53 protein-coding genes (2 of these 53 cut by a window edge) are annotated in these 57,671 nt (G+C 54.9%); 28 read left to right on the plus strand and 25 right to left on the minus strand.

Annotated elements, in window-relative coordinates:
- Positions 1–611 carry the 5' end (the start) of an autotransporter outer membrane beta-barrel domain-containing protein gene (locus ACMV5H_RS11090; protein WP_414821846.1) on the minus strand. It extends 1,378 nt beyond the left edge of the window, so only the first 611 of its 1,989 coding nucleotides appear in the window; the start codon lies at positions 609–611; the stop codon falls past the left edge of the window.
- A 193-nt stretch (positions 612–804) separates the two neighbouring features.
- Here ACMV5H_RS11090 and ACMV5H_RS11095 point away from each other — a divergent pair, with 193 nt between their 5' ends.
- From ACMV5H_RS11095 to ACMV5H_RS11170, 16 genes are all read left to right on the plus strand, one after another.
- Positions 805–1,377, plus strand: coding sequence for a DNA-3-methyladenine glycosylase I (locus ACMV5H_RS11095; RefSeq protein WP_021181354.1), 573 nt, complete (start codon positions 805–807; stop codon positions 1,375–1,377).
- Positions 1,374–1,820, plus strand: a complete 447-nt coding sequence (locus ACMV5H_RS11100) for an N-acetyltransferase (RefSeq protein WP_414821847.1) — start codon at positions 1,374–1,376, stop codon at positions 1,818–1,820. The genes ACMV5H_RS11095 and ACMV5H_RS11100 overlap by 4 nt, the downstream gene beginning before the upstream one ends.
- 76 nt (positions 1,821–1,896) lie before the next feature.
- Positions 1,897–2,628 (plus strand): MurR/RpiR family transcriptional regulator, encoded by a 732-nt coding sequence (locus ACMV5H_RS11105; protein ID WP_059199249.1) that lies wholly within the window; start codon positions 1,897–1,899, stop codon positions 2,626–2,628.
- Positions 2,629–2,804: 176 nt separating this feature from the next.
- Positions 2,805–4,313 carry a PTS transporter subunit EIIC gene (locus ACMV5H_RS11110; protein ID WP_059199250.1) on the plus strand — a complete coding sequence of 503 codons (1,509 nt, stop codon included), beginning with the start codon at positions 2,805–2,807 and terminating at the stop codon, positions 4,311–4,313.
- Between the two features lie 26 nt (positions 4,314–4,339).
- A complete protein-coding gene (locus ACMV5H_RS11115; protein WP_179248617.1) occupies positions 4,340–5,776 on the plus strand; it encodes a 6-phospho-beta-glucosidase in 1,437 nt (478 codons plus the stop codon).
- A gap of 277 nt (positions 5,777–6,053) precedes the next feature.
- Complete coding sequence (locus ACMV5H_RS11120) at positions 6,054–6,713, plus strand: OmpA family lipoprotein (protein WP_414821848.1); 660 nt, start codon at positions 6,054–6,056, stop codon at positions 6,711–6,713.
- 118 nt (positions 6,714–6,831) lie between these two features.
- Positions 6,832–7,839 carry a LacI family DNA-binding transcriptional regulator gene (locus tag ACMV5H_RS11125; protein ID WP_414821849.1) on the plus strand — a complete coding sequence of 336 codons (1,008 nt, stop codon included), beginning with the start codon at positions 6,832–6,834 and terminating at the stop codon, positions 7,837–7,839.
- Positions 7,840–7,968: 129 nt separating this feature from the next.
- Complete coding sequence (locus ACMV5H_RS11130) at positions 7,969–10,095, plus strand: alpha-galactosidase (protein ID WP_414821850.1); 2,127 nt, start codon at positions 7,969–7,971, stop codon at positions 10,093–10,095.
- An 82-nt stretch (positions 10,096–10,177) separates the two neighbouring features.
- A complete protein-coding gene (locus ACMV5H_RS11135; protein ID WP_414821851.1) occupies positions 10,178–11,449 on the plus strand; it encodes an MFS transporter in 1,272 nt (423 codons plus the stop codon).
- A gap of 70 nt (positions 11,450–11,519) precedes the next feature.
- On the plus strand, positions 11,520–12,554 hold the full coding sequence (locus tag ACMV5H_RS11140) for a LacI family DNA-binding transcriptional regulator (protein ID WP_179248620.1): 1,035 nt from the start codon (positions 11,520–11,522) through the stop codon (positions 12,552–12,554).
- 156 nt (positions 12,555–12,710) lie between these two features.
- Positions 12,711–13,472 carry a sugar phosphate isomerase/epimerase family protein gene (locus tag ACMV5H_RS11145; protein WP_414821852.1) on the plus strand — a complete coding sequence of 254 codons (762 nt, stop codon included), beginning with the start codon at positions 12,711–12,713 and terminating at the stop codon, positions 13,470–13,472.
- Positions 13,469–14,413 (plus strand): sugar kinase, encoded by a 945-nt coding sequence (locus tag ACMV5H_RS11150; protein WP_414821853.1) that lies wholly within the window; start codon positions 13,469–13,471, stop codon positions 14,411–14,413. The genes ACMV5H_RS11145 and ACMV5H_RS11150 overlap by 4 nt, the downstream gene beginning before the upstream one ends.
- Before the next feature lie 122 nt (positions 14,414–14,535).
- A complete protein-coding gene (locus ACMV5H_RS11155; protein WP_414821854.1) occupies positions 14,536–15,804 on the plus strand; it encodes an MFS transporter in 1,269 nt (422 codons plus the stop codon).
- 81 nt (positions 15,805–15,885) lie between these two features.
- Entirely contained in the window at positions 15,886–16,860 is a 975-nt protein-coding gene (gene ghrB, locus ACMV5H_RS11160) for a glyoxylate/hydroxypyruvate reductase GhrB (RefSeq protein WP_065683424.1), read from the plus strand.
- Positions 16,861–17,046: 186 nt separating this feature from the next.
- Positions 17,047–19,113, plus strand: a complete 2,067-nt coding sequence (locus tag ACMV5H_RS11165) for an alpha-amylase (protein WP_115160331.1) — start codon at positions 17,047–17,049, stop codon at positions 19,111–19,113.
- Positions 19,114–19,247: 134 nt separating this feature from the next.
- Entirely contained in the window at positions 19,248–20,498 is a 1,251-nt protein-coding gene (locus tag ACMV5H_RS11170) for a valine--pyruvate transaminase (protein ID WP_059199262.1), read from the plus strand.
- Positions 20,499–20,558: 60 nt separating this feature from the next.
- Here the strand turns inward: ACMV5H_RS11170 and ACMV5H_RS11175 are convergent, their stop codons facing one another.
- The 3 genes from ACMV5H_RS11175 to ibpA all read right to left on the minus strand — a co-directional run bounded on the left by ACMV5H_RS11175 (position 20,559) and on the right by ibpA (position 23,297).
- Entirely contained in the window at positions 20,559–22,217 is a 1,659-nt protein-coding gene (locus ACMV5H_RS11175) for a putative transporter (RefSeq protein ID WP_071682676.1), read from the minus strand.
- A 167-nt stretch (positions 22,218–22,384) separates the two neighbouring features.
- Positions 22,385–22,813 carry a small heat shock chaperone IbpB gene (ibpB, locus tag ACMV5H_RS11180; RefSeq protein WP_021181373.1) on the minus strand — a complete coding sequence of 143 codons (429 nt, stop codon included), beginning with the start codon at positions 22,811–22,813 and terminating at the stop codon, positions 22,385–22,387.
- 70 nt (positions 22,814–22,883) lie between these two features.
- On the minus strand, positions 22,884–23,297 hold the full coding sequence (gene ibpA, locus ACMV5H_RS11185; RefSeq protein WP_021181374.1) for a small heat shock chaperone IbpA: 414 nt from the start codon (positions 23,295–23,297) through the stop codon (positions 22,884–22,886).
- 304 nt (positions 23,298–23,601) lie between these two features.
- Between ibpA and ACMV5H_RS11190 the strand changes: the two genes are divergently transcribed.
- A complete protein-coding gene (locus ACMV5H_RS11190; protein ID WP_179252551.1) occupies positions 23,602–23,961 on the plus strand; it encodes a YceK/YidQ family lipoprotein in 360 nt (119 codons plus the stop codon).
- On the opposite strand, the gene ACMV5H_RS11195 is transcribed toward ACMV5H_RS11190, so the two are convergent.
- The 7 genes from ACMV5H_RS11195 to dnaA all read right to left on the minus strand — a co-directional run bounded on the left by ACMV5H_RS11195 (position 23,962) and on the right by dnaA (position 33,370).
- The gene (locus ACMV5H_RS11195; protein WP_179252550.1) at positions 23,962–25,242 is read right to left on the minus strand and encodes a DUF3748 domain-containing protein; all 1,281 of its coding nucleotides are present in this window, start codon (positions 25,240–25,242) and stop codon (positions 23,962–23,964) included.
- A 75-nt stretch (positions 25,243–25,317) separates the two neighbouring features.
- Positions 25,318–26,058 (minus strand): acid phosphatase, encoded by a 741-nt coding sequence (locus tag ACMV5H_RS11200; RefSeq protein WP_094982469.1) that lies wholly within the window; start codon positions 26,056–26,058, stop codon positions 25,318–25,320.
- Positions 26,059–26,377: 319 nt separating this feature from the next.
- Positions 26,378–27,193, minus strand: a complete 816-nt coding sequence (gene yidA / locus ACMV5H_RS11205) for a sugar-phosphatase (RefSeq protein ID WP_179248626.1) — start codon at positions 27,191–27,193, stop codon at positions 26,378–26,380.
- Between the two features lie 125 nt (positions 27,194–27,318).
- On the minus strand, positions 27,319–29,733 hold the full coding sequence (gyrB, locus tag ACMV5H_RS11210; protein WP_059199267.1) for a DNA topoisomerase (ATP-hydrolyzing) subunit B: 2,415 nt from the start codon (positions 29,731–29,733) through the stop codon (positions 27,319–27,321).
- 18 nt (positions 29,734–29,751) lie between these two features.
- The gene (gene recF, locus ACMV5H_RS11215; RefSeq protein WP_021181392.1) at positions 29,752–30,837 is read right to left on the minus strand and encodes a DNA replication/repair protein RecF; all 1,086 of its coding nucleotides are present in this window, start codon (positions 30,835–30,837) and stop codon (positions 29,752–29,754) included.
- A 32-nt stretch (positions 30,838–30,869) separates the two neighbouring features.
- Positions 30,870–31,970, minus strand: a complete 1,101-nt coding sequence (dnaN, locus tag ACMV5H_RS11220) for a DNA polymerase III subunit beta (protein WP_021181393.1) — start codon at positions 31,968–31,970, stop codon at positions 30,870–30,872.
- A 5-nt stretch (positions 31,971–31,975) separates the two neighbouring features.
- Positions 31,976–33,370, minus strand: a complete 1,395-nt coding sequence (gene dnaA / locus ACMV5H_RS11225) for a chromosomal replication initiator protein DnaA (protein ID WP_021181394.1) — start codon at positions 33,368–33,370, stop codon at positions 31,976–31,978.
- A 684-nt stretch (positions 33,371–34,054) separates the two neighbouring features.
- Between dnaA and rpmH the strand changes: the two genes are divergently transcribed.
- The 8 genes from rpmH to ACMV5H_RS11265 all read left to right on the plus strand — a co-directional run bounded on the left by rpmH (position 34,055) and on the right by ACMV5H_RS11265 (position 40,790).
- Positions 34,055–34,195, plus strand: a complete 141-nt coding sequence (gene rpmH, locus ACMV5H_RS11230; RefSeq protein ID WP_004093983.1) for a 50S ribosomal protein L34 — start codon at positions 34,055–34,057, stop codon at positions 34,193–34,195.
- Positions 34,196–34,213: 18 nt separating this feature from the next.
- The gene (rnpA, locus tag ACMV5H_RS11235) at positions 34,214–34,573 is read left to right on the plus strand and encodes a ribonuclease P protein component (RefSeq protein WP_004950547.1); all 360 of its coding nucleotides are present in this window, start codon (positions 34,214–34,216) and stop codon (positions 34,571–34,573) included.
- Positions 34,537–34,794, plus strand: coding sequence for a membrane protein insertion efficiency factor YidD (yidD, locus tag ACMV5H_RS11240; protein WP_025120915.1), 258 nt, complete (start codon positions 34,537–34,539; stop codon positions 34,792–34,794). Before rnpA ends, yidD begins: the two co-directional genes overlap by 37 nt.
- Positions 34,795–34,796: 2 nt before the next feature.
- The gene (yidC, locus tag ACMV5H_RS11245) at positions 34,797–36,437 is read left to right on the plus strand and encodes a membrane protein insertase YidC (protein ID WP_021181397.1); all 1,641 of its coding nucleotides are present in this window, start codon (positions 34,797–34,799) and stop codon (positions 36,435–36,437) included.
- Positions 36,438–36,550: 113 nt separating this feature from the next.
- Entirely contained in the window at positions 36,551–37,915 is a 1,365-nt protein-coding gene (gene mnmE / locus ACMV5H_RS11250) for a tRNA uridine-5-carboxymethylaminomethyl(34) synthesis GTPase MnmE (RefSeq protein ID WP_414821855.1), read from the plus strand.
- 254 nt (positions 37,916–38,169) lie between these two features.
- Positions 38,170–38,889, plus strand: a complete 720-nt coding sequence (locus tag ACMV5H_RS11255; protein WP_414821856.1) for a 4'-phosphopantetheinyl transferase family protein — start codon at positions 38,170–38,172, stop codon at positions 38,887–38,889.
- Positions 38,890–39,077: 188 nt separating this feature from the next.
- Complete coding sequence (locus tag ACMV5H_RS11260; RefSeq protein ID WP_414821857.1) at positions 39,078–39,644, plus strand: NADPH-dependent FMN reductase; 567 nt, start codon at positions 39,078–39,080, stop codon at positions 39,642–39,644.
- A 93-nt stretch (positions 39,645–39,737) separates the two neighbouring features.
- A complete protein-coding gene (locus ACMV5H_RS11265; RefSeq protein WP_414821858.1) occupies positions 39,738–40,790 on the plus strand; it encodes a hypothetical protein in 1,053 nt (350 codons plus the stop codon).
- A 54-nt stretch (positions 40,791–40,844) separates the two neighbouring features.
- Here the strand turns inward: ACMV5H_RS11265 and ACMV5H_RS11270 are convergent, their stop codons facing one another.
- Positions 40,845–42,182, minus strand: a complete 1,338-nt coding sequence (locus ACMV5H_RS11270; RefSeq protein WP_059199273.1) for an NCS2 family permease — start codon at positions 42,180–42,182, stop codon at positions 40,845–40,847.
- A 212-nt stretch (positions 42,183–42,394) separates the two neighbouring features.
- On the opposite strand from ACMV5H_RS11270, the gene yieH reads away from it, so the two are divergent.
- Positions 42,395–43,060 (plus strand): 6-phosphogluconate phosphatase, encoded by a 666-nt coding sequence (gene yieH / locus ACMV5H_RS11275; protein ID WP_414821859.1) that lies wholly within the window; start codon positions 42,395–42,397, stop codon positions 43,058–43,060.
- A 46-nt stretch (positions 43,061–43,106) separates the two neighbouring features.
- Here the strand turns inward: yieH and ACMV5H_RS11280 are convergent, their stop codons facing one another.
- The 9 genes from ACMV5H_RS11280 to pstS all read right to left on the minus strand — a co-directional run bounded on the left by ACMV5H_RS11280 (position 43,107) and on the right by pstS (position 50,968).
- Entirely contained in the window at positions 43,107–43,667 is a 561-nt protein-coding gene (locus tag ACMV5H_RS11280) for a YagU family protein (protein ID WP_414821860.1), read from the minus strand.
- Between the two features lie 205 nt (positions 43,668–43,872).
- The gene (locus tag ACMV5H_RS11285) at positions 43,873–44,613 is read right to left on the minus strand and encodes an amino acid ABC transporter permease (RefSeq protein ID WP_414821861.1); all 741 of its coding nucleotides are present in this window, start codon (positions 44,611–44,613) and stop codon (positions 43,873–43,875) included.
- Position 44,614: 1 nt separating this feature from the next.
- Positions 44,615–45,340, minus strand: a complete 726-nt coding sequence (locus tag ACMV5H_RS11290; protein ID WP_414821862.1) for an amino acid ABC transporter permease — start codon at positions 45,338–45,340, stop codon at positions 44,615–44,617.
- Between the two features lie 70 nt (positions 45,341–45,410).
- Entirely contained in the window at positions 45,411–46,250 is an 840-nt protein-coding gene (locus tag ACMV5H_RS11295) for an ABC transporter substrate-binding protein (RefSeq protein ID WP_414821863.1), read from the minus strand.
- Between the two features lie 167 nt (positions 46,251–46,417).
- Positions 46,418–47,149 (minus strand): phosphate signaling complex protein PhoU, encoded by a 732-nt coding sequence (gene phoU, locus ACMV5H_RS11300; protein ID WP_024484696.1) that lies wholly within the window; start codon positions 47,147–47,149, stop codon positions 46,418–46,420.
- Positions 47,150–47,161: 12 nt separating this feature from the next.
- Entirely contained in the window at positions 47,162–47,932 is a 771-nt protein-coding gene (pstB, locus tag ACMV5H_RS11305) for a phosphate ABC transporter ATP-binding protein PstB (protein WP_370454353.1), read from the minus strand.
- A gap of 53 nt (positions 47,933–47,985) precedes the next feature.
- Positions 47,986–48,876, minus strand: coding sequence for a phosphate ABC transporter permease PstA (gene pstA / locus ACMV5H_RS11310; RefSeq protein ID WP_414821864.1), 891 nt, complete (start codon positions 48,874–48,876; stop codon positions 47,986–47,988).
- Position 48,877: 1 nt separating this feature from the next.
- The gene (gene pstC / locus ACMV5H_RS11315) at positions 48,878–49,834 is read right to left on the minus strand and encodes a phosphate ABC transporter permease PstC (RefSeq protein ID WP_021181416.1); all 957 of its coding nucleotides are present in this window, start codon (positions 49,832–49,834) and stop codon (positions 48,878–48,880) included.
- 93 nt (positions 49,835–49,927) lie between these two features.
- Positions 49,928–50,968: a phosphate ABC transporter substrate-binding protein PstS gene (gene pstS, locus ACMV5H_RS11320; RefSeq protein WP_024527374.1), complete on the minus strand. Its 1,041-nt coding sequence runs from the start codon at positions 50,966–50,968 to the stop codon at positions 49,928–49,930.
- Positions 50,969–51,335: 367 nt separating this feature from the next.
- Here pstS and ACMV5H_RS11325 point away from each other — a divergent pair, with 367 nt between their 5' ends.
- The gene (locus tag ACMV5H_RS11325) at positions 51,336–51,677 is read left to right on the plus strand and encodes a hypothetical protein (protein ID WP_021181419.1); all 342 of its coding nucleotides are present in this window, start codon (positions 51,336–51,338) and stop codon (positions 51,675–51,677) included.
- A complete protein-coding gene (locus ACMV5H_RS11330; protein ID WP_021181420.1) occupies positions 51,674–51,988 on the plus strand; it encodes a helix-turn-helix domain-containing protein in 315 nt (104 codons plus the stop codon). Before ACMV5H_RS11325 ends, ACMV5H_RS11330 begins: the two co-directional genes overlap by 4 nt.
- A gap of 97 nt (positions 51,989–52,085) precedes the next feature.
- Here the strand turns inward: ACMV5H_RS11330 and ACMV5H_RS11335 are convergent, their stop codons facing one another.
- The 4 genes from ACMV5H_RS11335 to glmU all read right to left on the minus strand — a co-directional run.
- Complete coding sequence (locus ACMV5H_RS11335) at positions 52,086–53,165, minus strand: GNAT family N-acetyltransferase (protein ID WP_414821865.1); 1,080 nt, start codon at positions 53,163–53,165, stop codon at positions 52,086–52,088.
- Between the two features lies 1 nt (position 53,166).
- Positions 53,167–54,282, minus strand: coding sequence for a hypothetical protein (locus ACMV5H_RS11340; protein WP_414821866.1), 1,116 nt, complete (start codon positions 54,280–54,282; stop codon positions 53,167–53,169).
- Positions 54,283–54,404: 122 nt separating this feature from the next.
- Positions 54,405–56,234 (minus strand): glutamine--fructose-6-phosphate transaminase (isomerizing), encoded by a 1,830-nt coding sequence (gene glmS, locus ACMV5H_RS11345; protein ID WP_115160432.1) that lies wholly within the window; start codon positions 56,232–56,234, stop codon positions 54,405–54,407.
- A gap of 189 nt (positions 56,235–56,423) precedes the next feature.
- Positions 56,424–57,671: the 3' portion of a bifunctional UDP-N-acetylglucosamine diphosphorylase/glucosamine-1-phosphate N-acetyltransferase GlmU gene (gene glmU / locus ACMV5H_RS11350; protein ID WP_414821867.1), read on the minus strand. It continues 123 nt past the right edge of the window; only the last 1,248 of its 1,371 coding nucleotides appear in the window; its start codon lies off the right edge, out of view; it ends in the stop codon at positions 56,424–56,426.

Below are 57,671 nucleotides of genomic sequence, written 5' to 3' on the forward strand. Positions count from 1 at the left end.
AGAGTATTAAGCTTGCCGTACGCCGCCAGTATGGCCGCGCCCTGCACTGGCCCCAGCGCCTGCTGGATAATCAGTTCCATCAACTGAGGGGTTGAGCCGATATTGGGTACCGTTGGCACTATCACCGTCCCGGCACCGGCGTTCAATAAAGCGTGCACCTGCGTCGCCGCCGCCGCGGCGCTGGTATAGGCCACCTCCGGTGCGGTTGCCACATTCATCGCCGCGGCGGCCAGATCGTTACCGCCAATCCAGTGAATATACAGACCGTCGCCGTCGGCCCTGCCGTTAACCCGCGCAAGGTAGCTTTGTAGCTGATCCTCGGTATTGTCCGCCGGGTTTAGCGCCGGTACGGCCACGCCACCACCGGCAGCATAGTTGTAGCCACCGTTATCGGACGCCACCAGCGCGGCACCGATGCGCTGGCCCAGTATTTCGTCATACAGCCGATGTTGGTTACTGTCATAAGTGAAGCGGCCGTTATTGCCGGTATCACTCAGGCTGTCACCAAACACGTAAAGTTGATCGTAAGCCTGTGCCGTAGCACTGAGGCAAAAAGCTAACGCCACGGCAAGCACCGTTGGGATGTGCTTACCCTGTCTTTTCAGAGGCATAAATAGACTCCTAGTCATAAATAGAGGAAATCCTGTTCTTATCGTTGGCAGTTATCGCTATAGCCGTGTAGTAAATATTGCGGGGATTCACATAACGTCAAGTTAACTGACGATAAATCGTGCAAAGGGTTGCCAAGCAGGCTACTTACGGCGATGATTACCTGTAAATAAATACAGCAAAAGGAATCCTCGTATGGCCAACGAACGTTGCGGTTGGGTTACCGCCGATCCGCTATATCTTGAGTATCATGACCAGGAATGGGGCGTACCCACCACCGACGCACGCGAGCTGTTCGAAATGCTGTGCCTGGAAGGTCAGCAGGCCGGTCTTTCCTGGATCACCGTGCTGAAAAAACGTGAAAACTACCGCCGTGCCTTCCACAATTTTGATCCGCAGCGCATCGCAGCCATGACCGAACAAGACGTGGCAACGCTGATGCAAGACAGCGGCATCATCCGCCATCGCGGCAAGATTGAGGCGATTATCAACAATGCCAAGGCCTATCTGGCGATGGAAGCCGCGGGAGAGGATTTTGTCACCTTTATCTGGCAATTCGTCACCGGCAAGCCGCTGATCAATCACTGGCAGGCGCTTGGCGAAGTCCCAGCCAAAACCGAACAGTCCGATGCCCTGTCCAAGGCGTTGAAAAAGCGCGGCTTTAAATTTATCGGCTCAACCACCTGCTATGCCTTTATGCAGGCTAGCGGCCTGGTGAACGATCATGTTACCGGTTGCTTCTGTCACCCAAAGCAGCGCCAGGCATGATCCGTACCGCCGTTCCGGCCGATATCGAGCCACTAATGACGTTGTGGCAGGCAAGTACCGCCCAAGCCCATCCGTTTATCGCGGCCGATTATTGGCAGCAAACCGCCCAGTTGGTGCGTGAAAGCTATCTGCCGCGCGCCAAAACCTGGGTTTATCTGCACCACCAGCAGATCGCCGGTTTTATCAGCGTGCTGGATGAACGCTTTGTGGGTGCGCTGTTTGTCGATGAACGCTTCCACGGCCAAGGCGTCGGAGCAGCGCTGATGGAGCACGTGCAGCAACAGCACGGCTGGCTGAGCCTGGAGGTATACGAGCAGAATCTGCGGGCCTGCGCCTTTTACCGCAAGCTTGGATTCAATGAAGTACAGCGCCAATACAACCAGGAGACCCAGGCCCATACGCTGATCATGAACTGGGCCGCAACCGAACTACGCTACCCCTGAAGAAGCAGCGGGCGGGCTTTGTCATCCCTGCCCGCTTCTGGTACTTTGGCAGCCAACCTTGTCAACGAGATCCCGCATGTTTACCCATATCGCCTTATCCAAGCTCAACGGTCTTGAATTGATGGTGTACAACTACGTCATCAAAAATAAGGACAAGGTCATGTATATGACCATTCGCGAGCTGGCGGACGGTGCCAAGGTCTCCACCACCACGGTATTACGCTTTTGTAAGAAAATGAATTTCAGCGGCTATTCGGAATTCCGCATTCGTTTTAAACTCTATCTGGAACAGGAAGACAAGCTGCTGCTAACCTCCGGCGTCAGTGAAATTGTCAGCTTCTTCAAGAGTATTAACAATGAAGAGTTTGAACAGTTAATTACGGATGCGGCAGCGCACATTGCCAACGCGGAACGGATCATCTTTGTTGGAGCAGGAACATCCGGCACCTTAGGTAAGTACGGCGCCCGTTTTTTCTCTAACGTTGGTAAATTCAGTAATTATATCGATGATCCTTATTATCCCATCAGTAGCGATATGTATAAAAACGCGGTAGCCATTATTTTATCGGTTTCTGGAGAAACGCCAGAAATTCTTAAATTGGCCAGCCAGTTTAGCCTGCATAACTGTAAGATCGTCAGCATTACCAATAGCGAAACCTCTTCACTGGCGCGCATGGCGGACTTTAATCTCTCTTATCACATGCCGCAAATCCGCATTGCCAGCGAATACGATATCACTACCCAGGTACCGGTGATGTATATGTTGGAGGCGATAGGGAAAAAGCTGGCTAAAAGCCTCGGCCATTAATTTCATTAGCTAAAGCACGTTAAATAACACCCTGTTTTTTACATGTAACAAATCACTATTTCGCCATTTTGTTATATCGTGACATTCTCTTGCCGTTTGCTACTATCCATTTAGAAATCACCTTCGACCTACAATAAAGCCCGATATTTCTGTACCCCACAGATGGAGTTACGTTGATGGCAATTAATTATGCTGACTCGGCAAAAGAGATCGTGCGCCTGATTGGCGGCGATAATAATGTGATTAATGTCACACATTGCGCCACCCGTTTACGATTTATTCTAAAAGACAGTAGCCAGGCCGATAAAGATACGCTGAAACGCGTCAAAGGCGTTATTACCGTTATCGAATCCAGCGGCCAATTGCAGGTGGTGATCGGCAACCACGTCGGCGATGCCTATCGGGAAGTGCTGAAGCTGGTCAATATGGATGAAAACGTGGCGGTCAGCGCGCCGAACGTCGGCATCGTCAGCCGCCTGATGGACATTATCTCCAGCATCTTCGCCCCCTTCCTGTATCCGCTGGCAGCCTGCGGGGTGTTGCAGGGGCTCATCTCGCTGTTTGCTGCCTTGGGCTGGATGGATCCGGCCAGCGGCACCTATCGTATCCTGAACTTCGTTTCCTGGACCGGCTTCACCTTCCTGCCGGTGATGGTGGCCTTCACCGCTGCGAAAAAATTCAACGTCAACCCGTTCACCGCAGTGATCGCGGCCTGTGCGCTGGTCTCTCCAGATTATATGAACATGCTCACCGCCAATAAAATCCTGTTGGTGAACTCTGCCGATCCGGCCATGCAGGCTTTGATGCAGGAAGCCGTCAATAACCCACAGATTGCCAGGGTGCTGGCCGAGGTGGCCGGTATCCCGATTAACGCCGATCCCCTCACCTTCCTGGGCATGCCGGTGCAGTATCTCAGCTACACCGCCTCGGTGATCCCGATCATATTGATGGTCTGGATCATGTCTTATGTGCAGCGTTTCTTTGAACGCATCCTGCCGCTGGTGATCCGCAACCTGTTCACGCCGATGTTCTGTATCGCGATCATGGTGCCGCTGACGCTGCTGGCCTTTGGCCCGATCGGCAACATGATTGGCGGTGCCATCGGTGGCGTCTATAACACGCTGTATCACCTCAGCCCTTCCATTGCCGGAGCGGTGGTAGGCGCACTGTGGATGCCGTTGGTCACGCTGGGCGTACACTGGGGGATCACGCCGGTCACCGTGGGGAACTATGCCACACTGGGTTATGACACCTTTACCGGCCTGCAAGCCTCGCCGGTGTTTGCCATGGCAGGTGCCGTGCTGGGCGTCTATTTGAAATCCAAAGACCCGGAGATGAAGCGCGTTTCGCTGTCTGCGGGCATGACCGCCCTGTTTGGCATCACGGAGCCCGCCATCTACGGCGTGGCGTTACGTCTGAAACGCCCAATGATTTGCGGCTGTGTCGCCGGTGCGGTCGGCGGTTCCATTGCCGGAGCCTTCAACGCGGTGTCATGGAGCTATTGCCTGCCGGGGATTGCCGTGCTGCCGGTGTTCTTTAAAGAAGGCCATATGCCGCAGTTCCTTGGCTTCCTGTTGTCCATCTGCGTGGCATTTGTGCTTGGTGCGGTACTAACCTATATCGTCGGCTTCAAAGAAGAACAGCCTGCGCCAGCGGCACCGCTCAACAAGCCTGAAATGGCCTAAATTCATCTACCAAGAGAAACAACGTTATGAAAAAACAGTTACCGGATAATTTCCTGTGGGGTGGCGCGGTAGCGGCACATCAGGTTGAAGGCGGCTGGGATCAGGGCGGTAAGGGCCCAAGCATCGTCGATGTGCTGTCCAGCGGTGCCCACGGCGTCGATCGCGTGATCACCGACGGCATTGAACCAGGCTACCTCTACGCCAACCACGAGGCGGTGGACTTCTATCACCGTTATCAAGGCGATATCGCGCTATTTGCCGAAATGGGCTTCAAGTGCTTCCGCACCTCTATTGCCTGGTCGCGCATCTTCCCGCTGGGGGATGAGCTGGAACCGAACGAAGAAGGATTACAGTTCTACGACAACCTGTTTGACGAGTTGCTGAAATACGGCATTGAGCCAGTGATCACCCTTTCCCACTTTGAGATGCCATGGCATCTGGTGAAAGCATATGGCGGCTGGAAAAACCGCAAGGTAGTCGATTTCTTTGTGCGCTTTAGCGAAGTGGTCATCTCCCGTTACCAGCACAAAGTGAAGTACTGGATGACCTTCAACGAGATCAACAACCAGCGCAACTGGAAGACTCCGCTGTTCGGCTACTGCTGTTCAGGGGTGATTTTCACCCAGGAACCGAACCCGGAAGAGTGCATGTATCAGGTACTGCACCATCAGTTTGTCGCCAGCGCACAGGTGGTCAAACTGGGACATGCCATCAACCCGGAACTGCAGATTGGCTGCATGATCGCCATGGTGCCGCTGTATCCGTTCTCCTGCAATCCGGACGACGTGATGTACGCCCAAGAGGCGATGCGTGAACGCTTCCTGTTTGGCGATGTGCATATGCGCGGCTATTACCCGTCCTACATCCTGCATGAATGGGAGCGCAAGGGTTACCACATCCAGATGCAACCGGAGGATGAGCAGATCCTGCGTGAAGGCTGTGCAGACTATATCGGCCTGAGCTACTACATGAGTAACGCGGTGCAGGCAGACTCCATCGGCACGGGCACGGCCCTGGCCGGTTTTGAAGGCAGCGTGCCGAACCCTTATGTGAAAGCGTCCGACTGGGGCTGGCAAATCGATCCGGTTGGGCTGCGCTATACGCTCAACATCCTCTATGAACGTTATCAGAAGCCACTGTTTATCGTCGAGAACGGCTTCGGTGCACTGGATAAGCCCGAGGCCGATGGCCAGATCCACGACGATTACCGCATCGCCTATCTGCGTTCGCACATCGAGCAGATGAAAAAAGCGGTGATCGACGACGGCGTTGAGCTAATGGGCTTTACCCCCTGGGGCTGTATCGACTGCGTATCCTTCACCACCGGGCAATACAGTAAGCGCTACGGTTTTATCTACGTGGATAAGCACGACGACGGTAGCGGCAGCTTTGCCCGCTCGAAAAAACAGAGCTTCGACTGGTATCGCCGCGTGATCGCCAGCAATGGCGAAACGTTAGCGTAATCCATTTCATCGGGGCGAAATTCTTCGCCCCTTTGTCCGAAAGATTAACCACTCCCACATCAATTCAGTTTGTTCTGGTTCCCAAGCGGCGATTTGGCGGCTACCTTCCTGCCTGGCTTACAGGTTTATAATTTGTCACGATTTTTATCGGAACTGCGGGCCAAAAGGTTCGTCATAGTTGCGCAGCCCGTTTGGGGCTGGCGGCTGAATACCGACGATTTAGCGCCTCCAGTTTGGAGTCGCGCAGCAGATATCCCTGCTTTTAAAGGAACTAACAATGAAAAAACGTATTGCGATAATTGCGGGTATGGTAGCCGTTACCATGACGCTATCGGCTTGTACCACCAACCCTTACACCGGGGAGTCAGAAGCCGGCAAAGCTGGTATTGGCGCTGGCGTTGGCGCTGCCCTAGGTGCCGGTATCGGCATGATCTCTTCATCGAAAAAAGACCGTGGCAAAGGCGCGCTGATCGGCGCCGCAGCCGGTGCCGCATTAGGCGGTGGCGCCGGATACTACATGGACGTGCAGGAAGCCAAACTGCGCGACAAAATGAAAGGCACCGGCGTTAGCGTTACCCGTCAGGGCGATAATATCGTGCTGAATATGCCGAACAACGTGACCTTCGATACCGACAGCAGCACGCTGAAACCGGCGGGCGCCAACACCCTGACCGGCGTGGCGATGGTGCTGAAAGAGTATGAAAAAACCGCCGTCAACGTGGTGGGTTACACCGACAGCACCGGGGCCCGTGCGCATAATATGACGCTGTCCCAGCAACGTGCAGACGGTGTGGCCAGCGCGCTAATCACCCAAGGGGTAGCCGCCAACCGCATCCGCTCAACCGGTGCTGGCCCGGATAACCCGATCGCCTCCAATAGCACCACCGCAGGCAAGGCGCAGAATCGCCGCGTCGAGATCACTCTCAGCCCGCTGTAAGCCCACAGTGCGGGGCCTTTGCCCCGCCAGTTCGCATTTCCTGCCCTCACCTCTCCCGCCGGTTCCTCTGCCTGTGTTACTCTCGCTCGGCATCCCAATACCTTCTGTAGAGTGAAATATGTCCCTGAAAGCGATTGCCAAAGCATTGGATCTCTCCGTTACCACCGTGAGTCGCGCCCTGAATGGCTACGGCGACGTGGCCCAAGATACGCGCCAACGGGTAGAGGCTGAGGCAGAGCGTTTGGGGTATCGCCCCAATACCCTGGCACGCCGCTTAAAAATGGGCAAAATCGACGCCGTTGGTCTGGTTTTTCCCTTCAATAACTACACGTTAAGTAACTCTACCTTGATGGAGATGATCGGTTGTATCAGCAATGAGTTGGTACGCCACGAGATCGATCTGCTGCTGGTTGCAGATGATGCGCCCCATCAGGCCTTTACTCGTCTGATTGCCAGCAAACGTGTTGATGCGTTGATTGTTGCCCATACGCTAGACAACGATCCACGTCTGCATGAATTACAGCGGCTTAACTTCCCGTTTCTGGCGCTCGGCCGCAGCCAACTGGTGAAAGATTACGCCTGGTTTGATTTTGATAATCGCGCTGGCAGCCTGATGGCTGTGGACTATCTGGTGGCGCTCGGCCACCGGAAAATTGCCTATCTGGGCGAAAATAACCAGCAGTCATTTATCAGCCAGCGCCGCCAAGGTTATCTGGATGGACTGGTCAACCATCAACTGCCACAACGTGACGATTATCTGTGCAGTATCACGCCAAGCCGTCGCGCGGGTTATCTGACCACCCAAGCGTTATTGGCGTTAGCCGATCCACCGACGGCAATCATTACCGACTGCAACGGTCACGGCGAGGGGGCAGCAATGGCGCTTCGTGATGCCGATAAACTCGGCCCCGGTGGAGTTTCTCTGGTGGTGTATGACGGATTACCAGCAGAAAGCCTGCTCGATCTTCCTGTAGCCTCCATCGTCCAAGCCACCCGCGCGGAAGTCGGCCAACAAATCGCACAAATGACTCTTGGCCTGATCCGTGGTGAACCCCTGCAACAATTACAGGTACTGTGGCAACCGGTGCTAAAACCCAACCCTGACGAGCTCCCCCTTACCTCCTGATCGTTTAAAACAACGACGTTTTTTGCCCGACCAGATCACAGATCCGAAACGTTTAGGTTTTAATCCGAAACGTTTCGGATCAATGATGAGGCCACTGAGTTGAGCCAAAGATCGTAAAGGAGTCAAAACATGGAACCCACCATTGTGCGGTTAACCAGCCCCATGACCGACGTCATTGTTCGTTGCCAGCCGTTTGCCGAAATTCTCTATTGGGGCCCTCATTTAAGCGGGTTTATGCCGGAAGATGTCCTGACGCTGAGCCGGGCGGTGCCCAACGGCAGGCTGGATGTCGATGCGCCACTGACGCTGGCGGCAGAATCTGGACGCGGTCTGTTTGGCTCACCGGGAGTGGAAGGCCATCGTGACGGCTACGATTGGTCACCCGTATTCACCACCAGCGAAATCACGCATCAAGACAATCAGTTACTGATCCTGGCAGAAGACCCACAGGCTGGGCTGCAACTACGCAGCGAACTGCAATTGGACAGCGCCAGCGGCGTGCTAAAGATGCGCCATACGTTGATCAATCATCATGCTGCTCGTTACTGGGTTAACCGATTGGCGTTAACACTGCCCTTGCCTGAGCGTGCTGGTGAAGTGATGGCGTTTCATGGCCGCTGGATCCGCGAGTTCCAACCGCACCGCGTCACCCTGGAGCATGGTGGATACCTGCAGGAAAACCGCCGAGGGCGCAGCTCTCATGAATACTTCCCCGGCATGATGGTAGGTAGCCGTGGCTTCAGCGAGCAACAAGGGGAAGTCTGGGGCATTCATCTCGGTTGGAGCGGCAACCATCGCCTGCGCGCCGATGTGAAAACCGATGGCCGCCGCCTGTTGCAGGCAGAGGCCCTGTATCTGCCAGGCGAGCAGGAGCTGGAAGGCGGAGCCAGCCTAAGCACGCCCTGGCTGTATGCCGCCAGCTCTCGCACGGGTCTGAATGCGCTCAGCCAGCAGTTTCACCGTTATGTCCGCCAGAATATCCTGCACTTCCCTGAACACAAGCCACGTCCCGTGCATCTCAATACCTGGGAGGGCATCTATTTCGACCACCAGCCCGAGTACATCATGCAAATGGCCACCAAATCGGCCGAACTTGGCGTAGAACGCTTTATCATTGATGACGGCTGGTTCCGTGGGCGCAACCACGATCGCGCCGCACTTGGCGACTGGTATCTGGACGAGAAAAAATACCCGAACGGGCTGGCACCAGTGATCGAGCATGTTAAACGGCTAGGCATGGAATTCGGTATCTGGGTGGAGCCAGAGATGATCAATCCAGATTCCGATCTGTTCCGGGCTCACCCCGACTGGGTGCTAGGTTTACCGGGTTATCAGCAACCTACCGGGCGTTTTCAGTACGTGCTCGATCTGTGCAACCCACAGGTTTTCGAATACCTGCTGGAGCGCATGAACTGGCTACTGAGCAATCATGATATCGACTACATCAAGTGGGACATGAACCGCGAGATCGTGCAACCCGCTCACCTTGGCCGCGCCTCGCTGACAGCCCAGACCGAGCAATTCTATCGCCTGTTGGATAGTTTGAGGGAACGCTTCCCGCAGGTGGAATTCGAATCCTGCGCCTCCGGTGGGGGCCGTATCGATTATGAGGTCCTGCAACGCTGCCACCGCTTCTGGGCCTCCGACAACAACGACGCGCTGGAACGCCAAACTATTCAGCGCGGCATGAGCTATTTCTTCCCACCGGAAGTGATGGGCTCACACATCGGCAACCGACGTTGTCACGCCACCGAACGTCAGCACAGCATCGGTTTTCGCGGCCTGACGGCGTTGTTCGGTCACATGGGTATCGAACTCGACCCGGTCAAAGAAGGTGACGCCGAACAGCTTGGCTTCGTCCGCTATGTGGCGTTGCACAAATCTCTCCGGCCGCTGCTACATAGCGGCGATGTTATCCGTATCGATCATCACGACCCAAGCACCCAGATTAATGGCGTGGTTGCCCCAGGACAGGAGCGAGCAGTCATTCTGGTCAGCCAGTTGGCGATGCCGGATCACCAGTTGCCGGGTAATTTTCGCATTCCAGGGTTGAGGCCGGATGCACGTTATCGGATCACCCTGCTGGATACCCCGCCGCTGATTCACCAACAGCAGGGTGGCCATACCATGCGCCAGTTACCCGCCTGGATGAAACAGCCCTGCGACGTTAGCGGGGAATGGCTGGCACAGGTTGGCCTGGCGTTACCGGTACTGGATCCGGAAAGCGCCATGCTGATCGGCCTGGAACAGCTCTGAGCTATCCCATAGATTTGCAGGTGCAGCGCTCACCACGGCGGGCCGCTGCACACCCAAAGCTCGTCGTGGAAGGACAATCACCATGAACGCCACCGTCTGTACCTATAATAATAACCGTAACTTCTGGATATTTGGCGCTTTCTTTTTCCTCTACTTTTTCATTATGGCCACCTGTTTTCCGTTTCTGCCGATCTGGCTGTCTGAAGTCATCGGGTTGAATAAAACCGAAACTGGCCTGGTATTTTCCTGTCTGTCTCTGTTTGCCATTCTCTTCCAACCCATTTTCGGCATTATTTCCGATAAGCTCGGGCTGAAAAAACATCTGCTTTGGGTGATTACCCTGTTGCTGTTTTTCTTTGCCCCCTTCTTCCTCTACATCTTTGCACCGTTGTTGAAAATCAACGTTTTGCTCGGAGCCATGGTGGGCGGGGCCTATATCGGATTTGCGTTTTCAGGGGGCGCAGGAGCCGTTGAGGCTTATATCGAACGAGTCAGCCGCAAAAGTGCCTTCGAATACGGCAAGGCACGGATGTTTGGCTGTTTCGGCTGGGGGATCTGTGCGTCTACCGCCGGGGTGTTATTCAACATCAATCCGGATATCGTCTTTTGGATGGGTTCTGGAGCCGCAGTGCTACTGATGCTACTCCTGATCCTGGCCAACCCGCGCGAAAATCCTAACGCCATGGTCATGGGCAAACTGGGTGCCAACCAGAGCCAGTTCAACCTGAGGATGGTGGTAGCGCTGTTCAGGATGCCGAAGATGTGGATGTTCATCCTGTATGTGGTCGGCGTAGCCTGCGTCTATGACGTGTTCGATCAACAGTTTGCCAACTTCTTCAAAACCTTCTTCAGCTCGCCCCAGCGCGGTACCGAGGTCTTCGGTTATGCGACCACCGCCGGAGAATTGGCCAATGCGCTGATCATGTTCTGCTCGCCGTGGATTATTAACCGCATCGGGGCGAAAAATACGCTGCTGCTGGCCGGCACCATCATGTCCATACGCATTATTGGCTCCGCCTTTGCCACAACGGCATTGGAAGTCATCATGCTGAAAATGCTGCACGCGCTGGAAGTGCCTTTCCTGCTGGTCGGCTCCTTCAAGTACATCACCGCCAACTTTGACACCCGCCTTTCCGCCACGATCTATCTGATTGGTTTCCAGTTTGCCAAACAGGGGGCCGCCATCTTCCTCTCTGCCTTTGCAGGTAGCCTGTATGACCGTATGGGGTTCGCCGACACTTACCTGATCCTTGGCTGCCTTGCCTTGGGTGTCACGCTGATTTCTGTCTTCACCCTCAGCAGCCCCGACAAGAAAATCCAGACGCAGGCTAAAGCGCAGGAGGCCACCTCCTGACAAGGGTCATTCCCGGCTTTGGGCTTGGTGTGTTAGTCTCCTTGGCATTGAACCGCAGGGGAGATTGGCTGTGAGCAGTGATAAAGCAACGCGTGCCTCAGGGCGCGCCACCATCAGTGATGTGGCAAAACACGCCCAAACCGGCAAAACCAGCGTGTCGCGCTATCTCAATGGTGAACAACACCTGCTCTCCGACGCCCTCAAGCAACGTATCGACATCGCGATCCAGCAGCTCGACTATCGCCCAAGCCAGATGGCACGCAGCCTGAAGGGCGGACAAACCCGGCTGATCGGCCTGATCATCGCCGATATCACCAATCCCTATTCCGTCGACGTGATGCGCGGTATCGAAGCCGCCTGCCGTCAACATGGCTTTACGCTGCTGGTCTGTAACACCAATAACGAGATCAATCAGGAACAGCACTATCTACAGTTGCTGAGCAGCTACCGGGTGGAAGGGATTGTGGTGAACGCCGTAGGGATGCGAGAAGACGCGCTCTCCATGCTGCAACAGTCGATGCTGCCGATGGTGCTGATCGACCGTAAAATTCCCGATTTCGCCTGCGATGTGGTGGGCCTGAATAACCACGAGGCCACCGCCATCGCAACGGAGCATTTGTTACAGCAGGGATTTGAGGCGATCCTGTTCCTCAGTGAGCCGATTGGCACCGTGAATACCCGGCTTGAACGTCTGCACGCCTTTCGCCAGACCATGGCCAAACATCCCGATTTATCCGCCGAGCAGGCTGAAACCCCGCTCAACGACGCCGAAAAGCTGGCAACGGTATTACAGACCTTCAACACCCGCCATCGCGGCATGCGCAAAGCGGTGATCTCAGCCAACGGTGCCCTAACGCTGCAAGTTGCGCGCGCTATGCGCCACCTGGGCATGCAGTGGGGCAACGACATTGGCCTGCTGGGGTTTGACGAACTGGATTGGGCCGAACTGGCCGGGGTGGGGATCACCACCCTGAAGCAGCCCACCTACCAGATAGGACATGCCGCGTTGGAGCTGCTGGTGCAGCGTATCCAGGGCCTCGATGATCCCGTTAGCGAGCAGCTATTCTCCGGTGAGCTGATCGTTCGTGGCTCCACCCAGCGTTAAGCCACACTCGAATCACCAGTCCTCAAACGACTATTTTTCAGCCAACTCCGTGATTGCGATCATAATTCTGCATGCTGCTGCTTTTCAATGGAACCGGTTCCATTTACCGTGACAATAACAGTCGCGGTGGTGATAGGTCACCTCAGGAGCCAAAAGATGAAGCAACAGATTATTGTAGTAACCAGCGCCTACGGCAACGACAAGGTACAGCAGCTAGGGGGGCAGGCGGCGTTATTACCCCTGATCGCTCAGGCAGGCGCAGACGGCGTGGAAATCCGCCGTGAACTGCTTTCCCCGCAGGAACTGGACGCTTTACCCACTCTGGCAAAAGCCCTGCAGCAACACCAACTGGCCGCCGTGTATTCCGCTCCTGAGTCACTGTTTACCCCACAGCACACCCTGAACCCGAATCTGCCCGCCTTTTTGGCAGAGGCGAAGATCCTGCAAGCCAGTAGGCTCAAACTCGCTTTAGGCCACTACCGGCCAGGCTTTGACTTTACCGAGTTAAAAATCGCGCTGGGGCAATCCGCAGTCCAACTGGTGGTCGAGAACGATCAAACGCCAGACTGCGGCATCCTGTCGTTGATGAACGCCTTTTTCCTTGCGGTGGAAGAGAGCCAGTTGCCGGTCGGGATGACGTTCGACATGGCCAACTGGCATTGGGTGGGGCAAGACGCCCTGGCCGCCGCCAATCTGCTGGCCGCACACGTCGGCTATATCCATGTTAAAGCCGCCACCCTTGGCCCACGCGGCTGGCGCGCCATCGCCCTGGATGATACCGACGGTAGCTGGCGTGAAGTGCTGGCCCGCTTGCCGCAGGACGTACCACGCGGCATCGAGTTCCCGCTACAGGGCAGCGATCTGGAGGCGGTAACCCGCCATTACGTGGATATGTTACGTGGGGAGCAGGCATTATGAGCACGCAAAATTCTTTAGATGTCGTCACGCTGGGTGAAGCCATGGCGATGTTTGTCGCGGCGCAAACTGGCGATCTGGCCGAGGTTGAAAGCTTTACCAAACGCATCGCCGGTGCCGAGCTGAACGTGGCGATCGGGCTGGCCCGCCTGGGTCTGAACGTCGGCTGGGTCAGCCGGGTAGGTAATGACTCGTTTGGCCGCTTTACCCTGCAACAGCTGGCGAAAGAAGGAGTTAATGCCCAGCGGGTCACCGTTGATGGCCGCTACCCAACCGGTTTTCAGCTGAAATCTAAAAATACCGATGGAACCGATCCCAGTGTGGAATATTTCCGCAAAGGCTCCGCCGCCAGCCATCTTTCCACCGCCGACTTCGATCGTGACTACTTCACCGGGGCGCGCCATCTGCACCTGAGCGGAGTAGCCGCCGCGCTGTCTGCCGAGTCGCTGGAGCTGTGCCATTTCGCCGCCGCCGAGATGCGCGCCCTGGGCAAAACCATCTCCTTCGACCCCAACCTGCGCCCAGTGCTGTGGTCTAGCCGGGAGCTGATGATCGAACAGCTCAACAAGCTGGCCTGCGCGGCCGACTGGGTGCTGCCAGGGTTAAAAGAGGGCCAGATCCTGACCGGACAATCCACCGCGGAAGGCATCGCGGATTTCTATCTGGAGCGCGGCGTACAGGCCGTGATCATCAAAACCGGGCCAGAGGGTGCCTGGTTTAAAACCGCCGCCGGCGACCAGGCTGCGGTACCCGCGGTCAAAGTCACCAACGTGGTTGATACCGTCGGTGCCGGAGACGGCTTCGCGGTAGGGACGCTGAGCGCTCTGCTGGAAGGCAAAACGCTGATCCAGGCGGTACAACGCGGCAACAAGATTGGTTCGCTGGCCATCCAGGCCATCGGCGACAGCGAAGGGCTGCCAACCCGTGCCGCACTGGCGGAATAATCATTTGCTCCAATGAGCGCCAACCTCTGTCCCTACAACCGAGGCACGCCGGGAAAGCACAAGCCCCAGCGGATGGCTGCAAGCCACCGCTGGTGAGAAGACTCCACTGAAGGGTTCTGCACATGACTAAAGCAACTATTGCGGCCAAACGCTGGTGGTACATCATGCCCATCGTGTTTATCACCTACAGCCTGGCCTATCTGGACCGCGCCAACTTTAGCTTTGCCTCTGCCGCCCGGATTAATGACGATCTTGGCATCACCAAAGGGATGTCATCCCTGCTGGGTGCCCTGTTTTTCCTCGGCTATTTCTTCTTCCAAATCCCCGGCGCCATCTACGCCGAACGCCGTAGCGTCAAGAAGCTGATTTTCTGGTGTTTGATCCTGTGGGGCGGCTGCGCCTCGCTGACCGGCATGGTCAGCAATATCCCGATGCTGGCAGCGATCCGCTTTATCCTCGGCGTGGTGGAGGCGGCGGTGATGCCCGCAATGCTGATTTACATCAGCAACTGGTTTACCAAGTCTGAACGCTCTCGCGCCAACACCTTCCTGATCCTCGGCAATCCGGTCACGGTGTTGTGGATGTCGGTGGTTTCTGGCTACCTGATCCACGCCTTTGGCTGGCGTGAAATGTTTATCATCGAAGGGGTTCCTGCGGTGATCTGGGCATTCTGTTGGTGGGTGCTGGTCAAAGACAAACCGTCACAGGTCGGCTGGCTGAGCGATCAGGAAAAGCTGGCGTTGCAACAGCAACTGGCCGAGGAGCAGAAAGGCATCAAGGCGGTACGCAACTACGGCGAAGCCTTCCGCTCGCGCAACGTGATCCTGCTGTGCATGCAATATTTTGCCTGGAGCATCGGCGTGTATGGCTTTGTGCTGTGGCTGCCTTCGATCCTGCGCAGCGGTATGCAGATGGGGATGGTTGAAGCGGGATGGTTGTCATCGGTACCTTATCTGGCCGCCACCATTGCGATGATCGTGGTTTCCTGGGCATCGGACAAGATGCAGAACCGTAAGCTGTTTGTCTGGCCGCTGTTGTTGATTGGCGCGCTGGCCTTCTTCGCTTCCTACGCCATTGGCCCGAACCATTTCTGGATCTCCTATGGCCTGCTGGTGGTCGCCGGTGCGGCCATGTATGCGCCTTACGGTCCGTTTTTCGCCATCATTCCGGAGATGCTGCCAAGAAACGTCGCCGGGGGTGCCATGGCGCTGATTAACAGCATGGGCGCGCTGGGTTCCTTCTTCGGCTCCTGGTTTGTCGGTTACCTCAACGGGGCAACCGGCAGCCCGGCGGCCTCCTATATGTTCATGGCTATCGCGCTGCTGGCCTCAGTGGGGCTAACGCTGATCGTCAAGCCAGCACGTAATGAAGCTCAGCCCCAGGTGGCCTGATCTTGCGAGTGAGGGGCTCAACCCTTCACTCTCCTGCAATATGTTATGTTGAACATCTCGTTCGCCAGATGGAGTTATTTGATGAAGCCTGCAATCGTGTTGTACAAAAGTATTCCTGCCGACCTGCGTGCCAAGCTGGACCAGCACTTTACCGTTCATGCCTTTGACGGTCTGCAACTGGACAACGCCGCCTTCGATCAGGCGCTACAACAGGCCGAAGGCATCCTCGGTTCCGGCGGCAAGATTGACGAAGCCTTTTTGCAACGCGCCCCCAAACTGCGTGCGGCGTCCACCGTCTCCGTCGGTTATGACAACTTTGACGTTGCAGCGCTCAACGCCCACCGGGTGCTGTTGATGCATACCCCAACCGTCCTGACCGAAACCGTGGCCGATACCATCATGAGCCTGGTGTTGGCCACCGCACGCCGGGTGGTCGAGGTGGCCGAGCGGGTCAAAGCAGGGGAATGGCAGGGCAGCATCGGACCTGACTGGTACGGCGTTGACGTGCATCATAAAACCATCGGCATCCTCGGTATGGGCCGCATCGGCCTGGCGCTGGCACAGCGTGCACACTTTGGCTTTGGCATGCCGGTGCTGTATAACGCGCGCCGTACACATGAAGAAGCAGAGCAACGCTTCAATGCCCGCCGTTGCGATCTTGATACGCTGCTGGCCGAGTCGGACTTCCTGTGCATTACGCTGCCGCTCACTGAGCAAACCTTCCATCTGATTGGCCGCGAACAGCTGGCGAAGATGAAGCAGAGCGGAATTTTGATTAACGCGGGGCGTGGCCCGGTGGTAGATGAGCAAGCGCTGATTGAAGCCTTACAAGACGGTACCATTCATGCCGCTGGATTGGATGTGTTCGAGCAAGAGCCGGTCGCGGTCGATTCGCCGCTGCTGAAAATGGCCAACGTGGTCGCTTTGCCGCATATCGGTTCCGCCACCCATGAGACTCGCTACGGCATGGCCGAGTGCGCCGTGGATAACCTGATTGCCGCCTTGACCGGCACGGTCACAGAAAACTGCGTTAACCCGCAGTTGCTGAAGAAATAAGTTTGACTGAATGAGACTGCTCCGGCTCGCTATGTAGCTACATTTTGAACCTGTGGAGTGAGCAGCAGTCTCCCCCTTCCCCCTCCGCCCCCAAATTCTTACCCTGGGATGAGGCGATTTTCTCTGCATAAAGCACACTAGGCTACCCTACGATAAAAACGCTTCCTGCCACGAGTAAGGAGAGCCATGAAACGCCTGACCCTTCCCCTGCTGATGCTGCTTTCACCCGCAGCATTGGCCAACTGGACGCTGCAAGGCTTCCCCGCCTTCAGCGAATCCACCAGTGGTTTATTTACCAGCCAGGCAACCCTGGCCAAAGGCCAACTGCCGTTGCGGCTGTATCAGAACCAACAGTGCTGGCAGCCCAGCGACGTGGTTAAGCTGAACCAGACGTTGTCGCTGCAACCCTGTAGCGATAGCGAGCCGGTCAGTTGGCGATTATTTCGCGATGGTGATTATCAGGTGCGGATCGATACCCGCAGCGGTACGCCTACCTTGCAGCTCAGCCTGAAGGCCGAACCGGAAAAAACCGTCGCCGCCGTGGCCCGTACCTGCCAACGCTGGGATGGCCAGCCGATCACGATCGCGGTGAAGGACACCTTTGCCGAAGGCGAAACGGTGCGCGATTTTTATTCCGGCCAGACCGCCACGGTAGTTCAAGGCCTGGTCACCCTGCAACCGGCGGCCAACAGTGGGGGGCTGCTATTGCTGGAGTCAGCCAATACGCCGCCACAGGCGGCTTTCAACTGGCACAACGCCACGGTCTATTTCGTGCTGACCGATCGCTTTGAAAACGGCAACCCGGCCAACGATCACAGCTATGGCCGCCACGGCGACGGCATGCAGGAGATCGGCACCTTCCACGGCGGCGACCTCGCCGGGTTGACGAAGAAACTGGATTATCTGCAACAGCTGGGGGTCAGCGCCCTGTGGATCAGTTCCCCACTCGAGCAGATCCACGGCTGGGTCGGCGGTGGAACCAAAGGGGATTTCCCGCACTATGCCTATCACGGTTACTACCATCAGGACTGGACCAAGCTTGATGCCAATATGGGCAATGAGCAGGATCTGCGTAATCTGGTGGAACAAGCACATCAGCGCGGGATCCGTATCCTGTTTGACGTGGTGGTCAATCACGTCGGCTATGCCACGCTGGCCGATATGCAGCAGTTCCAGTTCGGCTCGCTGTACCTGAAGAGTGACGAAGCCGCAAAAACCCTCGGCAAAAACTGGGGCGATTGGCAACCGGGGCCAGGCCAGAGCTGGCACAGCTTTAACGACTACATCAACTTCAGCGATAAGGCAGGCTGGAGCCAATGGTGGGGGAAAAACTGGATCCGCACCGATATCGGCGATTACGACTCACCGGGCTTTGACGACCTGACCATGTCACTGGCTTTCCTTCCGGACATCAAAACTGAGGCGCCTGGAGCCAGCGGCCTACCGCTGTTCTTCCGCCATAAACCTGATACCGCCGCGCGCGAAATCCCAGGGGCCACCACCCGCGATTATCTGACGGCCTGGCTCAGCCAATGGGTGCGTGATTACGGCATTGACGGTTTCCGCGTTGATACCGCCAAGCACGTCGATAAACCCACGCTGGACCTGCTAAAGCAGCGTGCCACCGAGGCGCTGGCAGAGTGGAAAGCGGCTAATCCCAAGCAAGCGCTGGATAACACGCCGTTCTGGATGACCGGTGAAGCCTGGGGCCACGGGGTGATGAAAAGCGACTATTACCAGCACGGCTTCGATGCGATGATCAACTTCGATTTTCAGGATCAGGCCTCGCAGGCACTGGGCTGCTTCTCCAATATCGATGCCACCTATCAGCAAATGGCGGACAGGCTGCAGGGCTTCAACGTGCTGAGCTATATTTCCTCGCACGACACTCGCCTGTTCTTCGCCAGCGATGCCAAAGGTTCGTTGCCTTTGCAGCAACGAGCAGCAGACCTGCTGTTATTGGCTCCGGGCGCGGTACAGATTTATTACGGTGATGAGAGTGGCCGGCCGTTTGGCCCTACCGGTTCCGATCCTTTACAAGGCACGCGCTCGGATATGAACTGGGGTGAACTGCAAGGAGCCAAAGCGCCATTGCTGGCACATTGGCAGCGGCTAGGCCAGTTCCGCGAGCGCCACCCGGCAATCGGTGCCGGTACGCAGCAATCCCAGCAAACGCCTCATTACTATGCCTTTAGTCGCCAGCAAGGGGGCGATAAGGTGATGGTGGTGTGGGCTGGCGATCGGTCACAATAATTCAGCGCGTTATGCTGTAAAAATCCCGCCGAGCGACATCTATGCCCGGCGGGTATGATGTCAGCCGCATTGCACCCGCTTTTATCTGGCGGTATGGTGGGCGTCTACCCGCTTACAACCATATTGCAGCAGCTATGAATTTTTCACTTTTCGGCGACAAATTTACCCGTTACGCGGGCATCACCCGCTTGATGGACGATCTGAATGAAGGCCTGCGCACGCCAGGTGCCATCATGCTTGGCGGCGGTAACCCGGCACAAATCCCAGAGATGGCCAGCTACTTCAAACAGCTGTGCCAGGAGATGCTCGATCAGGGCAAGCTGACCGAGGCACTGTGCAACTACGACGGCCCGCAAGGCAAAGACGCCCTGCTGAAAGCGCTGGCTACCATGCTGCAGGAAGAGCTTGGCTGGCAGATCGAACCACAGAATATTGCACTGACAAATGGCAGCCAGAGCGCGTTTTTCTACTTGTTTAACCTGTTCGCTGGCCGTTACGCCGACGGCACTCGCCGCCGCGTGCTGTTCCCGCTGGCGCCAGAATATATTGGCTATGCCGATTCCGGACTGGATGAAGGGCTGTTTGTCTCTGCCAAACCCAATATCGAGCTGCTGCCAGACGGCCAGTTCAAGTATCACGTCGATTTTGAGCATCTGAACATCGGTGACGACATCGGCATGATCTGCGTATCGCGCCCCACCAACCCGACCGGTAACGTGATCACCGACGAAGAGCTGATGAAGCTCGATCTCTTGGCGCAACAGCGTGATATCCCACTGGTGATCGATAACGCTTACGGCGTGCCGTTCCCCGGCATTATCTTCAGCGAAGCCACGCCGCTGTGGAACCCGAACATCATCCTGTGCATGAGCTTGTCCAAGTTGGGTCTGCCTGGCTCACGCTGTGGCATCGTGATTGCCGACGAGAAGGTCATTACCGCGCTGACCAATATGAACGGCATTATCAGCCTGTCCCCAGGCAGCATTGGCCCGGCGCTGGCCACGGAGATGATTGAGCGTGGCGATCTGCTGCGTTTATCCAACGAGGTGATCCGCCCGTTCTACAAGCAGCGGGTCGAGCAGACCATCGGCATTATTCGCCGTTACCTGTCGCCGGAGCGCTGCCTGATCCATAAACCGGAAGGGGCTATCTTCCTCTGGCTGTGGTTCAAGGATCTGCCCATCACCACCGAGCTGCTGTATCAACGGCTGAAAAAGCGTGGCGTATTGATGGTGCCTGGCCACTACTTCTTCCCGGGATTGGAGCATGAATGGCCGCATACGCATCAATGTATGCGCATGAACTATGTGCCTAATCCGGAAGATATTGAGCGTGGCGTGATGATCCTGGCCGAAGAGGTTGAGCGCGCCCACCAGGAAGCGTAGCCGGTTGAGATTTTGTCAGCAGTATCTTGGGGCTCCGCAAGCGGAGCCCCTTTTTGCAGGCTACATTGCCCAGAACAGCACCGCCAGCAGCTGCGGTGACATGATGCGCAGGAACATTGCCAACGGGTAGACCGTGGCATAAGAGAGCGCTGCAGCGCCGCTGGTAGGGTGCAGGCCGTTGGCAAAGGCCAGCGCCGGTGGATCGGTCATTGAGCCAGCCAGCATGCCGGAGAGCGTAAGGTAGTTCATCTTACCCACTACCCGAGCCAGAATACCTACGCTGATCAGTGGTATGAAGGTGATGAGTGCCCCGTAACCGACCCACGCCAGCCCATCGCCATGCAGCAGGGTATCGACAAAGTTGCCACCCGACTTCAGGCCAACCACAGCCAGGAACAGCACGATACCCAGTTCACGCAGCGCCAGGTTGGCACTTGGCGGCATAAACCAGTACAGCTTACCGATGCTACCAATACGCCCCAGGATCAGCGCCACCACCAGCGGACCACCGGCTAACCCCAACCGCAATGCTGCCGGGAAGCCGGGAATAAACAGCGGGATAGAACCCAACAGCACCCCAAGGCCAATGCCGATAAATACCGGCAGCATCTGCACCTGTTGCAGCTTCTGCTGGGCGTTGCCGACAATCGCGGCCACCGCCTCAATGGATTCTGGCCGCCCCACCAGGTTGAGGATATCCCCGAACTGCAGCGTAACATTGCTGCCCGCCACCAGCTCGACCCCGGCACGGTTGAGGCGAGAGACCACCACCTCATATTTTTGCTTCAGCTCCAGATCGCGGATTTTTTTACCCAACACCTTTTCGTTGGTCACTACCGCACGAACCACTTGCAGTGAAGTCCCCCGGGTGGAGAGCGATACGTCGACTTCCTCGCCAATCACCAGCCGGGCATTTTCCAGCTTTTCGCGCTTGCCGACCAGGTGCAGGAAATCCCCCAGTTCCAGCGTCTCATGCGGGGCGGGCACCATCAGTAAATCACCGCGCTTGAGGCGCGAACAAATGATCTCATCACTGTTGAGCAACGGTACGTTCTTGATGGCCATGCCTTGTAGATTGGGGTTACGCACCGCCACGTTCATGGTCTGCAACAGTTCGCGATTGCTCCCCAGACTGTCTTCAAATTCTTGCGCTTCCTTATCGATATTGATGCGGAAAAACAGCCGGATCAGCCACATCACCAGCAGAATGCCGCAGATACCGAACGGATAGGCCATCGCATAGCCCATCCCCATACGGTTAACCAGCGCCGGATCGGAACCCAGATCGGTGAGTATCTGCTGCCCGGCACCGAGCGCCGGAGTGTTGGTAACCGCGCCGGAGAACACGCCGAGAATGATCGGTAACGGCACGGCAAACAGCTTATGGACAATCGCCGCCACCACGCCGCCCACCAGCACCAACAGAATGGCAAAGCCATTGAGCTTGAGGCCGGAAACGCGCAGGGACGAGAAGAAACCAGGGCCAACCTGAATACCGATGGTGTAAACAAACAGGATCAGACCGAACTCCTGAATAAAGTGCAGCATGTCGCCGTTGAGAGTGATCTGGTAAGTCTGTGCAAAGTGTCCGACGATGATGCCGCCGAACAAGACGCCGCCTATCCCTAAACCCACGCCATACACTTTCCAGTTGCCAATCCATAACCCGAGAATAGCCACCAACGCCAACATGCTGACGGTCAGGGCGATATCACTCATACGTCACATCCTTACCATAAGTTTAACAATCGGTATGCGATTAAATGCCTGCAATTAATAGGGATTCTGACATAAGGCGTAGGGGGGTAATGTGGGGTATGCCACAGAATGCGACGGGGGAGGCCCGAATGGACCTCCCCCGCAAGTTTTTGTGTTTTTTCAGCCGGTTATTTGGCTTCCAGCTCCGGAGTGCTACCGATGCTGATGCGTTGTGGCTGCAAGGCTTCCGGCACGTGGCGTACCAGATCGATGTGCAGCAGGCCGTTTTCAAATTTGGCTTCGGACACCTGCAGGTGCTCTGCCAGGGTAAAGGTCAGGCTGAACTCTTTGCACACCAGCCCCTGATGCAGATACTCCACCTGTTTTTCCGGCGGTGTGGGGTTGCCACGCACGGTCAGGCGCGGGCCTTCCACTTCAATATCCAGTTCGCTTTGTTTGAACCCGGCTAACGCCAGGGAAATGCGATAGTGGTTATCGTCGCTTTTCTCAATGTTATAGGGCGGGAACCCTTGTGGCTCCTGGCCTCCCATTGAACTGGCCAGCTTGTCAAAACCGATCCATTGACGCAGAAGTGGGGATAAATCGTAGTTACGCATAATACTCTCCTTCCAAGAAGCGAGGTTTAAAGTTTGCCCCCTAACGGCAGGCACGGTGATACAACAACAATTACTTAATTTCGATCCGACGCGGCTTTAACGTTTCCGGCACGATACGTTCCAGATCGATATACAGCAGGCCGTTTTCCAGTTTGGCGCCTCTAATTTGAATATGCTCGGCCAGCTGGAATTTGCGTTCAAAGTTACGCTCGGCAATGCCTTGATATAAATAGGTTCTCTCAGCAGGTTCGTTGGTGTGAGCCCCGCGCACAATCAACAGATTGTCTTGCGTGGTGATCTCCAGTTCCTGCTCGGCAAACCCGGCCACCGCGATGGCAATGCGGTAATGATTTTCATCAACCAGCTCAACGTTATACGGCGGATAGCCACCGTTACCCTGGCTTTGGCCAGCCTCAAGGGCGTTGAACAGACGATCAAAACCGATCGCGGAACGGTACAGCGGGGAAAGATCAAAGTTGCGCATAAAACAGCCTCCTAAGGCACTTCAGCGAGGTTGATAATGAAGCCTTCCATCATGGACAGGCTATAAGGCTTGAATTCCCTTACGGCAAATTCTTAATTTGGCCTTGTAAAGAAGATGGGGTTTGCTTTCCACATTTCAACTGGTGATGATTAAATAATTGCCAATGGAAACGGCGAAAATTTGTTTATCACATACACTCAAAGTGAGATAGCCGCCACAGTGCGGAATGTTGCATCTTTCAATGCTTTGGCTGGATGTTATAAATCAGCAAATTTCAGGGGATGTCTCCCCTCAGGAGGGACGAATGAAACCAATAAAAAAAATGATAGCGACCGGTTGCCTGCTGCTGAGCACTAACGGTTGCTCCAGCGTAGCCAGCCATACCGGGGCCGACCAGGGTTATTACTCCGGTACGCGCGCCAATGTCGATATGATGAAGAGCGAAGATACCAGTTGGGCCATGATGCCCCTGCTGGCGATCGACCTGCCCCTGTCTGCGGCGATGGACACCATTTTGCTGCCTTACGACTACCTGCGCTCCGGCAGCGATAAAGCGGCGGCCTCACCCAAAGCCCGTATCCAGCATGATGAAGAACGAAATCTGGCTGTCAGCGGCAATCCAGGCCAGGGCATGGCAACCTCGCCAGCACCGGCCGGGTTGTAGTTAAACCGCCACCACAAAAATCTGGTTAAATCCGGCGACTTCACGCATAAAGGCCACCTGTTTGCCATCTGGTGAGAACACCACGGCGTCCCCCAGTGGTGGTTGCGTAGTCCGTTTGGTCAGGCGCTGCATATTGCCGTTGGCGATATCGCACAGCATCACGCTGTTATCACACACCAGCGCAATCTTGCCCCCCTGCGGATGCCAACTGAAGGCCGACTGGATGCTGTGATCCGATTGTGTCACCTGATTCGCCTCCCCGCCATTGGGGGAAACAGTCCACAGTTGCACTATGCCCCGATCGTCTTGCATCAGGAAGGCGATGGCCCTGCCGTCTGGCGAACTCCGCAACCAATGACGTGGCGTGGTGGCAACCCCAGGATAGTTGCGTTGGCCGGTATAGGTTAACCGCCGTTGTCGAACGCCTAACGGTGGCGCAGGTAAGGTCGTTGCCGTTCCCTGCAAGGGAGCCTCCCCGGCTTTGGCATAGTCGGCATCGTTTTCAGGTAAATCCACCACAAACACTTCCGGCAACTTTTCCCCCTGCGGCGAGAGGGTATCGCCGATAAACGCCAACGCCCAACGCTGGCGGCTGCCATCGGGTTTGCGATAACCTTGCAGGCCAATCCAACCTTCTTCATAAGCCCGATTGATTTGATCGCTGCCCGGTTGCGGGGTTGGCGTGGTTGCGCTGACCAGTACGCAATAATGGCTTCCGTCGTATTCACGTGGGTGCTGCTTGGGGGGATTTACCCCTTGCAACGGTACCGCTACGCCAACGTTACGCAAATCCAGTGCGGGATCGAGTTCATGCATCACATGGTCGTTATAGGTGAAGCTCAGACGGCTACCCTCTGGGCTGAAGACATGCACGTGGGTGCCGCCACGCAGCGCACCTGGGGTATAGGGGGCTGTAATGTCCAATGCGTCCAGGGTGATCGCCAATTCACGATCCGGCTCGCTGACGATCACGCCACGGCGATGGTGGAAGTCATAATGCCAGAAGCTGTCTGGGTGTTCCGGCCCATGGATAAATGCGTAGCGCGCTGGCGCATCCGGGCTCACCGTCACCACGCCGACATGGGCTCCATGCTGCGCCCGATAAACCACCTCCACCTGACCGCTGGCAACGTTCACCCGTTCAATACTCAGCCCGGTAAAGGATGCACCGCTTGGCCGTACATCATATGCCAGCCATTGGCCGCACGGCGTCCAGACATTAATATTGGTGAGTTGATGACCTCGCGGATCAAAAGTCAACTGTCGTTCCTGATGGCTCATGGCGGCTCCTGCATACCGGCTGGCATAGAACCGCCATAGTACCCGATCGGCCTGGCTGTTTCACACCACCCAGGTTTAAGGCGCTTTTGCTAATCGCAGGTATTCAGCCTTGGCTTTTTGTAACTGGTCAACAAACGTTGGCTCGGCGTGTAAACGTGCCACGATAGCCGCCCCAACCAGGCGCCCGGCGGTGACGTCACTCTGCCAATGATAGCCACAAATCACGCGACTTTGCCCCATCTCATAACCCCGCTTGAGGATCTCCCCTTGGCGAGCAGGATTGATCTCCGCCAGCACGAGTGCAGTAGCCCAACCGATACTCGTATGGCCAGAAGGGTAGGAACCGTTGGTTGATAGCACACTTTCTTCTTCCGGGCGGCAGGTCGCCTGATGATAAAAAGCAAAAGGCCGGGTCCGCATATAATGCTCCTTGGCGCTGCGGGTCGCCAAATCACCGGTATCCTCACGCATTTTAGTTACCAGGCGATATAACTCTGGCGTTTTCTTGCGTGTTATTTCCATGCCGAAGGCGTTGAAAAATGCCAGTGGTATGCCATCGCCGTAAATCTGCGCATCGTTATAAGCTTGCTTGCCTCTTGGCGTATTCCTCAGCAACTTACCGGCGTCATACTGAGCTTTGTCATTGAGGAAGTCGATGCTGTCAACGGCCGGTGGCGGGGGCAATAAGGAGAGGCTATCAATAGACTGCGCTTCCTTAAGATAGTAGAAATCCGGTGTCGTCGTCACGTCTCTGGCGGCAAAGGATATTTGCGTCAAGGCAATATAAGCCAATGATGATATTATAATTTTTTTCATATTATCTCCTAACGAACTCTATTAGTTGTTTTGCAATATAGTGAGTAAGCTAAAATGAAAGATGATGTGATAAATAGCTATTTCGTCATTTAAAATACAATAAAAAATACAGATCGCAAAAATAATTTTTATTTATACCATTTAAATTAATGCAATTAATTAACGCGAACATTTATATTAATAAAACATGAACTCACTACAAATATTCTTTTAGGAGCGACTTAGTTATTTCAGTAAAGAAATAACACCAGCAGGCCATCAGCCATACCTGATTTACGTGGAAGCATCTTAAGCCCCCAGGGAAGGGGGCTGGCAGACATTAAACGTTCAGCACAAACTTCTCAATGGCCAGTGCGACGCCGTCTTCGGTATTGGTGCCGGTCACGTGCTGGGCAATTTCCTTTAATTCTGCAATAGCATTGCCCATCGCCACGCCCAGCCCGGCATACTCGATCATCGCAATATCATTAGCCTGATCGCCTAACGCCATCACGTTTTCCTGCTTGACGCCCAAATGCTCGGCCAGCATTCTGACGCCCGCGCCCTTATCAACATTCTTGTGCAGGATCTCCAGGAAGTAAGGGGCGCTTTTCATAATGGTGTAGCGATCCCAGGCCTCTGCGGGCAAGCGGGCTATCGCGCTATCCAGCAACTCTGGCTCATCAATCATCATCACCTTCGGGAAGCGCATGGTGCGATCCATCTCTTCCACGCTGCGGTATTTCAGCGGGATACCGGTCATTTGCGATTCATGGACGGTATATTTGCCAATGTCTTTATTTGGCGTGTAGAGGGTATCGAAATCAAAGGCGTGGAAATGTACGCCAAACTCCCGCGCCAACTGCTCAAAATAGAGGTAATCGTCAAAGCCGAGCGTTTCTTGCAGCACGCAGGCCCCGTCCGTCGCCTTCAGCACCAGAGCACCGTTATAAGTGATGCAGAAATCGCCCTCCCCCTGAATATCCAACTGACGCAGATAGTCCTGCACGCCGACATATGGCCGCCCGGTAGCCAGTACCACATGCACGCCTTTAGCGCGCGCGGCGGTCAGAGCCTGCTTTACCGCGGGCGTAATCTGGTGCTGCGGATTGAGCAGCGTACCGTCCATATCAATTGCAATCAGTTCAATAGCCATTCGAGCGTCTCCCAGTGGTTTTTTCTCATGCTAACGCGTTTCAGCTTGCCTTGTTAGTGCTAAAAACGGCATAAAAAAATCCGCGCGGGCGAACCGGCGCGGATTGTTAATAGCCAAATAAGGCGTTAGATATCGATATTCGCCGCTTTCAGGGCGTTTTCTTCGATAAAGGCACGGCGTGGTTCAACCGCATCGCCCATCAGGGTGGTGAACAGCTGATCGGCCGCAATAGCGTCTTTCACCGCTACGCGCAGCATACGCCGCTGATCGGGATCCATGGTGGTTTCCCACAGCTGGTCCGGGTTCATTTCGCCCAGCCCTTTATAGCGCTGGACCGACAGGCCACGGCGCGACTCTTTCACCAGCCACTCCAACGCCTGTTCGAAGCTGTCTACCGGCTGGCGACGTTCGCCACGTTCGATATAGGCATCTTCTTCCAGCAGGCCGCGCAGTTTTTCGCCCAACGCACAGATCCTGCGGTATTCACCACCGCGGATAAATTCAAAGTCCAGCGGGTAGTCTGTATCAACACCATGGGTACGGATACGCAGCACCGGTTCGAACATCTGGCGTTCACGGTTTTCAACCAGCACAGAACTGTAGCTGCTACCGTGCTGCTCGTTATCGTTGAGCAATTTCACCAGCGATTCGATCCAGCTTTCCACCTTGGCACGGTCGCTCAGATCGTCTTCGTTCAAGGTTGGCTGATAGATCAGGTTGTTCAGTAACGCACGCGGGTAACGGCGTTCCATCCGGCCAATCTGCTTCTGCACGGCGTAATGTTCAGCCACCAGCTTCTCTAACGGCTCACCCGCCAAGGCTGGTGCAGAACCGTTGGTGTGCAGGGTCGCGCCGTCGAGGGCGATGGAGATCTGATACTGATCCATCGCTTCGTCGTCTTTGATGTACTGCTCCTGCTTGCCTTTTTTCACCTTGTACAACGGCGGCTGGGCAATATACACATGGCCACGCTCGATGATTTCCGGCATCTGACGATAGAAGAAGGTCAACAGCAGCGTACGGATGTGCGAGCCGTCGACGTCGGCATCGGTCATGATAATGATGCTGTGATAACGCAGTTTGTCCGGGTTGTATTCGTCACGGCCAATGCCGCAGCCCAGCGCGGTGATCAGCGTGGCAACTTCCTGTGAGGACAGCATCTTGTCGAAGCGGGCTTTCTCAACGTTGAGGATTTTCCCTTTCAGCGGCAAGATTGCCTGGTTCTTACGGTTACGGCCCTGCTTGGCTGAGCCGCCCGCGGAGTCCCCTTCCACCAGGTAGAGTTCGGACAACGCCGGGTCACGTTCCTGACAGTCCGCCAATTTGCCTGGCAAGCCAGCCAAATCCAGCGCGCCTTTACGGCGGGTCATTTCACGCGCTTTACGCGCCGCTTCACGAGCACGGGCCGCATCGATGATTTTACCGACCACGATCTTGGCATCCGCTGGGTTTTCCATCAGGTAATCCACCAGCTTCTCGTTCATCAGCGATTCGACCGCCGTTTTCACTTCCGAAGACACCAGCTTGTCTTTGGTCTGGGAAGAGAATTTAGGATCGGGCACTTTCACCGAAACCACGGCAATCAGGCCTTCACGCGCATCGTCACCGGTGGCGCTTATTTTGGACTTTTTGCTGTAGCCTTCTTTATCCATGTAGGTGTTCAGGGTACGGGTCATCGCGGCACGGAAGCCGGCCAGGTGAGTCCCCCCATCACGCTGCGGGATGTTGTTGGTGAAGCAGTAGATGTTTTCCTGGAAACCATCGTTCCACTGCAGCGCCACTTCCACACCGATATCGTCTTTCACGGTTGAGAAGTAGAACACCGTTGGGTGGATCGGCGTCTTGTTCTTGTTCAGGTATTCCACAAACGCACGGATACCCCCTTCGTAATGGAAGTGGTCTTCTCTGTCGTTGCGCTTGTCTTTCAGGCGAATAGAGACGCCCGAGTTGAGGAACGACAGTTCACGCAGGCGCTTGGCCAGGATGTCGTACTCAAACTCGATGTTATTGGTAAAGGTCTGGAAGCTCGGCCAGAAGCGCAGGGTAGTACCTGTCTGGTCGGTTTCACCGACGACTTTCAGCGGGGCCTGTGGTTCGCCATGCTTGTAAGTTTGCTCATGGACCTTGCCTTCGCGGCGGATCACCAGTTCCAGCTTTTCTGACAGGGCGTTAACAACAGAAACGCCCACGCCGTGCAGACCGCCGGAAACCTTATAGGAGTTGTCGTCAAACTTACCGCCGGCGTGCAGTACGGTCATGATGACCTGTGCCGCAGACACCCCTTCCTCTTCGTGGATACCGGTTGGGATACCACGGCCATCATCCTGCACCGAGACGGAGTTGTCGGCGTGGATCGTCACCTGAATGTCGCTACAGTGGCCAGCGAGTGCTTCGTCGATAGCGTTGTCCACGACCTCGAATACCATGTGGTGCAGACCGGTGCCGTCATCAGTATCACCGATATACATGCCCGGACGCTTACGTACCGCATCCAGCCCTTTTAATACCTTGATACTTGAGGAGTCATAAGAATTCGACATCAACGTTTCTCGCTCATTTTAGTCCTGTGGTTGAACCTCTATTTTACCTTGTTCCACGCGGAACATCTTGCCCTTTTCACCCATCATGTCGGTTACTTGTTCAGCGCTTACCGCACTGACAAAAACCTGTGCCTGGGTGGCTTTCAGGCGATCGGCCAGCAACCGGCGACGGCCGGTGTCCAGCTCGGAGGCAAAATCATCAATCAGATACAGGCAACGCCGCCCGCTCTGGCGGGTGAGAAACTCACCCTGCGCCAAGCGCAATGCGCACATCAGCAGTTTAAGCTGACCGCGCGATAACAAATCCTCTACCGGCGTACCTTCGGCACGAATGCGGAAGTCCGCTTTATGCGGCCCCACCGCGGTATAGGTTAACGCCCTGTCGCGCTCAAACTGGCGCTCCAGCAGCTCTCCGTAGTCACTCTCTTTGTCCCAGCCGCGCTGGAAAGAGAAACTCAGGGCAAATTCGGGCAAAAACTGCGCGCAGGTCGCGGTGATATCCGCGGCAATTGCATCGCTGTAAGCTGCCCGCCACTCGCTGATACGCTCGGCCAACGGGATCAGTTCCTGATCCCAGGCGCGGATCTGCGCATAGCGATTGACCTGGCGCAGCGCGGCATTGCGCTGCTTCAGTAACCTTTTCAGGTTGCTCCAGGCGGTGAAAAAACCGGGTTCATTATGAAAACAACCCCAGTCCAGGAAGGCACGCCGATACTTCGGCCCGCCATTAAGCAGGGTAAAACCTTCGGGGGTGATCAACTGCATGGGCAATAGCTGTGCCAGCTCTGCCACCTTATGGCCATCGCTGCCATCGATGCGCACTTTGCTGTCACCCTGACGGCTTTTACTCAGTCCTACCGATAATTCGCGCCCGCTGCCTTCGATCCGGCCATGCAACACAAACTCCGGCTGATCGTGGCGGATCACTCGCCCGGCCTGCAGGCTGCGAAACGCGCGCCCATGACCAAGGGTATAAACCGCCTCCAGCACGCTGGTCTTGCCGCTGCCGTTGGCCCCCACCAGGAAGTTAAACCCCGGTGCAGGCGCCAGATCGGCAGCTTCGATATTGCGGAAATCTTTAATCAGTAAACGCGTTAATGCCATGCCATCTCTTTACCGAAACGGTATTTATAAAATTACAACCGCATTGGCATAACCACGTAGGCGGCGGACTTGCTGGCACCGTCCTCAATCTGCACGCTGGAGACGGAATCGGTCAGCAGCAGGCGCACATCTTCACACTTGAGCGCGTTCAGCACGTCCAGCACATAGCTGACGTTGAAACCAATTTCCATCTCGGTGCCATCATAGCTGACATCGAGGATCTCTTCCGCCTCTTCCTGTTCCGGGTTGTTGGCGGTGATCTTGAGCTGGTTCTGGCTGACGTACAGGCGCACGCCGCGGAACTTTTCGTTCGACAGAATGGCCGCACGAGCAAACGCCTGCTTGAGCAGGTCACAGCCCGCTTCCAGCGTTTTGTCCGGGTTCTTCGGCAATACGCGGCGATAATCAGGGAAACGGCCATCAACCAGCTTGGAAGTGAAGATAAAGTCACCGACGTGGGCGCGGATGTTGTTGCTACCAATCTGCACCCGTAGCGGCGTATCGCCACCGTCAAGCAAGCGGACCAGCTCCATCACCCCTTTACGCGGCACGATCACCGAATGGGTAGGCAACTGTTGGCCAATCGGCATTGAACACACCGCCAGGCGGTGGCCATCGGTGGCGACGGTGCGCAGTTCTTCCCCTTCGGTTTCAAACAGCATACCGTTCAGGTAATAGCGCACATCCTGATGAGCCATCGAAAATTGGGTGGCTTCAATCAGGCGCTTTAGCGTCGCCTGCGGCAAGGTGAACTCCACCTCGCTCTGCCAATCATCCAGATTCGGGAAGTCTATCGCCGGCAGCGTGGACAGTGAGAAGCGGCTGCGGCCAGAACGCACCAGCATACGGTCGCCTTCGAGGATCACCGTAATCTCCGCACCTTCCGGCAGGCCACGGCAGATATCAAAGAATTTACGCGCGGGGACGGTCGTCGCGCCCGCTTCATGGGGCTGAGACAGGGCAACGCGGGCCACCATCTCCATCTCCAGATCGGTCCCTGTCAGCAACAGGGAACCTTCCGTCACCTGCAGCAGCAGGTTACCCAGAATTGGCAGCGTCGGGCGGCCACCCAGTGGGCTGCTCACCTGTTGCAGCGGTTTTAGCAGATGCTCACGTTCAACGATAAATTTCATATGGGCTATGACGACAATGTTCTGATTAAATTGGAGAAATCTTCTTTGATGTCGTGACTTTCCTCACGCAGCTGCTCGATCTTCCGGCAGGCGTGCAACACCGTAGTATGGTCGCGGCCACCAAACGCATCGCCGATTTCTGGCAGGCTGTGGTTGGTGAGCTCTTTTGCCAATGCCATCGCCATCTGGCGCGGGCGGGCAACCGAGCGCGAACGCCGTTTAGACAGCAGGTCCGCGATTTTGATTTTGTAGTACTCGGCCACCGTCTTCTGGATATTGTCGATGGTGACCAGCTTTTCCTGCAACGCCAGCAGATCCCGCAGCGCTTCACGCACGAAATCGATGGTGATGGCGCGGCCGGTAAAGTTGGCGTTGGCGATCACCCGGTTCAGCGCCCCTTCGAGCTCACGCACGTTGGAACGCAGACGTTTGGCGATAAAGAACGCCACTTCGCCCGGCAGACGGATATCGTTCTCGTCGGCCTTTTTCATCAGGATCGCCACGCGGGTTTCCAGCTCCGGCGGCTCGATCGCCACCGTCAGGCCCCAGCCGAAGCGGGATTTCAAACGATCTTCCACCCCGTTGATCTCTTTTGGATAGCGATCCGAGGTCAGGATGATCTGTTGATTACCTTCCAACAGGGCGTTAAAGGTATGGAAGAACTCTTCCTGTGAACGCTCTTTGTTGGCAAAGAATTGAATATCATCGATCAGCAACGCATCCACCGAGCGGTAGTAGCGTTTGAATTCTTCAATGGCGTTATTTTGCAGCGCCTTGACCATATCCTGCACAAAGCGTTCCGAGTGCATATAGACCACTTTGGCATTGGCCTTACGCGCCATGATGCCGTTGCCTACCGCATGCAACAGGTGCGTTTTACCCAGGCCGGTACCGCCATACAGGAACAGGGGGTTATAAGCGCCCCCCGGATTGTCTGCCACCTGCCGCGCCGCAGCACGAGCCAACTGGTTGGACTTACCCTCAACGAAGTTATCGAAGGTGTGCTTGGGGTTGACGTTGGAACGATAGGACAGCTCAGGCGGCGGTGCCGCGTTGTCCCAGCTTGGGCGGGACGGTGCAGCCGTGCGCACCACCGGGGCTACCGGAGCGCTGTTGACGCTGGCCATTACGGGCTGGCTGAGGGTTTGTGTCAGTGGCTTGCTGCCCACCTCGAAACGCAACAGCGGCGCATCCGTACCGCAGAAATCATTCAACAGGCCATTGATATTGTTTAAGTACTTATCGCGAACCCAATCCAGCACAAAGCGATTGGGCGCATACAGCGCCAAGGTATTGTCACTCAGTTCCGCCTGCAATGGGCGTATCCACATACTAAATTCTGTGGCAGGTAACTCATCCTGCAATCGGGCAAGACACTGCTGCCAAAGCGAAAGTGACACGGCGGACTCCACTCGAACAAGATCAATAAAAAGAAAAGAATCAGGCTATTTTTTTATAACTCATGATTTTTGACACACGCCCGGTATTGGCTGAAAAACCTGTAGGGTATGCGAACCGCCTTTCACGGTTTATGCCCTTAACGATCCTGTTTTGGGATCGCGATCGGAATGACGGATCATAGCGCAATCTGCGCAAGAGATCCTCCCCTTCATCACAGATTAGATCCATTTTATCCACAGCCCTTGAAGAGTGGCCAGTTTTTAATCAACGCAGGATCGACACCGATGAGATCTGAACCTGTGGGGCCGGGTTTTAGCACCTTTCACAGGTTATACCTGGTTATCCACGCGGATCCTTGCAGAAAACACGCAGGATCGTACGGAGATCCTTGTGATTTACCCCCGAGTCCGTATAATCTTCGCCCACGTGTGATACCTGGTTCCTTAATGGTGAGTCATTTAGCCAAGACAGGATTCTGCGGTGACCACGGGCCAACACCGGATTTTACTCCGAATTGGCAGACAACCAGGTAGGCTAGCGCGATGTGAATTGACTCAGGACTGTACAATTATTACAATCCCGCCTCTTTATGTATTGCGATTGAGGCGTCGGTCATCTTCACGCCGAGTAGCCAAACGCATTTGACTTATCAGTATTTCATTTAAGTTTAGGTAGAAATCGCTATGAAACGCACTTTCCAACCGTCCGTACTGAAGCGTAACCGTAGCCACGGTTTCCGTGCTCGTATGGCAACCAAGAATGGTCGTCAAGTTCTGGCCCGCCGTCGTGCGAAAGGCCGTACTCGTCTGACTGTTTCTAAGTAATAAAAGCTAACCCGCTGAGTGGTTAAGCTCGCTTTTCCTAGGGAGTTACGTTTGTTAACTCCCACTCATTTCACTTTCGTCTTCCAGCAGCCACAACGGGCTGGCACGCCGCAAATCACCATCCTCGGCCGCCTGAACCAGCTGGGGCATCCCCGCATCGGTCTTACCGTCGCCAAAAAACACGTCAAACGCGCGCATGAACGCAACCGGATCAAACGCCTAACCCGCGAAAGCTTCCGTTTACGTCAGCACGAGCTACCGGCGATGGATTTTGTGGTGGTGGCCAAAAAAGGGATAGCGGATTTGGATAATCGTGCACTGACGGAAGCTTTGGAAAAATTATGGCGTCGCCACTGTCGCCAGGCTCCCGCATCCTGATCGGGCTGGTTCGGGCGTATCAGCTCGTGCTCAGCCCGCTGCTTGGGCCACGTTGTCGCTTCCAGCCGACATGTTCTCATTACGCAATTGAGGCATTACGCAGGTTTGGCATGTTAAAAGGCAGTTGGTTGACATTGAAACGCGTATTAAAATGCCACCCTTTGAACCCAGGTGGCGATGATCCCGTGCCGCCGAAAACCGACGATAACAGAGAACACTAACGATGGATTCGCAACGCAATCTTCTCCTCATCGCTCTGCTGTTCGTGTCTTTCATGATCTGGCAGGCCTGGCAAGTGGACAACGCTCCGCAACCAGTAGCCACCCAGACCACGCAACAGACTGCGAACCCAGCAACCGGTGATGCCGCAAGTTCAGCTGTACCAGGCAGTGGCCAGGGTAAACTGATCACCGTTAACACTGACGTGCTGTCGCTGACCATCAATACCCGTGGTGGCGATATCGAGCAGGCTAAACTGTTGGCCTACCCGGAAACCCTGGGTTCATCGACTCCATTTACGCTGCTGGAATCCACCCCGTCATTCGTCTACCAGGCACAAAGCGGCCTGACGGGCCGAGACGGCCCGGATAACCCGGCAAACGGCGAGCGTCCTCTGTTTGAGGCGGCGCAGGATACCTTCACGCTGGCTGATGGCCAGGATGAACTGCGTATTCCGCTGACCTTTACCGGCAAAGACGGTTCGGTCTTCACCAAGACCTTTGTGCTCAAGCGTAACCATTATGCCGTTGGCGTGGACTACTCCATCGTCAACAAAAGCGCGACTCCGCTGGAACTGACCCTGTTTGGCCAGTTGAAGCAGACCACCGACTTGCCTAAGCATCGTGACACCGGCAGCAACAACTTTGCACTGCACACCTTCCGTGGTGCGGCTTACTCATCCAGCGAAGACAAATACCAGAAGTATGCGTTCGACAAGGATGAGAATCTGAACGTCACCACCCAGGGCGGCTGGATTGCGATGTTGCAACAGTACTTCGCCACCGCGTGGGTGCCGCAGACTCAGGGCGTCAACACGTTCTATACCTCTAAGCCAGGTACCAACCTGTCTGCCATCGGCTTTAAAGCTGAGCCAGTGATTGTGCAACCAGGCGCTGAGAAACAGCTGAATGCTACCCTGTGGGTTGGCCCAGAGCTGCAAGATCAGATGGCCCAACTGGCACCGCATCTGGATCTGACCGTCGATTACGGCTGGCTGTGGTTCATCTCCCAACCGCTGTTCAAACTGCTGAAGTTCATTCACAGTTTCATCGGCAACTGGGGCTTCTCGATCATCATCATCACCTTCATCGTGCGCGGCATCATGTACCCGCTGACCAAAGCGCAGTACACCTCGATGGCCAAAATGCGCATGCTGCAGCCAAAACTGCAGGCGATGCGTGAACGTATCGGTGATGACAAGCAGCGTATGAGCCAGGAAATGATGGCGCTGTACAAAGCTGAGAAGGTGAACCCGTTAGGGGGTTGCTTGCCACTGGTTATCCAGATGCCAATCTTCCTGGCCTTGTACTACATGCTGATGGGCTCGGTTGAGCTGCGTCATGCGCCGTTTATCTGGTGGATCCATGACCTGTCGGCGCAAGACCCGTACTACATCCTGCCAGTGCTGATGGGTGTGACCATGTACTTCATCCAGAAGATGTCACCCACCACCGTGACTGACCCGATGCAGCAGAAAATCATGACCTTTATGCCGGTGATCTTCACAGTGTTCTTCCTGTGGTTCCCGTCTGGTCTGGTGCTGTACTATATCGTCAGTAACCTGGTGACCATCGTCCAGCAGCAGCTGATTTACCGCGGGCTGGAAAAACGTGGTCTGCACAGCCGCGACAAGAAGAAAGTCTAGTATTGAGTTAGGCAACACCCGTAGGGGCTTATGCCCCTACGACACCAGTCACGTTGCCAGTAGAGGCGGTCATTAGACCGCCTTTTTGCATATTGTCAGAGAGATAAACCGCTATGAACACCACCGATACCATCGCTGCTCTTGCTACCCCGCCCGGACGCGGCGGTGTCGGCATCCTGCGCATTTCTGGCCGCGGAGCCAAGGACGTTGCCCTGGCGGTACTCGATAAACTGCCTAAGCCGCGTTATGCCGATTATCTGCCGTTCCGTGACGTTGAAGGCAGTACGCTGGATCAGGGGATCGCACTGTGGTTCCCCGGCCCCAATTCCTTTACCGGTGAGGACGTGCTGGAACTGCAGGGCCACGGTGGGCCGGTGATCCTCGATCTGTTGCTCAAACGCGTGTTGGCGCTGCCAGGCGTGCGGATTGCCCGCCCAGGTGAGTTCTCGGAGCGCGCTTTCCTCAATGACAAGCTGGATCTGGCCCAGGCCGAAGCCATTGCCGATCTGATCGATGCCAGTTCTGAACAGGCAGCCCGTTCAGCCATGAACTCGCTGCAAGGTGCTTTTTCCCTCCGTATCCATCAGCTTGTGGGAGCGCTCACTCACCTGCGCATCTACGTAGAAGCGGCCATCGACTTCCCGGATGAGGAAATCGACTTCCTTTCGGATGGCAAAATTGAAGCCCAACTAAACGGCGTAATGGCCGATCTGGACGGCGTGCGGGCCGAGGCGCGTCAAGGCAGCCTGCTGCGTGAAGGGATGAAGGTGGTGATCGCCGGGCGGCCCAACGCCGGGAAATCCAGCCTGCTCAATGAGCTGGCAGGGCGTGAAGCGGCCATCGTCACCGACATTGCAGGCACCACGCGCGATGTGTTGCGCGAACATATTCATATCGATGGCATGCCACTGCACATTATCGATACCGCCGGGCTGCGGGAAGCCAGCGACGAAGTTGAGCGTATCGGCATCGAACGTGCCTGGAACGAGATCGAACAGGCGGATCGCGTGCTGTTTATGGTGGATGGCACCACCACCTCCGCCACCGAGCCCGCCGAGATTTGGCCAGAGTTTATGGCACGTCTGCCCAACACCTTGCCGATCACCGTCGTGCGTAACAAGGCCGACATTACCGGCGAGGCATTGGGCCTGAGCGAAGTAAATGGTCACTCACTTATTCGCCTGTCGGCGCGTACCGGTGAGGGAATCGACCTACTGCGTGACCATCTGAAACAGAGCATGGGCTTCACCAGCAATATGGAAGGCGGCTTCCTGGCCCGCCGCCGTCACTTGCAGGCTCTGGAGCAGGCGGCACAGCATCTGGTGCAGGGTAAAGAACAGTTAGTGAGCGCTTACGCAGGGGAACTGCTCGCCGAAGAACTACGGTTGGCACAGCAGGCACTGAGCGAAATCACCGGGGAGTTTACCTCCGATGACCTGCTCGGGCGCATCTTCTCCAGCTTCTGTATTGGTAAATAACCCAACGTTCAGATGCACGACCTCTTCAGCGTCAAAAGCCATGCATTAACTCACTGTTGATGCTTGGCTTTATTTTTGTCTCCGCCAAAGCCTGCCTCGCGAGGCCCCCCGCCGCACTCCTGGCACTTCGCTGCTTTTTTATTCAGCAGAAGAATAAATAAGAAAAAGATCATGCGAATTCTTAATGAAAAATCTCAACGTAATGCTTACTCTAACACTCCAGTTTTTTATGAGCCTCGGTCATGGAGTGAACAATGGCTTGTCATTTTATCCGATGGGATGCGGTTACAGAGCGTTTAGATACTCATCGGCTCCCTGAAGACCTGATCGAAAGAACTGCTCGCTTCTCCGTCAAGCGCCGCCGGCGTTTTTTGCAAGGCCGGATCCTGTTGGCCGAAATGATATTTTATTTGTATGGTATCCCGGTACTTCCCCCCATTGCTACGGCACCGACCGGGCGCCCGTGCTTTGCCGATCATCATCTACCTGACTTCAGCCTCGCCTATGCTGGCAATACCGTGGGCGTGCTACTGAGCCTGGAAGGCAAGGTCGGGTTGGATATTGAGGTGATGCGCGCACGGAGCCACAACCTGCTGCATCAATACTCCAGCACCACGGAGAACGCATGGATCGCGGCGCAGAACGACCGCTTGGAAGCCGAAACCCAGCTGTGGAGCATCCGCCAATGTGTGCTGAAACTGGCTGGTTTGGGTAACAGTGGCCAGGGTTTGCTGAATTTGCACCCTTTTTCCGGCCAATTACGCTGCAACACCCTGCCTAACGTGCACGTCATGAGTGATGCAGGGGAGTATCTCAGCTGGGCCTGCGCCCATCAGCCTGGCTTGGATCGGCTGATTTGCTGGCAATATGACGATAGCCAGGGCTTACAGAAATGTGGCGAAATTTCATCGCGTAACCCACCTCCCTCCACGCACTTTTTGAAATTGACCAGCCTCGCCTCTGTTACACGTTGAAAGCACCGATTTAACGTCTGTCTTCGGGGGAATATCCAAAACAAAACTTTCCTTAACGCATGATTTACTGCTTTGAATTGTAAAAACAGATAAAGACTTAGACTCTGCCTAGGATACATCCCTTATTTGCCCTATTATCTGCTGGTTGTTCTAAGCTGAGTCTGTTCATCAGAAAAGGGAGAATCAAAATGTCAGAGCAAGCACTAAAGATCGTCACGCTACTAGGGAGCCTACGTAAAGGCTCTTATAACGCCATAGTTGCACGCGCTTTACCTCAGTTAGCTCCTCAGGGTGTCACTATCGAAGCCCTTCCCTCCATCCGCGATATCCCACTGTACGATGCAGACCACCAGCAAGAAGAAGGTTTCCCGGCCACCGTTGAAGCCATTGCCGAACAAATCCGTCAGGCTGACGGCGTGATCATCGTAACGCCAGAATATAACTACTCTGTGCCAGGTGGCCTGAAAAACGCCATAGACTGGCTGTCCCGTTTGCCTAACCAACCGCTGGCTGGCAAACCGGTGGCTATCCAGACCAGCTCAATGGGGCCGATTGGCGGAGCACGTTGCCAATATCACCTACGCCAGATCCTGGTGTTCCTGGATGCCATGGTGATCAACAAACCTGAGTTTATGGGGGGAGTGATACAGAATAAGGTAGATGAGCAGGCGGGTGAACTGGTAGACCAAGGCACGCGGGATTTTCTGACCGGCCAGTTGTCCGCATTCAGCGACTATATCCGCCGTATAAAATAAGCTGCCAGGCGGCGCCCAGAGATAAAAATTATCTAAGGCGCCGTTTTTAATCGTTTTCTCATTAATATGATTGAAAAACAAAGTTATAAAATCATGCCTTTTTTTATTTTGGCCATCTTTTTGGCTTTTGCCACCAGTCCATTGTTTGCTGCACCCATGCTCTATCCTGAGGGAGAAGAGCCGCTAGAACTGCCTATCCATAGCCCGCTGAGTAAACCATTACCTCGCTCAGCCTACAATCATGAGGATAAAAAAGCCGGCGCCACGTCGTTATATCTGACGCTGATGCGTGAAGATGGTCGTAATATCTGGGCCCCCTTTCAACTCGCTGCCTCCTCGGCCGAACAAGGTCAGACCGAGTTAGCCGAACGTTATCTGCAACTTAGCGCCAAGCGAGGATTATGGTATTACTACAATCTGCTGGAAGACAGCGCGTTCAGCAGCATTCAGCAAAGTGACACCTACCGTTCAATTCTGGCCACCACCAAAGCGCGCTATCAGCAACACGCCGCAAAGTTTGAAGGTAAACCTCACTATGCCGTGCCGAGTGGCGAGCCCCCAAGCGGAGGCTGGCCGACCATCGTATACCTCCACCCCTACGGGAAAGCCGCCACCATCATCCCGGAGGATCGGTTGCTGTTTGCCGAGGCCGGGGTGGCCTATATTGAGATAAACGGTACCCAGATGCTGGAGGAAGGGAGTTTTCGCTGGTCTAACTACAGCTCTACCAGCACCCAGAACGCCATTCAACGCACCCTGGAAAGCCTGGGCCCCAAGCTGAAGCTTAATCTCCAACAGGTTTACCTGACCGCCCGTGGTCAGGGGGCACTGCACGCAGCTAACCTGATGGCCAATTACCCGCAGTTTTATTCCGGAGCGCTGCTGATTGCCCCGAAGGGTATCCTTCCCCCGGCGAAGCATTCACTGGCAGAAAACAAACGCATCATGATTGCCTATTACGATCGGCAGAATTTCAACGATCGAGCGCTGGCTCTTGATTTTGCTGACTTGTTCAGAGACAAAAATCAGGTCGAGATCGCCAATTTTGCCGAAGGGGAAGATAATATAGGAGGCTGGCAGACGCGATATAACCGGCCTTTACGCTGGGTAATGGGTAGAGAGCAGGATGCCTCACCGGGCGCTTGAGAGTAACAGGAGCTTACAACGGGGCGCAGCATGCTGCGCCCCACGTAGCGGGCATTAATGCCCGTCAACGAACGCAATTTTCAGCACAAACAGTAGCGCCACCACGATCACGCAGGGGCTGATTTCACGCCAGCGGCCGGTGCCCAGCTTCATGATGCAGTAAGAGATAAAGCCCAGGGCAATCCCTTCGGTGATCGAGAAGCTGAAAGGCATCATGGCGGCGGTCACAAAGGCCGGAACCGCTTCGGTCATATCTTCCCACTTTACCCGTGCCAGGCTGGAGGTCATCAGCACCCCCACATAAATCAGCGCGCCAGCAGCAGCATAGGTTGGCACCATTCCCGCCAGAGGTGACAGGAAAATCACCAGCAGGAAGAGAATGCCTACCACCACGGCGGTCAGGCCCGTGCGCCCACCAACGGCCACCCCAGAGGAGCTTTCAATATAGGCAGTGACCGAAGAGGTACCCGCAAACGCACCGGCTACCGAGGTGATGCTGTCCACGTAAAGCGCCTGCTTCATACGCGGGAACTTGCCGTTTTCATCCGTCAGACCAGCCTTGTCTGTCACTCCGATCAGCGTACCCGAGGAATCAAACAGGTTGACCAGCATAAAGGAGAAAATCACACCTGCCAGGCCAATATTCAGCGCCCCGGCGATATCCACCTGGCCGACCACGGAGGTGACGTCCGGCGGTAGGGAAAATACGCCGCCATACTTCACGTCGCCCAGAGCCCAGCCGATCAGCGTGGTTACCACGATAGAAACCAATACCGCCGCATGAATATTACGCGAAGCCAGCACCGCGATAATAAAGAAGCCCAAGGCTCCCAGCAGCACGCTGTGGGAGGTCAGATTGCCTACCGCTACCAACGTATCCGGGTTGGCAACCACGATACCGGCGTTTTTCAGCCCCATCATGGCGATAAACAGGCCGATACCACTGGTGATGCCCACACGCAGGCTCAGCGGGATATTGGCAATCATCCAATAGCGGATACGGAAAATGGTCAGCAACAGGAAACCGATTGCGCCCCAGAAAATAGCGCCCATACCGACTTGCCATGAAATACCCATCGCGCCGACCACCACAAACGCGAAGAACGCGTTGAGGCCCATCGCCGGAGCCAGCGCCACCGGCAGGTTAGCCAGCAAGCCCATCAGGATACTGCCCAACGCGGCAACCAGGCAGGTGGTGACAAACACCGCCTGAGTATCCATGCCCGCCGCGCCCAGGATCTGTGGGTTAACGAACACGATATACACCATGGTTAAAAAGGTGGTGATGCCGGCAATCGTTTCCGTACGTACCGTGGTGCCATGCTGCTTGAGTTTAAACACGCGCTCAAGCAAGCCCTGATTGGCATCAAGGCTGAGGTCTTGTTTGCTCATTATAGAATTCCGAAGAGGGATTAGGACTGTCGCTGGCTATCCTATAACAAAAAGTCCGGGTTTTGACCTCGCTCACAGGTTTTTTTCGCCATCTTTACGGCTAAAACGGCCAACAAGTTGTATTTATTGAGATTGATTGCCAAAGAGGGACAACCCGCTGCGATCCGGTTAAAGTAACAGCAGTCATGACTTAACCGAGGGCGCTTACCCCAATGAATCAGGTTGAATGTGTTTTATTTGATTGCGATGGCACGCTGGTAGACAGCGAAGTGCTGTGCAGCAAGGCCTATGTGCATATGTTTGCCCACTACGGCATCGAGCTGGCGCTGGAAGAGGTATTTAAAAAGTACAAAGGGATCAAGCTCTACGAAATCATTGAGCGGGTTAACGCCGAGCAAGGGGTCAATTTACCCGCCAGCGATCTGGAGCCGATTTTTCGCCAGGAAGTGGCCCGTCTGTTTGATGCCGAGCTCCAGCCGATTGCCGGTGCACGGGAGTTGCTGGCACAAATGACTGCCCCGATGTGCACCGTTTCTAACGGCCCGGTGAGCAAAATGCAGCATTCGCTGGGGTTAACCGACATGCTGTCCTATTTTGATGACCGGTTGTTCAGCGGCTACGATATTCAACGCTGGAAACCCGATCCGGCCATCGTATTTCATGCCGCCCAACAGATGCAGATGCCCGTAGAGCGCTGTATTCTGGTGGATGATTCCGTTGCCGGTGCCCAGGCGGGGATCGCGGCTGGCATCCCGGTGTTCTACTTCTGCGCCGATCCTCATAATCAACCGATCGATCACCCGCTGGTGACGACGTTTGACGATCTGGCTCAACTGCCAGCGCTATGGCAACAGCGGGGTTGGCAACTTACCCGTTAAACCACGTTGATATTCAGCGGGAAAATACCCCGCTGAACTTTATCGCTTAACGATAGGATCCCAGCGGAACTTCGGCGTCAGGCTCATGGGTAATTCTGTTACGTAAGTCCCGGCGTACTATCTCAATCACCCAAAACCAAAATATATGCCCCAAAATTTCAGAAAGGTACTCATCAAATGGCAGCATTGAAAGCGGGGGAGTCAAACCAAGCAGCGGGAAACTAATACCATGCACGGCAACGGTGGCAATGATACCCGCCAACACCCCCTGCCAAAGTTTGATCTTTGGAAAAACTTCGGCAACCAAGCAGTAACCAATAGCAAAAACCAACGAGAATATGACGTGCGTAACCATAACCGGATTAATAATATGTTCAGAAAAGGTATATACCGTACCGGTTGGATCTATCCCGAGATAATCTCTTAAAAAAAGGTAGGGCGGGTTAAATTCAGCCCGGCCATCACTCAAGGTTCTTGGCGGTAGCGGAACCTCTGCCCCCCACTTGACAAAAGCAGAGAGGATCCCGCCAATAATGCCAACAAACAAGGCAACGCCATACCGCCGCCGACTTGGATCCGTTGTTATAAATAACGCACTAATTCTCATAATGATTACCATCCAATGGAAATATATAAATCAATCTTACTTATACTCTAAATAACCCAAGCTGCATTAAAAAAGCGCAATACATTGATCTCAATCATAAATTTAACGTAATGAGATAATAAATTCTAATGCGTCACCTCCCACAAATAATAACCATTAATTAGTCATATTATAGATAGGGGCAACCATTCCCATTGTAGCCTGATTAACTAGCCGGTAGCGGCGGGCGATTACGCCACCAGCGCCAGCTGCGTTTTAGCGCTTTGGTCTGCGGGCTAAGGCGTTTGTTCAGCCCGTTCGCCAGCACGTCCAGCGTCAGGCAGAAGATAAAATAGACCAGCGCCACAAACAGGAACACCTCCATCGGGTAAACCATGCTGCGGTTATTGACCTGAGTAGCCAGGAAGGTCAACTCACCCACGCCGACGATGTACGCCAGAGAAGTGTCTTTAATCAGCGAGATCCACTGGTTGATAAACGAAGGCACCATCATGCGCAGCGCCTGCGGCAAGACGACCATCCGTAGCACCTGCCAGCGGTTTAAACCGAGCGATAGCCCCGCCTGCCACTGTCCGGCACCAATAGCCACGATACCCGCTTTTACCGCATGGGCCAGATAGGCCGAGGCGATCAACGCCAGCGCGCACACCACGGTGGTAATTTCCGGGATATCGACACCAAACACGATTGGCAGCAGGAAGTAAGTCCAGAAAATCAGCATGATCACCGGGATGGCGCGGAAGAACCCGAGCACCATAGCCAATAACCCAGCCAGCACCCCACGCGACATCGCCAACGCGACACCCAGCAGCGTACCCAGAATTGCCGAAGCCAGCCCGGCCATCAGGCTGATCGCTAACGTCAACGCAGCACCGCCCAAAGGCCCATCCGGGAAGGTGCCCCACAGCAGATAACCCAGGTTTTCCTGGATAACGGTAAAGTCCATCTTAATGCCCCCTCAGCGGTTTACGCTGTTGACGCCACATACCCCAACCTTCCAACAGGGCAATAATGGCGATATACAGTACCGTTGCCACGCCAAACGCCTGGAAGGTCCGCAGGGTTTCGGTTTCCACCTGGCGCGATGCGTAAGACAGCTCAGCCAGGCCGATCGCCATGGTTAACGATGAGTTCTTAATCACGTTCATGTACTGCCCCAGCAGCGGGGGGAAAGCGATTTTCAGCGCCTGCGGCAGCACCACGTAGCGCATCGATTGCCAACCAGTCAGTCCTAGCGCGTAGGCTGCATGCTTTTGCCCTCTGGCGACGCCACGGATGCCAGAACGGATCTCTTCGGCAATAAACGCGGTGGAATAAAGTGTCAGGCCGAAAAAGCCCGCCAGGAACTCAAACGAGGGCCAGTCGAAAATGCCTAACTGATGGGGGGTATTCAGCCATTGCATGGCGAAGGAGGGCAAGATTTGCCCGGCGGCGAAATACCAGAAGAACAGTTGCACCAGCAGAGGAGTATTGCGAAACAGCGCGCTGTAGGCCACCGCCAGCCAGCTTAACGGGCGCAGGCTGCTGTCCCGCATCGCCGCCAGGCCAAAACCCAGCAGCGTTGCCGCCAGCCCGGCACAGGCCGACAGCCATAAGGTCATCAAGAAGCCATTCCATAGCCAGCTCAGATACTGCGGCGCCAACAGCCAGTCTGAGAGTTGTTGCAGATTCATGCGAGGTACTTCCCCTCACCCCAACCCTCTCCGCCACGGTACAAAATCAGGGGGAGAGGGAAAAGGGAGATTAGGCTTTAGGTTGCTGCTCCAACGGGCCGATCTTGAAATCGCCACGTGGTTGAGCGGTTTTGGTTTCCGGGCCAAACCAGCGATCGTAAATCTTCACCGCATCACCGTCTTGTTCCAACTTGATCAAGGTATCGTTAACGGTAGCCGTGAGGCGATCTTCGCCTTTCGGGATACCAACGCCTTGATATTCTTTGGTTATGCTGAACGGAGAGATTTCAAAGTCGGCTTTTTGCGCGGCGGGCAGGTTGCCTAGCAGGCCAACCAGCTTGGCATCGTCTTGGGTAATCGCCTGCACGTTGCCGTTACGCAGGGCGACAAAGGCCAGTGGGGTATCATCGTAAGAGATCACTTTGGCCGTTGGATAGTGCTCACGCAGGGTAATTTCCTGCACGGTGCCTTTATCCGCGCCGATGCGCAGCTTCTTGATATCTTCAGGGGTTTTCAGCACGCCCTTATGGGCAATGAATTTCTGGCCGGTAGCAAAATACGGCACGCTGAAATTCACCTCTTTGGCACGCTCGTCGGTGATAGTGAAGTTGGCCGCGATCAGATCAACCTTTTTGGACACCAGCAAAGGAATGCGGTTAGCCGGGTTGGTGGCACGCAGTTCAACTTTGACGCCCAGCGCCTTACCGATGGCTTCGGCCACGTCCACGTCATAACCCACCAGCTTTTTGCTCTGCGGATCGACATAACCAAACGGTGGGTTGCTATCGAATACCGCAATACGCACCACGCCGGCTTTTTGAATATCATCGAGTTTATCGGCATGTGCCACACCAGTGGCAAGGCTGGTCAGGCTGGCTAACAGAGATAAGGCTAAGACGCGCTGTTTCATGAAAGGCTCCCAAGTGATTGATGTCCCGCTGGCTGATAAGCTAGCAAGCCTCACTTAGGTCAGGAAATAATATTAAACGCTATAGTTATAACCTTTTTAACTTTATGGTTTTTAAATGGCATAAAGGCGCCGTATTCAGCGCCTTCCGGAGTAAATCACTGGTTGAATTACGCTTTTTTCTCGTCTTTACCGTCTGACAACAGTTTGTCCAGCGCATCGCCACCGATATGGCGGAAGTCCTGGCCTTTGACGAAGTAGAAGATGAATTCGCAAATATTCTGGCAGCGATCGCCGATACGCTCGATAGAGCGGGCACAGAACAGCGCCGTCAGCACGCTCGGAATGGTGCGCGTATCTTCCATCATGTAGGTCATCAGTTGCCGGACGATACCTTCATATTCCTGATCGACCTTCTTGTCTTCGCGGTAAATCCGGATCGCTTCATCCAGATCCATACGCGCAAAAGCATCCAGCACGTCGTGCAGCATCTGCACGGTGTGGCGACCCAGTGACTCCAGGCTGACCAGCAATGGCTGATGCTGGTGCGAGAATTTCTCCAGTGCAGTACGACAGATCTTGTCCGCTACGTCGCCGATACGTTCCAGTTCGGAAATGGTCTTGATGATCGCCATCACCAGGCGCAGGTCGCTGGCGGTCGGCTGGCGTTTGGCAATGATGCGCACGCAGGCTTCATCGATCGCCACTTCCATCATATTGACCTTGGCATCACCCTCAATCACCCGCTTGGCCAGTTCACCGTCTTGGTTATGCATCGCGGTAATAGCGTCGGTTAGCTGTTGCTCCACCAGCCCGCCCATGGTCAGCACCTGGGTGCGGATGTGCTCGAGTTCAGCGTTGAACTGGCCGGAAATGTGTTTGTTTAAATTCAGGTTATCCATGATGCATCCTAATCAACCATAGCGGCCAGTAATGTAGTCTTCGGTCTGCTTCTTCTGTGGCGCGGTAAACAGAGTGTCAGTATCGCTGAACTCGATCAACTCACCCAGATACATAAATGCGGTGGAGTCGGAACAACGCGCCGCCTGCTGCATATTGTGGGTCACGATCACCACAGTGTAGTCAGACTTCAGCTCGCTGATCAGCTCTTCAATCTTACCGGTGGAAATCGGATCCAGCGCCGAGCAAGGCTCATCCAGCAACAGCACTTCCGGGCGAATGGCAATGCCGCGCGCAATACACAGGCGTTGCTGCTGGCCACCGGACAGGCTGTAACCGCTTTGGTGCAGCTTGTCCTTGGTCTCATTCCACAATGCTGCCTTGGTCAGCGCCCATTGGACACGCTCGTCCATATCCGCACGGGACAGCTTCTCGAACAGGCGCACACCAAAGGCGATGTTGTCGTAAATCGACATCGGGAACGGCGTTGGCTTTTGGAACACCATGCCCACCTTGGCACGCAGCAGCGCGATGTCCTGGTTATCCGTCAGGATGTTTTGCCCATCCAGCAGGATATCGCCTTCGGCACGCTGCTCGGGATAGAGCTGGTACATCTTGTTGAAAGTCCGCAGCAGCGTCGATTTGCCGCAGCCGGAAGGGCCGATAAACGCGGTCACCTTGTTCTTGGCGATATCCAGCGTGATGTTTTTCAGCGCATGGAATTTGCCGTAGTAAAAGTTCAGATCGCGTACCTGAATTTTGCTGCTGGAAGTGGAGTCAACCATACTCATCAAGACTTCTCTCTTTTCACGGTGTCGCCTGAGCGGCACCTAAATTTTTATGAATGCTTTTTCTTGGCGAAAATCACACGCGCCAGGATATTCAGTAACAGTACGCACAGGGTGATCAACAGCACCCCGGCCCAGGCCAGCTGTTGCCATTCGGCAAACGGGCTCATGGCAAACTTGAAAATGGTGACCGGCAGGTTGGCGATCGGCTGCATCAGGTCGGTGCTCCAGAACTGATTCGACAGCGAGGTAAACAGCAACGGGGCAGTTTCCCCGGCGATACGCGCAATCGCCAGCAGTACGCCAGTGATAATGCCGGAGACCGACGCTTTCAGCGTAATGGCGGAAATCATGCGCCATTTGGGTGTCCCCAGCGCATAGGCCGCTTCACGCAGCGTGTCCGGTACCAGCTTGAGCATGTTCTCGGTGGTGCGGATCACGATCGGGATCTGTAACAGAGCCAGCGCAATAATCCCGGCCCAACCGGAGAAGTGTTCCATCTTCGCCACCACCACGGTGTAAACGAACAGGCCCACGACAATTGACGGTGCGGATAACAGAATATCGTTGATAAAGCGGATCACTTCCGCCAGCCAGGATTTACGGCCGTATTCCGCCAGGTAGATCCCCGCCATTATGCCCAGCGGAGTCCCGAAAATGGTCGCCCACAGGATCAGTAAGCCACTACCGGCGATAGCGTTAGCCAGACCACCACCCGCCGTATTCGGCGGCGGCGTCATTTCGGTAAACAGCGCCAGCGACATGCCGTCGATGCCCTTGGTGATGGTCGAGAACAGGATCCACACCAGCCAGAACAGACCAAAAGCCATAGTCGCCATCGACAGGACCAGCGCCAGACGGTTTTTCTGCCGACGCCAGGCCTGCATTTTACGGCGGCTTTCCGCCAGTGCTACCGGGTTTTGCATATCCATCGTTGCCATGTTAGCGACCCTCACGCTTGGCCAGGCGCATCACCATCAACTTCGACAGCGCCAGGACGATAAAGGTGATCACAAACAGGATCAGCCCAAGCTGCATCAATGCAGAGGTATGTAGCCCGGACTCCGCTTCAGCGAATTCGTTGGCCAACGCCGAGGTGATGCTGTTACCCGGCATATACAGCGAGAAACTGTCGAGCTGGTAGGTGTTACCGATAATAAAGGTCACCGCCATGGTTTCCCCCAGGGCGCGCCCCAGGCCAAGCATCACGCCACCGATCACGCCGTTTTTGGTGAACGGCAGCACAATGCGCCAGATCACTTCCCAGGTGGTGCAGCCGATACCATAGGCCGACTCTTTCATCATCACCGGCGTTTGTTCGAACACATCGCGCATTACCGCCGCAATGTAAGGAATAATCATAATGGCCAGGATCACCCCGGCAGCCAGAATACCGATACCAAATGCCGGGCCGGAGAACAGTTCGCCAACGATCGGGATACCGGACAACACTTCCCCCACCGGGGTCTGGAAATATTTGGCGAACAGCGGGGCAAACACGAACAGGCCCCACATGCCGTAAACGATGCTCGGGATCGCCGCTAACAGTTCTATCGCGATACCCAATGGGCGCTTGAGCCAGTTAGGGGCCAACTCGGTCAGGAACAGGGCAATACCAAAACTGACCGGCACGGCGATAATCAGCGCAATCACCGAGGTGACGACCGTGCCGTAGATCGGCACCAGCGCACCAAACTGCTCGGCTGGCGCATCCCACTCTTTGGTCCACAGGAAGGCAAAACCAAACTTCTGCATGCTGGGCCAGGAGGCGATAATCAGCGAAACGATGATGCCGCCCAGCAACAATAGGGTAATCAGCGCCGCCAGTCTGACCAGCGCGCTGAAGATGATGTCACCGTTTTTGCCCGGTGCTTTCATGGTCGGCTTGTACTCAGCCATAGATTACTCTTCTGTTTAAAGCTTGGAGGGCCTGGCACACCGCCAGGCCCCGACAGTCAGGTTGAGGCGCGGTCTTCCGCACCCCCTGTGTTGTTAGAACAAGGCCTTACCGGAGCTGTCTTTGATGTTGGTCTTCCAGGCAGCACGGATTTGTTCAACCACTTCGGCAGGCAAGGCGGCGTAATCCAGTTCGCTGGCCTGTTTGGCACCGGTCTTGTAGGCCCAGTCAAAGAACTTCAGTACTTCTGCGCCCTGCTCAGGCTTCTTCTGCTCTTTGTGCACCAGGATGAAGGTGGTGGAGGTGATTGGCCAGACGTTGTCGCCTTTCTGGTTGGTCAGGTCCTGCGCGAAGGTTTTGCTCCAATCCGCGCCTTTGGCTGCGGCGCTGAAGCTCTCTTCGGTTGGGCTGACCGGTTTGCCATCGGCAGACACTAATTTAGTGTAGGCCAGGTTGTTCTGCTTGGCGTAAGCGTATTCAACATAGCCGATAGAGCCAGGCAGACGCTGAACGAACGCGGCGATGCCGTCATTGCCCTTGCCACCCAGGCCGGTTGGCCAGTTTACGGTTGAGCCTGCACCAATTTTCTCTTTCCACTGCGCGTTAGCCTTGGCCAGATAGCTGGTAAAGACGAAAGAAGTCCCGGAACCATCAGCACGACGCACCACGGCGATAGCCTGATCCGGCAGCTTGACGCCCGGGTTCAGTTTAACGATCGCCGGGTCATTCCATTTTTTGATGTTGCCCAAATAGATATCACCCAGGGTTTGACCATCCAGAGTCAGCTCACCGGATTTGATGCCCGGAATATTCACCGCCAGTACCACCCCACCGATCACGGTAGGGAACTGGAACAGGCCGTCCGCAGCCAGTTTTTCATCGGACAGCGGGGCATCAGAAGCACCAAAGTCAACGGTGTTGGCGATGATTTGCTTCACACCACCAGAGGAACCGATCCCCTGATAGTTAACCTTGTTGCCGGTTTCTTTCTGATAAGAATCTGCCCACTTGGCATACACCGGAGCGGGGAATGTCGCACCTGCACCGGTCAGGCTAGCAGCAGCGAAGGCGGACACAGAGGCCAAAGAGAAAGTCGCTGCCACAATACTGGCGACGGTGGTACGCATCAGTTTCATAATCCCTCCTAATGGGATATTTCAAAAATCGACGTTGAGTCGTTTTCATCAGAGTAAGTATTGCTGCAGGAGGGAAAATAGGACAGTTTGGTGACAGTAAAATGTACGAAATATGACAGTTATATTACAGTGATCGGTAATTGATATTTATTTGATTAAAATCAGTGGGATGACGCCATTTTTAGGCAAAAAACAATCTGCAAAAACCTGCCTGTTACTGCACTATCTCTCTGAATATGGGCGGTTTTTGCTCTTTTTTACACGCTTGTCATATTGCCAAAAGCGGCAAAAAAACCAGCATATCATCCTTTGATGTATACCCAACTTGGGGGTAGAATATCCCCAAGTAGCAGGGAGATATCTGGTTATGGATGCTATATTTGTTGAGTTAAGTATTTTTGAAGCGAAGCGTGCTGATTATCTTTCCGATGATGAATTCAAGACATTCCAGCAGATGCTGCTGATTAATCCATTCTGCGGTGATGTTATCCAGCACACTGGCGGGTTAAGGAAGGTCAGATTTGCGGATCACCGTCGTGGAAAAGGTAAACGAGGTGGCTTGCGGGTGATCTATTATTGGTGGCTTGAAAAGTCTCACTTTTTGCTTTTTGTCATTTACGACAAAGACAAAAAAGATGACCTTAGCCGCAACGAGCGCGAGATGCTGCGTAGGATGTTGGAAATTTTGAAACAAGGGGGCACCTTATGAGCGAACTCAGCCTTTTTGAAGAACTATCCCAGGGAATGAAAGACTGGAGTGATTACAATGAGGGTAAAATCACGCTTAAAACCCACGCCGTATCACTGAAAAAAAACATATCTATGTCACCAGACGAGTTAAAAGCAATACGTGAAAAACTGCGTCTTTCACAAGCCGTTTTTGCGGATTACTTGCATACCGGTGTCACTACTTATCAAAACTGGGAACAGGGCAGAGCCAAACCCAACAAACAGGCACTTCTTTTGATCCGTATGGTTGAAAAAGACCCCATGACGCTGGATACGTTAGCTGCCTTGTAATCAACATCAAGCAGAGGTTAATCATTACTCCGGTCCAGTCATAGTAAATCCGGTGTGCTTTTTGAACGGCACCCGGATTTTCCAAGCTTCATGCCCCTCATAACTGATAATGCCTCAGCAACGGCTGATAGACCTTGCGGGAAAGCCAGGAAGTCATCGCCCAAACGCTACGTTGATAAACGTTCAGGTGCCGGACGTAAACCATGCTGTATTCAATCTCCGGTTGGCAACCGCGAACCCTTTTGAAATCTGGCGCACCAGAACTCAAATTGAGAAACAGCTTACGATCCATGGCATAGCGTAACGCAAAGGCGATCAGTCGACGATATAGCGCCAATGATGCGGGTAATTCCGTCCGATAGCCGACGATCGGCACCGTTACCGTCTGTTCCAACTGAACCATTCCCAACACCCCCACCATCTGCTGCTGGTGGAACAAACCGTACAGTTGCAACACACCCAGTTGCGAGGCCTGAGATAAATAACCAGCGGTAAACTGCACATTCTGGCGGCTGTATTTATCCAGGTAGAGCTGGTTATAAAGGCGTTCGGCACACTGCATCAGCTCGGGAGCATCGGCAGACAGCCGTTTGAACTCCCATCCCATCTGATGCAGCAGTTTGTCATCCCGGCGCGCATTGATTTTTCCCCACCAGCGTAAAGGATCGTCCAGGCAATAAACCTGACGGCTGACGATAGGCAGCCAACCTTGCCGGGAGAGCCGCGCCAACAACTCGGGAGTCTGCTGCCCATTAAGCGAACGGATCATCAACGTATGCTGGGGATAGCGCTGCAATGCCTGTTGCCGCAACGCGTCGGTATCCAGGGATTGCCAGTGGCTGCTAGTCATATTGGTCGAAAGGCACTGATTATTCAGCACCTGGAGCCGATCGACGTGTGCCAGCAATAAGGGCCACTTAAGCAGCAGCGTCAGCCCGTTGCACAGCGCCCGCAACGCGCCGTTATCGATTTTGATAATTTCATCCCGCGCGTAATCGACGATCAGCGCCAGCGGGGAAACCACATAGCAATTACCGGGTACGTAATCATTGACCGTCGCCGGTATCCAGAAACCATCCTGTTGATACTCGGTCATCGACGTCTGGAGATTGGCGATCATGCCTGGTTGTTGTAGCAGAGCCACTTGCAGGCGCTGCCAATCATTAACCTGCTCCATGCTAACCGTCCCACTCGATATCGAAAGTGCTGGCATCGGTGAGGGGCCGCCGATAGCGTAAGCTGCGGTATCCCATCTCTAACAACGCACACCACTGCGCTCCGGCACTTATCGGCCAACGGCGATCGTTGAGCAGATTAGGCGCTTGGCGAAAGTCCCGCCATAGCGTCACCAACTGCTTATCGCGCCAAGCCTGCCAGGCAAAGAATAACAGTATGATCACGCCCACATGTCCTGCCTTGGGCTGCGCTGGCTGGTATTGCAATTGCCCATCGGCGGCGATGGACATCTGAGACCCCAACAAATGCAGGCCGCTGGTGGCCCTTGGGTTACACTCAATAACAAAAATCACCCCGTCCTGTTCGATAAAATCGAACGCCACCTGGCCATGAAAACCGGTTTTTTCCCCAAACTGACAGACAAAATCGTCCAGCCGCCGATCCTGATAGGGGACAAAGTAGCTGCCTGCGGCCTGATTGAAACAATATTTGGGTTGATATGCCTGATGAGCGATCAGCCTGCCATGTTCGAACACGGTATAGTTGCACAAGGCCACGCCGTTTAATTTCTGCTGCTGCACCCAAGGGATATGCTCGTTGAGCTGCCGATCGTTCAATACACCCGGTTTTGGCGTACGGATCACTTGGCGACCAAAGCGTGAATAAACCGGTTTCAAAATAGTCTGGGGATCGTCTGCAATTTGCGAGCAAGAGGTCAGTAATCGGGTCGCGGGAGTCCGCACCTCGCCCAATGCCGTTAACAGGCTCAGGCTTTGATATTTATGATGCAGTTCAAATAGCAACTGCCGCTCTGGCATAAGCCACTCGGTAGGCCCGATATACGCAGCAAACGCCTGGGAGAGGTAGAAGATCTCCTCACAAGTAGGGATCAGCAACCCAATAGCATGTTGGTCGAGATAGCCTTGCAGCTGCTGTTGATAACCGGCAAGGTCCTGGCGCGGTGAGGGAAGTCGTAGATAACCTTCAATCCCTTGTAAAAAGCGGCCCAGCGGCCATTTAAGACTGTCCGCCAACCAGACGCGGTGCCCGCTGCGCAACGCAATACGTGCCCACTCTATTGCGACCGGAGCCCGTGCTCCAGTAATCAAAATATTCATTATCTACGTATACCCTTCCCTGTAGCATCACCCGCCAATCATAGCGTTAATGGTAAAACTGGGGCGAAAAAAATACCGTGTTGAGTCACCCAACACGGTATTCATAGCAGGAAGGTTAACGATTATTCCACGGTAACCGACTTCGCCAGGTTACGTGGCTGATCCACATCGGTACCTTTGATCAGGGCGACGTAATAGGACAAAAGCTGCAACGGCACGGTGTAGAAGATCGGTGCGACGATTTCTTCCACGTGCGGCAGTGGGATGATGGTCATCCCTTCGCTGCTGACGAAGCCAGCATCCTGGTCGGCAAACACATATAGCTGGCCACCACGGGCACGCACCTCTTCGATATTGGATTTAAGCTTCTCCAACAGCTCGTTGTTAGGCGCAACCACGATCACTGGCATGTCGGCATCGATTAATGCCAGCGGGCCGTGCTTAAGCTCACCGGCGGCGTACGCCTCGGCGTGGATATAGGAGATCTCTTTAAGCTTCAGCGCCCCTTCCATCGCGATCGGGTATTGATCGCCGCGGCCAAGGAACAAGGCATGATGCTTGTCAGAGAAACCTTCCGCCAGCGCTTCGATGCTCTTGTCCAATGACAGCATCTGCTCGATACGCGCAGGCAACGCTTGCAGACCGTGCACAATGTCATGCTCTACGCTTTCCGCCATGCCTTTCAGGCGGCCCAAACGCGCCACCAGCATCAGCAATACAGCAAGCTGGGTGGTAAAGGCTTTGGTGGAAGCAACGCCGATTTCGGTACCGGCCTTGGTCATCAGCGCCAGATCGGATTCACGCACCAGCGAAGAACCCGCCACGTTGCACACCGCCAGAGAACCCAAATAGCCCAGCTCTTTGGACAGGCGCAGCGCTGCCAGCGTATCAGCCGTCTCACCGGATTGAGACAGGGTGATGATCAGGCTGCCTGGGCGTACCGCTGACTTGCGATAACGGAATTCAGAGGCGATCTCGACGTCACAAGGCACACCGGCCAGCGCCTCGAACCAGTAACGAGCCACCATCCCCGAGTGGTAAGAAGTCCCACAGGCGATGATCTGCACGTGCTGCACTTTTGACAGCAGTTCGTCAGCGTGCGAGCCAAGCTCACTCAGGTCGATCTTGCCATGGCTGAAACGCCCCTCAAGGGTGTTTTTCAGCGCCATTGGCTGCTCAAAAATCTCTTTTTGCATGTAATGACGGTACGCGCCTTTGTCACCGGCGTCGTATTGCACCTGAGATTCGATCTCCGGGCGCTCAATCGCATTACCCTGCTTGTCAAAAATGCTGACGGTGCGGCGGGTCACTTCTACCACGTCGCCTTCTTCCAGGAAGATAAAGCGGCGGGTTACCGGCAGCAGGGCCAGTTGGTCGGAGGCAATGAAGTTTTCGCCTACGCCACGGCCAATCACCAGCGGGCTACCTGAACGGGCAGCCACCAATACGCTCGGATCACGGCTATCCATCACCACGGTGCCATAAGCGCCACGCAACTGCGGGATCACACGCTGAACCACTTCCAGCAGCGTACCGCCCTGCTTCTGTTCCCAATGCACCAGGTGAGCAATCACCTCGGTATCAGTTTCAGAACTGAAGTGATAGCCACGCTCAATCAGTTGTTCGCGCAGCGGTTCGTAGTTTTCGATGATGCCGTTATGCACCACCGCGATGTAATCTGAAACATGAGGATGCGCGTTCGCTTCTGAAGGTTCACCATGCGTCGCCCAACGGGTATGGGCAATCCCGGTACCACCATGCAGATCCTGTTGCTCTGCCGCTTCAGCCAGTTTTTGTACTTTACCGACACGACGTAGACGGCTGACGTTCCCCTCGCTATCCACCACGGCCAGACCCGCTGAGTCATAGCCCCGATATTCCAGGCGGCGTAAACCTTCCAGCAGGATCTCAGCGATATCACGTTGCGCTACTGCACCTACAATTCCACACATCTGTTGTATTCCTAATTAAACGCCTTGTGGGCGCTTTCGATGTCTCGACCTGATTTTTGCCGGTTTTACCGTGCTTCCCCGAGCCTGTAGAGAATGGGGATTATTATGTTTTGCTCTGTACTCTTTAGCGAAAGTACAGAGCAAAACCCTATCACCACCCCTCTCCCAAAGGAGAGGGAGGTAAAAATATTACTTTTTCTTGGTTGGACGCTGCCAGCCTTGAATATGCACCTGCTTGACCCGGCTCAACACCAGCTCATTATCCGCAATATCACGGGTCACCGTGGTACCTGCAGCGATCGTCACCCCTTTACCTACGGTGACCGGAGCCACCAGCTGAGTGTCCGAACCGACAAACACGCCATCGCCAATAATGGTTTTGTGCTTGTTGGCACCGTCGTAGTTGCAGGTAATGGTACCGGCACCGATATTCACATCGTCGCCAATTTCGGCGTCGCCCAGATAGCTCAGGTGGCCAGCCTTGGAGCCTTTGCCCAGGCGGGCCTTCTTGATTTCCACGAAGTTGCCAACGTGGGCACCTTCTGCCAGTTCGGCACCAGGGCGCAGACGGGCAAATGGGCCAACGGTACAGGCCGCTTCCAGCTGCGCATTATCCAGCACGCTGTAAGGGCTGATCTCGCAGTCGTCGCCAATCACGCAGTCTCTCAGTACGCAGCCAGCACCGATCTTCACGCGGTTACCCAGCTTGACCATGCCTTCGATAATCACGTTAGCATCGATGGAGATATCACGGCCATGTTCCAGTACGCCACGCAGATCGAAGCGTGCCGGATCCAACAGCATCACGCCAGCCAGCAGCAGCTTCTCCGCCTGCTCGGCCTGATACACGCGTTCAAGCTGCGACAGTTGCAGACGGTTATTCACGCCTTCAACTTCGCTCAGGCGCGCCGGGTGTACCGCCTCAATCTTGTTACCCTCGGCATGCGCCAAGGCAATGATGTCGGTGATATAGAATTCACCCTGCGCGTTATTATTATTCAACTTGCCCAGCCAGCGCTTCAGATCGCGGCCATTGGCCACCAGAATGCCGGTGTTGATCTCATTAATCTGGCGCTGCTCATCGTTGGCATCTTTATGTTCGACAATACCCACCACAGTGCCGTTTTCGCGTACGATGCGGCCATAACCGCTCGGGTCTTGCAGCTTCACTGTCAGCAGGCCGATCCCCCCCTGAGGTTTGGCTGCCAGCAGACGCGTCAGCGTTTCGACGGCGATCAGTGGCACATCGCCATACAGCATCAGCACGTCTTCATCATCGGCAAAATGCGGTGCCGCCTGCTGCATAGCATGGCCAGTTCCCAACTGCTCAGCCTGCAACACCCAGTTTAGTGCATCATTGCGCAGGGTGCTTTTCAGCAGCTCGCCGCCGTGGCCGTAAACCAGATGGACGTTTTTGGCGCCCAACTTCATGGCGGC

This window comes from Serratia sp. N21D137 (genome assembly GCF_047530005.1).
In the GTDB taxonomy this organism is placed as follows: domain Bacteria; phylum Pseudomonadota; class Gammaproteobacteria; order Enterobacterales; family Enterobacteriaceae; genus Chania; species Chania fonticola_B.

Bases quoted from the DNA above. Each gene is read 5' to 3' on its own strand.
- ACMV5H_RS11095 (WP_021181354.1), top strand. From the start codon at position 805: ATGGCCAACGAACGTTGCGGTTGGGTTACCGCCGATCCGCTATATCTT.
- ACMV5H_RS11100 (WP_414821847.1), top strand. From the start codon at position 1,374: ATGATCCGTACCGCCGTTCCGGCCGATATCGAGCCACTAATGACGTTG.
- ACMV5H_RS11105 (WP_059199249.1), top strand. From the start codon at position 1,897: ATGTTTACCCATATCGCCTTATCCAAGCTCAACGGTCTTGAATTGATG.
- ACMV5H_RS11110 (WP_059199250.1), top strand. From the start codon at position 2,805: ATGGCAATTAATTATGCTGACTCGGCAAAAGAGATCGTGCGCCTGATT.
- ACMV5H_RS11115 (WP_179248617.1), top strand. From the start codon at position 4,340: ATGAAAAAACAGTTACCGGATAATTTCCTGTGGGGTGGCGCGGTAGCG.
- ACMV5H_RS11120 (WP_414821848.1), top strand. From the start codon at position 6,054: ATGAAAAAACGTATTGCGATAATTGCGGGTATGGTAGCCGTTACCATG.
- ACMV5H_RS11125 (WP_414821849.1), top strand. From the start codon at position 6,832: ATGTCCCTGAAAGCGATTGCCAAAGCATTGGATCTCTCCGTTACCACC.
- ACMV5H_RS11130 (WP_414821850.1), top strand. From the start codon at position 7,969: ATGGAACCCACCATTGTGCGGTTAACCAGCCCCATGACCGACGTCATT.
- ACMV5H_RS11135 (WP_414821851.1), top strand. From the start codon at position 10,178: ATGAACGCCACCGTCTGTACCTATAATAATAACCGTAACTTCTGGATA.
- ACMV5H_RS11145 (WP_414821852.1), top strand. From the start codon at position 12,711: ATGAAGCAACAGATTATTGTAGTAACCAGCGCCTACGGCAACGACAAG.
- ACMV5H_RS11150 (WP_414821853.1), top strand. From the start codon at position 13,469: ATGAGCACGCAAAATTCTTTAGATGTCGTCACGCTGGGTGAAGCCATG.
- ACMV5H_RS11155 (WP_414821854.1), top strand. From the start codon at position 14,536: ATGACTAAAGCAACTATTGCGGCCAAACGCTGGTGGTACATCATGCCC.
- ghrB (WP_065683424.1), top strand. From the start codon at position 15,886: ATGAAGCCTGCAATCGTGTTGTACAAAAGTATTCCTGCCGACCTGCGT.
- ACMV5H_RS11165 (WP_115160331.1), top strand. From the start codon at position 17,047: ATGAAACGCCTGACCCTTCCCCTGCTGATGCTGCTTTCACCCGCAGCA.
- ACMV5H_RS11170 (WP_059199262.1), top strand. From the start codon at position 19,248: ATGAATTTTTCACTTTTCGGCGACAAATTTACCCGTTACGCGGGCATC.
- ACMV5H_RS11175 (WP_071682676.1), bottom strand. From the start codon at position 22,217: ATGAGTGATATCGCCCTGACCGTCAGCATGTTGGCGTTGGTGGCTATT.
- ibpB (WP_021181373.1), bottom strand. From the start codon at position 22,813: ATGCGTAACTACGATTTATCCCCACTTCTGCGTCAATGGATCGGTTTT.
- ibpA (WP_021181374.1), bottom strand. From the start codon at position 23,297: ATGCGCAACTTTGATCTTTCCCCGCTGTACCGTTCCGCGATCGGTTTT.
- ACMV5H_RS11190 (WP_179252551.1), top strand. From the start codon at position 23,602: ATGAAACCAATAAAAAAAATGATAGCGACCGGTTGCCTGCTGCTGAGC.
- ACMV5H_RS11195 (WP_179252550.1), bottom strand. From the start codon at position 25,242: ATGAGCCATCAGGAACGACAGTTGACTTTTGATCCGCGAGGTCATCAA.
- ACMV5H_RS11200 (WP_094982469.1), bottom strand. From the start codon at position 26,058: ATGAAAAAAATTATAATATCATCATTGGCTTATATTGCCTTGACGCAA.
- yidA (WP_179248626.1), bottom strand. From the start codon at position 27,193: ATGGCTATTGAACTGATTGCAATTGATATGGACGGTACGCTGCTCAAT.
- gyrB (WP_059199267.1), bottom strand. From the start codon at position 29,733: ATGTCGAATTCTTATGACTCCTCAAGTATCAAGGTATTAAAAGGGCTG.
- recF (WP_021181392.1), bottom strand. From the start codon at position 30,837: ATGGCATTAACGCGTTTACTGATTAAAGATTTCCGCAATATCGAAGCT.
- dnaN (WP_021181393.1), bottom strand. From the start codon at position 31,970: ATGAAATTTATCGTTGAACGTGAGCATCTGCTAAAACCGCTGCAACAG.
- rpmH (WP_004093983.1), top strand. From the start codon at position 34,055: ATGAAACGCACTTTCCAACCGTCCGTACTGAAGCGTAACCGTAGCCAC.
- yidD (WP_025120915.1), top strand. From the start codon at position 34,537: ATGGCGTCGCCACTGTCGCCAGGCTCCCGCATCCTGATCGGGCTGGTT.
- yidC (WP_021181397.1), top strand. From the start codon at position 34,797: ATGGATTCGCAACGCAATCTTCTCCTCATCGCTCTGCTGTTCGTGTCT.
- mnmE (WP_414821855.1), top strand. From the start codon at position 36,551: ATGAACACCACCGATACCATCGCTGCTCTTGCTACCCCGCCCGGACGC.
- ACMV5H_RS11255 (WP_414821856.1), top strand. From the start codon at position 38,170: ATGGCTTGTCATTTTATCCGATGGGATGCGGTTACAGAGCGTTTAGAT.
- ACMV5H_RS11260 (WP_414821857.1), top strand. From the start codon at position 39,078: ATGTCAGAGCAAGCACTAAAGATCGTCACGCTACTAGGGAGCCTACGT.
- ACMV5H_RS11265 (WP_414821858.1), top strand. From the start codon at position 39,738: ATGCCTTTTTTTATTTTGGCCATCTTTTTGGCTTTTGCCACCAGTCCA.
- ACMV5H_RS11270 (WP_059199273.1), bottom strand. From the start codon at position 42,182: ATGAGCAAACAAGACCTCAGCCTTGATGCCAATCAGGGCTTGCTTGAG.
- yieH (WP_414821859.1), top strand. From the start codon at position 42,395: ATGAATCAGGTTGAATGTGTTTTATTTGATTGCGATGGCACGCTGGTA.
- ACMV5H_RS11280 (WP_414821860.1), bottom strand. From the start codon at position 43,667: ATGAGAATTAGTGCGTTATTTATAACAACGGATCCAAGTCGGCGGCGG.
- ACMV5H_RS11285 (WP_414821861.1), bottom strand. From the start codon at position 44,613: ATGGACTTTACCGTTATCCAGGAAAACCTGGGTTATCTGCTGTGGGGC.
- ACMV5H_RS11290 (WP_414821862.1), bottom strand. From the start codon at position 45,340: ATGAATCTGCAACAACTCTCAGACTGGCTGTTGGCGCCGCAGTATCTG.
- ACMV5H_RS11295 (WP_414821863.1), bottom strand. From the start codon at position 46,250: ATGAAACAGCGCGTCTTAGCCTTATCTCTGTTAGCCAGCCTGACCAGC.
- phoU (WP_024484696.1), bottom strand. From the start codon at position 47,149: ATGGATAACCTGAATTTAAACAAACACATTTCCGGCCAGTTCAACGCT.
- pstB (WP_370454353.1), bottom strand. From the start codon at position 47,932: ATGGTTGACTCCACTTCCAGCAGCAAAATTCAGGTACGCGATCTGAAC.
- pstA (WP_414821864.1), bottom strand. From the start codon at position 48,876: ATGGCAACGATGGATATGCAAAACCCGGTAGCACTGGCGGAAAGCCGC.
- pstC (WP_021181416.1), bottom strand. From the start codon at position 49,834: ATGGCTGAGTACAAGCCGACCATGAAAGCACCGGGCAAAAACGGTGAC.
- pstS (WP_024527374.1), bottom strand. From the start codon at position 50,968: ATGAAACTGATGCGTACCACCGTCGCCAGTATTGTGGCAGCGACTTTC.
- ACMV5H_RS11325 (WP_021181419.1), top strand. From the start codon at position 51,336: ATGGATGCTATATTTGTTGAGTTAAGTATTTTTGAAGCGAAGCGTGCT.
- ACMV5H_RS11330 (WP_021181420.1), top strand. From the start codon at position 51,674: ATGAGCGAACTCAGCCTTTTTGAAGAACTATCCCAGGGAATGAAAGAC.
- ACMV5H_RS11335 (WP_414821865.1), bottom strand. From the start codon at position 53,165: ATGGAGCAGGTTAATGATTGGCAGCGCCTGCAAGTGGCTCTGCTACAA.
- ACMV5H_RS11340 (WP_414821866.1), bottom strand. From the start codon at position 54,282: ATGAATATTTTGATTACTGGAGCACGGGCTCCGGTCGCAATAGAGTGG.
- glmS (WP_115160432.1), bottom strand. From the start codon at position 56,234: ATGTGTGGAATTGTAGGTGCAGTAGCGCAACGTGATATCGCTGAGATC.